This is a genomic window from Nocardioides pakistanensis (assembly GCF_054781215.1).
In genome coordinates, this window is sequence record NZ_BAAGUV010000004.1 from 234225 (window position 1) to 291394 (window position 57170).

At 70.6% G+C, this 57170-nt stretch carries 54 protein-coding genes (1 of these 54 only partly in view); 41 read left to right on the top strand and 13 right to left on the bottom strand.

Annotation, left to right across the window (positions count from 1 at the left end; all coding sequences use genetic code 11):
• The first annotated feature begins 6 nt into the window (after positions 1-6).
• The 3 genes from ACYVIH_RS02520 to ACYVIH_RS02530 all read left to right on the top strand — a co-directional run bounded on the left by ACYVIH_RS02520 (position 7) and on the right by ACYVIH_RS02530 (position 4816).
• A complete protein-coding gene (locus ACYVIH_RS02520; protein WP_460865603.1) occupies positions 7-729 on the top strand; it encodes a sensor histidine kinase in 723 nt (240 codons plus the stop codon).
• A gap of 119 nt (positions 730-848) precedes the next feature.
• Positions 849-3599: a hybrid sensor histidine kinase/response regulator gene (locus tag ACYVIH_RS02525; RefSeq protein WP_460865605.1), complete on the top strand. Its 2751-nt coding sequence runs from the start codon at positions 849-851 to the stop codon at positions 3597-3599.
• Entirely contained in the window at positions 3596-4816 is a 1221-nt protein-coding gene (locus ACYVIH_RS02530; RefSeq protein ID WP_460865607.1) for an EAL domain-containing response regulator, read from the top strand. The genes ACYVIH_RS02525 and ACYVIH_RS02530 overlap by 4 nt, the downstream gene beginning before the upstream one ends.
• Before the next feature lie 118 nt (positions 4817-4934).
• Here the strand turns inward: ACYVIH_RS02530 and ACYVIH_RS02535 are convergent, their stop codons facing one another.
• The 4 genes from ACYVIH_RS02535 to ACYVIH_RS02550 all read right to left on the bottom strand — a co-directional run bounded on the left by ACYVIH_RS02535 (position 4935) and on the right by ACYVIH_RS02550 (position 7587).
• Positions 4935-5789: a fructosamine kinase family protein gene (locus ACYVIH_RS02535; protein WP_460865609.1), complete on the bottom strand. Its 855-nt coding sequence runs from the start codon at positions 5787-5789 to the stop codon at positions 4935-4937.
• 10 nt (positions 5790-5799) lie between these two features.
• Complete coding sequence (locus ACYVIH_RS02540) at positions 5800-6357, bottom strand: low molecular weight protein-tyrosine-phosphatase (RefSeq protein WP_460865611.1); 558 nt, start codon at positions 6355-6357, stop codon at positions 5800-5802.
• Positions 6350-6721, bottom strand: coding sequence for a phage holin family protein (locus ACYVIH_RS02545; RefSeq protein WP_460865614.1), 372 nt, complete (start codon positions 6719-6721; stop codon positions 6350-6352). The genes ACYVIH_RS02540 and ACYVIH_RS02545 overlap by 8 nt, the downstream gene beginning before the upstream one ends.
• A gap of 170 nt (positions 6722-6891) precedes the next feature.
• Positions 6892-7587: a GntR family transcriptional regulator gene (locus tag ACYVIH_RS02550; protein ID WP_460865616.1), complete on the bottom strand. Its 696-nt coding sequence runs from the start codon at positions 7585-7587 to the stop codon at positions 6892-6894.
• Between the two features lie 232 nt (positions 7588-7819).
• On the opposite strand from ACYVIH_RS02550, the gene ACYVIH_RS02555 reads away from it, so the two are divergent.
• A complete protein-coding gene (locus tag ACYVIH_RS02555) occupies positions 7820-8707 on the top strand; it encodes a dimethylarginine dimethylaminohydrolase family protein (RefSeq protein WP_460865618.1) in 888 nt (295 codons plus the stop codon).
• Between the two features lie 563 nt (positions 8708-9270).
• Here ACYVIH_RS02555 and csrA read toward each other — a convergent pair.
• The 5 genes from csrA to ACYVIH_RS02580 are packed head-to-tail and all read right to left on the bottom strand — an operon-like array spanning position 9271 to position 12832.
• On the bottom strand, positions 9271-9522 hold the full coding sequence (gene csrA / locus ACYVIH_RS02560) for a carbon storage regulator CsrA (protein WP_460865620.1): 252 nt from the start codon (positions 9520-9522) through the stop codon (positions 9271-9273).
• Positions 9523-9573: 51 nt separating this feature from the next.
• Positions 9574-10065, bottom strand: coding sequence for a flagellar assembly protein FliW (fliW, locus tag ACYVIH_RS02565; RefSeq protein WP_460865622.1), 492 nt, complete (start codon positions 10063-10065; stop codon positions 9574-9576).
• 11 nt (positions 10066-10076) lie between these two features.
• On the bottom strand, positions 10077-10967 hold the full coding sequence (gene flgL / locus ACYVIH_RS02570; RefSeq protein WP_460865624.1) for a flagellar hook-associated protein FlgL: 891 nt from the start codon (positions 10965-10967) through the stop codon (positions 10077-10079).
• Positions 10967-12352, bottom strand: a complete 1386-nt coding sequence (gene flgK, locus ACYVIH_RS02575) for a flagellar hook-associated protein FlgK (protein WP_460865626.1) — start codon at positions 12350-12352, stop codon at positions 10967-10969. Before flgK ends, flgL begins: the two co-directional genes overlap by 1 nt.
• The gene (locus ACYVIH_RS02580) at positions 12353-12832 is read right to left on the bottom strand and encodes a flagellar protein FlgN (protein WP_460865628.1); all 480 of its coding nucleotides are present in this window, start codon (positions 12830-12832) and stop codon (positions 12353-12355) included.
• A gap of 247 nt (positions 12833-13079) precedes the next feature.
• On the opposite strand from ACYVIH_RS02580, the gene ACYVIH_RS02585 reads away from it, so the two are divergent.
• The 30 genes from ACYVIH_RS02585 to ACYVIH_RS02730 all read left to right on the top strand — a co-directional run bounded on the left by ACYVIH_RS02585 (position 13080) and on the right by ACYVIH_RS02730 (position 38855).
• Positions 13080-13931, top strand: a complete 852-nt coding sequence (locus ACYVIH_RS02585) for a sigma-70 family RNA polymerase sigma factor (protein WP_460865631.1) — start codon at positions 13080-13082, stop codon at positions 13929-13931.
• An 89-nt stretch (positions 13932-14020) separates the two neighbouring features.
• The gene (locus tag ACYVIH_RS02590; protein ID WP_460865633.1) at positions 14021-14869 is read left to right on the top strand and encodes a flagellin N-terminal helical domain-containing protein; all 849 of its coding nucleotides are present in this window, start codon (positions 14021-14023) and stop codon (positions 14867-14869) included.
• Between the two features lie 163 nt (positions 14870-15032).
• Positions 15033-16361, top strand: coding sequence for a flagellar filament capping protein FliD (gene fliD / locus ACYVIH_RS02595; protein ID WP_460865635.1), 1329 nt, complete (start codon positions 15033-15035; stop codon positions 16359-16361).
• Between the two features lie 16 nt (positions 16362-16377).
• A complete protein-coding gene (gene fliS / locus ACYVIH_RS02600) occupies positions 16378-16755 on the top strand; it encodes a flagellar export chaperone FliS (protein ID WP_460865637.1) in 378 nt (125 codons plus the stop codon).
• 11 nt (positions 16756-16766) lie between these two features.
• Positions 16767-17111 carry a hypothetical protein gene (locus ACYVIH_RS02605; RefSeq protein WP_460865639.1) on the top strand — a complete coding sequence of 115 codons (345 nt, stop codon included), beginning with the start codon at positions 16767-16769 and terminating at the stop codon, positions 17109-17111.
• Positions 17112-17337: 226 nt separating this feature from the next.
• A complete protein-coding gene (locus tag ACYVIH_RS02610; protein WP_460865641.1) occupies positions 17338-17697 on the top strand; it encodes a flagellar basal body rod protein FlgB in 360 nt (119 codons plus the stop codon).
• A 1-nt stretch (position 17698) separates the two neighbouring features.
• On the top strand, positions 17699-18094 hold the full coding sequence (locus tag ACYVIH_RS02615) for a flagellar basal body rod protein FlgC (RefSeq protein WP_460865643.1): 396 nt from the start codon (positions 17699-17701) through the stop codon (positions 18092-18094).
• Positions 18091-18402 carry a flagellar hook-basal body complex protein FliE gene (fliE, locus tag ACYVIH_RS02620; RefSeq protein ID WP_460865644.1) on the top strand — a complete coding sequence of 104 codons (312 nt, stop codon included), beginning with the start codon at positions 18091-18093 and terminating at the stop codon, positions 18400-18402. Before ACYVIH_RS02615 ends, fliE begins: the two co-directional genes overlap by 4 nt.
• Positions 18402-20033: a flagellar basal-body MS-ring/collar protein FliF gene (gene fliF, locus ACYVIH_RS02625; RefSeq protein ID WP_460865646.1), complete on the top strand. Its 1632-nt coding sequence runs from the start codon at positions 18402-18404 to the stop codon at positions 20031-20033. Before fliE ends, fliF begins: the two co-directional genes overlap by 1 nt.
• Entirely contained in the window at positions 20030-21043 is a 1014-nt protein-coding gene (gene fliG / locus ACYVIH_RS02630; RefSeq protein WP_460865648.1) for a flagellar motor switch protein FliG, read from the top strand. Before fliF ends, fliG begins: the two co-directional genes overlap by 4 nt.
• Entirely contained in the window at positions 21027-21728 is a 702-nt protein-coding gene (locus ACYVIH_RS02635) for a FliH/SctL family protein (protein WP_460865650.1), read from the top strand. The genes fliG and ACYVIH_RS02635 overlap by 17 nt, the downstream gene beginning before the upstream one ends.
• Complete coding sequence (locus tag ACYVIH_RS02640; RefSeq protein ID WP_460865652.1) at positions 21725-23038, top strand: FliI/YscN family ATPase; 1314 nt, start codon at positions 21725-21727, stop codon at positions 23036-23038. The genes ACYVIH_RS02635 and ACYVIH_RS02640 overlap by 4 nt, the downstream gene beginning before the upstream one ends.
• Positions 23035-23499 (top strand): flagellar FliJ family protein, encoded by a 465-nt coding sequence (locus tag ACYVIH_RS02645; protein ID WP_460865654.1) that lies wholly within the window; start codon positions 23035-23037, stop codon positions 23497-23499. The genes ACYVIH_RS02640 and ACYVIH_RS02645 overlap by 4 nt, the downstream gene beginning before the upstream one ends.
• A complete protein-coding gene (locus ACYVIH_RS02650; protein ID WP_460865656.1) occupies positions 23496-24524 on the top strand; it encodes a transglycosylase SLT domain-containing protein in 1029 nt (342 codons plus the stop codon). The genes ACYVIH_RS02645 and ACYVIH_RS02650 overlap by 4 nt, the downstream gene beginning before the upstream one ends.
• The gene (locus tag ACYVIH_RS02655; RefSeq protein WP_460865658.1) at positions 24521-25921 is read left to right on the top strand and encodes a flagellar hook-length control protein FliK; all 1401 of its coding nucleotides are present in this window, start codon (positions 24521-24523) and stop codon (positions 25919-25921) included. Before ACYVIH_RS02650 ends, ACYVIH_RS02655 begins: the two co-directional genes overlap by 4 nt.
• 9 nt (positions 25922-25930) lie before the next feature.
• The gene (locus ACYVIH_RS02660; RefSeq protein ID WP_460865660.1) at positions 25931-26344 is read left to right on the top strand and encodes a flagellar hook capping FlgD N-terminal domain-containing protein; all 414 of its coding nucleotides are present in this window, start codon (positions 25931-25933) and stop codon (positions 26342-26344) included.
• Between the two features lie 60 nt (positions 26345-26404).
• Complete coding sequence (locus ACYVIH_RS02665; protein WP_460865662.1) at positions 26405-27271, top strand: flagellar hook-basal body complex protein; 867 nt, start codon at positions 26405-26407, stop codon at positions 27269-27271.
• A 767-nt stretch (positions 27272-28038) separates the two neighbouring features.
• Positions 28039-28338, top strand: a complete 300-nt coding sequence (locus tag ACYVIH_RS02670) for a flagellar FlbD family protein (protein WP_460865664.1) — start codon at positions 28039-28041, stop codon at positions 28336-28338.
• A complete protein-coding gene (locus tag ACYVIH_RS02675) occupies positions 28338-29108 on the top strand; it encodes a flagellar motor protein (protein ID WP_460865666.1) in 771 nt (256 codons plus the stop codon). Before ACYVIH_RS02670 ends, ACYVIH_RS02675 begins: the two co-directional genes overlap by 1 nt.
• Positions 29109-29110: 2 nt before the next feature.
• Entirely contained in the window at positions 29111-29980 is an 870-nt protein-coding gene (locus ACYVIH_RS02680) for an OmpA/MotB family protein (protein WP_460865668.1), read from the top strand.
• 13 nt (positions 29981-29993) lie between these two features.
• The gene (locus tag ACYVIH_RS02685) at positions 29994-30434 is read left to right on the top strand and encodes a flagellar basal body-associated FliL family protein (RefSeq protein ID WP_460865670.1); all 441 of its coding nucleotides are present in this window, start codon (positions 29994-29996) and stop codon (positions 30432-30434) included.
• Positions 30435-30613: 179 nt separating this feature from the next.
• Positions 30614-31528, top strand: a complete 915-nt coding sequence (locus ACYVIH_RS02690) for a flagellar motor switch protein FliM (protein WP_460865672.1) — start codon at positions 30614-30616, stop codon at positions 31526-31528.
• Positions 31528-32289: a flagellar motor switch protein FliN gene (gene fliN / locus ACYVIH_RS02695; RefSeq protein WP_460865674.1), complete on the top strand. Its 762-nt coding sequence runs from the start codon at positions 31528-31530 to the stop codon at positions 32287-32289. The genes ACYVIH_RS02690 and fliN overlap by 1 nt, the downstream gene beginning before the upstream one ends.
• A 1-nt stretch (position 32290) precedes the next feature.
• On the top strand, positions 32291-32953 hold the full coding sequence (gene fliO, locus ACYVIH_RS02700; protein WP_460865676.1) for a flagellar biosynthetic protein FliO: 663 nt from the start codon (positions 32291-32293) through the stop codon (positions 32951-32953).
• Positions 32946-33956 (top strand): flagellar type III secretion system pore protein FliP, encoded by a 1011-nt coding sequence (fliP, locus tag ACYVIH_RS02705; RefSeq protein WP_460865678.1) that lies wholly within the window; start codon positions 32946-32948, stop codon positions 33954-33956. The genes fliO and fliP overlap by 8 nt, the downstream gene beginning before the upstream one ends.
• 7 nt (positions 33957-33963) lie before the next feature.
• The gene (locus ACYVIH_RS02710; protein ID WP_460865682.1) at positions 33964-34233 is read left to right on the top strand and encodes a flagellar biosynthetic protein FliQ; all 270 of its coding nucleotides are present in this window, start codon (positions 33964-33966) and stop codon (positions 34231-34233) included.
• Between the two features lie 3 nt (positions 34234-34236).
• Positions 34237-34995, top strand: a complete 759-nt coding sequence (locus ACYVIH_RS02715; protein WP_460865684.1) for a flagellar biosynthetic protein FliR — start codon at positions 34237-34239, stop codon at positions 34993-34995.
• 61 nt (positions 34996-35056) lie between these two features.
• Complete coding sequence (locus ACYVIH_RS02720) at positions 35057-36199, top strand: EscU/YscU/HrcU family type III secretion system export apparatus switch protein (protein WP_460865686.1); 1143 nt, start codon at positions 35057-35059, stop codon at positions 36197-36199.
• Between the two features lie 285 nt (positions 36200-36484).
• Positions 36485-38551 (top strand): flagellar biosynthesis protein FlhA, encoded by a 2067-nt coding sequence (gene flhA, locus ACYVIH_RS02725; protein WP_460865689.1) that lies wholly within the window; start codon positions 36485-36487, stop codon positions 38549-38551.
• Positions 38552-38609: 58 nt separating this feature from the next.
• Positions 38610-38855 (top strand): hypothetical protein, encoded by a 246-nt coding sequence (locus tag ACYVIH_RS02730; protein WP_460865691.1) that lies wholly within the window; start codon positions 38610-38612, stop codon positions 38853-38855.
• Positions 38856-38951: 96 nt separating this feature from the next.
• Here the strand turns inward: ACYVIH_RS02730 and ACYVIH_RS02735 are convergent, their stop codons facing one another.
• Positions 38952-39905 (bottom strand): EamA family transporter, encoded by a 954-nt coding sequence (locus ACYVIH_RS02735; RefSeq protein WP_460865693.1) that lies wholly within the window; start codon positions 39903-39905, stop codon positions 38952-38954.
• A 90-nt stretch (positions 39906-39995) separates the two neighbouring features.
• Here ACYVIH_RS02735 and hisC point away from each other — a divergent pair, with 90 nt between their 5' ends.
• The 6 genes from hisC (at position 39996) to ACYVIH_RS02765 (ending at position 53410) form a co-directional block, all read left to right on the top strand.
• A complete protein-coding gene (gene hisC, locus ACYVIH_RS02740; protein ID WP_460865695.1) occupies positions 39996-41081 on the top strand; it encodes a histidinol-phosphate transaminase in 1086 nt (361 codons plus the stop codon).
• Positions 41082-41442: 361 nt separating this feature from the next.
• Positions 41443-45618, top strand: a complete 4176-nt coding sequence (locus tag ACYVIH_RS02745) for a DUF7507 domain-containing protein (protein WP_460865698.1) — start codon at positions 41443-41445, stop codon at positions 45616-45618.
• A gap of 233 nt (positions 45619-45851) precedes the next feature.
• Positions 45852-47672, top strand: coding sequence for an ABC transporter ATP-binding protein (locus tag ACYVIH_RS02750; RefSeq protein ID WP_460865701.1), 1821 nt, complete (start codon positions 45852-45854; stop codon positions 47670-47672).
• Positions 47669-49558: an ABC transporter ATP-binding protein gene (locus ACYVIH_RS02755; protein WP_460865703.1), complete on the top strand. Its 1890-nt coding sequence runs from the start codon at positions 47669-47671 to the stop codon at positions 49556-49558. The genes ACYVIH_RS02750 and ACYVIH_RS02755 overlap by 4 nt, the downstream gene beginning before the upstream one ends.
• Positions 49559-49594: 36 nt before the next feature.
• Positions 49595-51574, top strand: coding sequence for a prolyl oligopeptidase family serine peptidase (locus tag ACYVIH_RS02760; protein WP_460865705.1), 1980 nt, complete (start codon positions 49595-49597; stop codon positions 51572-51574).
• A 207-nt stretch (positions 51575-51781) separates the two neighbouring features.
• A complete protein-coding gene (locus ACYVIH_RS02765; RefSeq protein WP_460865707.1) occupies positions 51782-53410 on the top strand; it encodes a methyl-accepting chemotaxis protein in 1629 nt (542 codons plus the stop codon).
• A 138-nt stretch (positions 53411-53548) separates the two neighbouring features.
• Here ACYVIH_RS02765 and ACYVIH_RS02770 read toward each other — a convergent pair whose 3' ends face one another.
• The 3 genes from ACYVIH_RS02770 to ACYVIH_RS02780 form a co-directional block, all read right to left on the bottom strand.
• Entirely contained in the window at positions 53549-54013 is a 465-nt protein-coding gene (locus ACYVIH_RS02770) for an SRPBCC family protein (RefSeq protein WP_460865709.1), read from the bottom strand.
• 151 nt (positions 54014-54164) lie between these two features.
• Entirely contained in the window at positions 54165-55541 is a 1377-nt protein-coding gene (locus ACYVIH_RS02775; RefSeq protein ID WP_460865711.1) for a SulP family inorganic anion transporter, read from the bottom strand.
• Positions 55489-56526, bottom strand: a complete 1038-nt coding sequence (locus ACYVIH_RS02780) for an EamA family transporter (RefSeq protein ID WP_460865713.1) — start codon at positions 56524-56526, stop codon at positions 55489-55491. The genes ACYVIH_RS02775 and ACYVIH_RS02780 overlap by 53 nt, the downstream gene beginning before the upstream one ends.
• 363 nt (positions 56527-56889) lie before the next feature.
• Between ACYVIH_RS02780 and pdhA the strand changes: the two genes are divergently transcribed.
• Positions 56890-57170, top strand: the 5' end (the start) of a protein-coding gene (gene pdhA / locus ACYVIH_RS02785) for a pyruvate dehydrogenase (acetyl-transferring) E1 component subunit alpha (protein WP_460865715.1). The gene runs 883 nt beyond the window's last position; the window shows 281 of its 1164 coding nt (coding positions 1-281); it begins with the start codon at positions 56890-56892; its stop codon lies off the right edge, out of view.

The window sequence follows — 57170 nt, forward strand, 5'->3', positions numbered from 1 at the left end:
TGCCGGATGGACCTCGCAACGCTGACCGACCCGCACGACCACCTGCGCTGGCAGCTGGTCGGCGTGGTCAACCACGAGCTGCGCACGCCGCTGACCACGCTGGTCGGCCACCTCGAGCTGCTCCAGGAGCTCGACCTGCCGGAGCCGGCCCGCCGCTCGGTCGCGGCGATCGTCCGCGCCGGTGAGCAGCTGACCGACCTGGCGTCCACGGTCTCCGACCTCGTCGAGCTCGACGCGGTCACGGCATCGCTGTCGCGGACGCGCACCGACCTGATCGCGCTCGCGTGTGAGGTGGCCGGCGCGTACGCCGTACGGGCCGGCCACGCCGGGATCACCCTCCGCGTCCTGGAACCGACCATCGAGGCGGTCGCGACGGTGGACCGGCAGAAGGTACGACGGGCGCTGGTCGCCCTGGTGCGCAACGCCCTGGAGCACGCCCCCGCCGGCACCCCGGTGGACCTGGAGGTGTCACCGGGCCGCGAGTGCGTCGCGCTGAGCGTGGTCGACCAGGGCCCGGGCATCGCCGAGCAGCACCTGGAGCGGGTGCTCGCGCCGTTCGCCGGCCCGGAGTGCTCGCCGGAGCAGATGCACGGCCGGGGACTGGGTCTGGCGATCTGCAACGCGGTCGCCGCCGCGCACGGCGGCCACCTGCACCTCGCGCCCAACCTGCCGACGGGCCTGCGGGCCACGCTCCGGCTGCCGTCGGAGCGACTGCACCTGGCCTGCTGACCTGCGCCCGCTGTCACCCCTCGGCTTTACCTTTTTGCGCGTTTGCATGCCCGAGCAGGCCTGCCTGAATAGCATCAAACAGGACACGGGGAACCAGAGCCGCCTGACGGGGGGATGCCTTGCGCACTCCGAGCGATCCCGCGCTCTTCCGCGCCTCGTTGGCCCCGCTGTGGCTGGCCGTCGCCGGCTTCGCGGTCTTCGCCACCGACGCGCTGACGCCGCCGTGGTTCCCGCACGGCACCGTCTACGTCCCGCTCGTGCTGGTGGCCGCGCTGATCGGCGGGGTCCAGCTGCTCCGGTTCGCGATGCTCGCGGCGGTGCTGGCCACCATCGTCGGCGGCGGACTGACCTACCTGGCCAGCTCCGCCGGCGACGGCAACCTGATCGCGCTGGACCGGTCGATGAGCCTGCTGGCCATCGCGGTGTGCGGTGTCCTCGCCGAGCGGATGGTCCTCGGCCGGCTGGCGCTGGTCGAGACCGCGGAGGCGCTGCGCTGCGAGAAGGCGGCCGGCGAGGAGAGCCACCGGCTGCTGGCGCTGGCCGGTGAGATGGGCAGCTTCGGTGGGTGGACGCTCGACCTCGCCACCGGTGAGGTCGCCTGGTCCGACGCGGTCGCCGCGGTCTTCGGCGAGGAGCCGGGCTCCACGCCGTCGCTGGACCAGCTCGCCGCGCAGTACTCCCCGGAGGAGCGGGCCCGCCTGCTCGCCGCCGCCGACCGGTGCATCGCCACCGGCGAGCCCTACGACCTGGAGCTGCGGCTGGAGGCGCGCGGCGACCGGCCGGCGAAGTGGGTCGCCACCTCCGGGCGAGCGGTGCGCGACGCGGCCGGCGAGGTGGTGCGGCTGGAGGGCTCCTTCCAGGACATCTCCTCGCTCAAGGCCGCCGAGGAGGTCGCCGAGAGCAGCCGGCGCCGGCTGGAGGTGATGGCCGACTCGATGCCCCTGATCGTGTGGGGGGCCGACCCGACCGGCGAGCTGGACTACTTCAACGAGCCGTTCGAGGACTACACCGGCCGGGACCGCCGCTCGATGGCCGGCTCCGCGTGGCTGGAGCTGCTGCACCCCGACGACCGGGATCGGGTCGTACACGAGTGGCGGCACTCGGTCACCACCGGGGCACCGTACGAGACGGAGTTCCGGGTGCGCGGCCGCGACGGGGTGCACCGCTGGCACCTGGTGATGGCGCTGCCCGAGCGCGGCAGCGACGACGAGATCGTCGGCTGGTGGGGCTCGGCGGCCGACATCGACGAGCACCGGCGGCTCGAGGCGGAGTCCCGCGAGCTCGCCGACCGGCTCGCCGGGACCCTGGAGAGCATCGCCGACGGGGTGCTCACCGTCGACAGCGAGTGGCGGTTCACCTTCCTCAACAGCAACGCCGAGCGGATGCTTGGGCCGAGCGAGGAGCTGCTGGGTAAGGTCTTCTGGGAGGTCTACCCCGAGACGCTGGGGACGGTGTTCGAGGAGTCCCACCGGCGTGCGGTGGCCGAACGGCGCACGGTCCGGTTCGAGGCGTACTACGGCCCGCTCCGGGCCTGGTACCAGATCAACTCCTACCCCCACGACGGCGGCGTCACGATGTTCTTCCGCGACACCACCGAGCAGCGCGTGCTCGCCGAGCGGGCCGCGCAGGCGCAGCGGATGGACTCGCTCGGCCAGCTCACCGGCGGCGTGGCCCATGACTTCAACAACCTGCTGACCGTCGTACTCGGCAACGCGGAGGCGCTCGCGATGCAGCTCGAGCCGGAGGACCCGCGGCACGAGCTGGCGACGATGATCGTCGACTGCGCCGAGCGCGGCGCGGACCTGACTCACAACCTGCTCGCGTTCGCGCGCCGGCAGCCGCTCGAACCGGCCCCGGTGGACGTCACCGCGCTGGTCGCCGGGATGGAGCCGGTGCTGCGGCGGACCGTCGGCGAGACCGTCGAGGTGGTCCTCGCGCTCGGCGCGGACCTGCCCCGGTGCATGGCCGACGCCGCCGAGCTGGAGAGCGCGATCCTGAACCTGTGCATCAACTCCCGCGACGCGATGACCGCGGGCGGCCGGCTCGAGATCGCCACGGAGCTGGTCGACCTCGACGAGCGGTACGCCGTCGCGCACCCCTCCGCCGTCCCCGGGTCCTACGTGCGGGTGACCGTTTCCGACACCGGCCACGGGATCGCCGCGCGCGACCTCGACCGGGTGTTGGAGCCGTTCTTCTCCACCAAGCCGTTCGGCAAGGGCTCGGGTCTGGGCCTGCCGCGGGTGCACGGGTTCGTCCAGCAGTCGCGGGGGCACCTGGCGATCGAGTCCACGGTCGGGGTCGGTACCTCGGTGGCTCTGCACCTTCCGCTGGCCGGTGCCGGGGAGTCCGCCGGTGCCGGTTCCGGCCTCGGCACCGGGGCGGCGGCTGCCGGGACCGAGTGCTCCGGCGTGCTGGGCCCGTCGGACGCGCCCGCGGCCGGGGCTCCTGGCGGACGACACCGGTCTGCCGGGCCGGCCGTGGAGGGCAGGACCGGGACCGTGCTGCTGGTCGAGGACGACGCGGAGGTGCGGCACAGCGTGGCGCGGCGGCTCCAGTCCCTCGGGTACGACGTCCAGGTCGCCGCCGCGGGACACGAGGCGCTGACCGTGCTGGCGACCGAGGAGCCCGTCGACCTGCTGCTGACCGACGTGATGCTCGCCGGCGGGATCAACGGTCCGCAGCTCGCCGAGCAGGCCGAGGAGCTCCGTCCGGGGCTGCCGGTGCTGTTCACCTCCGGCTACACCGACGAGGCGCTGTCGCTGGGCCGGCCCGGCTCCGTCGTACCCGTCCTCGCCAAGCCCTACAGCACCACCGCGCTCGCCGACGCCGTGGCGGACGCGCTCGGGGCTCCCACCGGGCGTGGCCGATGAGCACGCTCCGCTCGGTCCCGCCGGAGCGGGCCCGGCTGCTGGTCCTCGACGACGAGGACACCGTCGCGCAGACGCTGCAGGTGATCGCCGAGGCGGCCGGGCACCACGCCGCGTTCACGACGAACCCGGCGGAGTTCCTCGACCTGCTCGACTCGTGGCGGCCCACGCACGTCGCGATCGACCTGGTGATGCCCGACACCGACGGGCTCGAGGTGCTCGCGGCGATGGCCGAGCGCGACTGCCAGTGCCAGATCATCATCTCCAGCGGGATGGGCAACGAGGTGCTCGCGGCCGCGCAGCGCTTCGCGGCGGTGCAGGGCCTCTCGATCGCCGGCGTGCTGCGCAAGCCGTACCGCGCCTCCGCGCTGACCGACCTGCTCGAGCAGCCGCCTCCGCAGCCTCCTGCCCGGCCGGCGACCTGGGCGGCCGCCGACCCACAGCCGGTGCCGGTCACCTCCACCGACCTGGAGCTGGCGCTGAAGCGGGACCAGATCCACGTCGTCTACCAGCCGAAGTTCGCCTGCTCGCCGACCGGCGGGCTGGTCGGCTTCGAGGCGCTGGCCCGGTGGACCCACCCGCGGCGAGGGCCGGTGTCGCCGACGGTCTTCGTGCCGCTCGCCGAGCGGTACGGCCTGATCGGCGACCTGACCACCCGGGTGCTCGACGAGGCCGGGTCCTGGCTGGCGAGCCTGCCGTCGGAGCGGCTGACCCTGGCGATCAACGTGTCGGCGGTGACGATCGGGCAGCGCGGGTTCGCCGAGTCGCTGAAGAAGTGCTGCGCCAGCCACGGCGTGGACGCCGAGCGCGTCGTGCTCGAGCTCACCGAGACCGTCGCGCTCGAGGACGACATCGACGTGCTCGCCCAGCTCACCCGGCTCCGGCTGGCCGGGTTCTGCCTGTCGCTGGACGACTACGGCACCGGCCACTCGACGATGGCGATGCTGGCCCGGCTGCCGTTCTCCGAGATCAAGGTCGACCGGTCCTTCGTCTCCTCGCTGGCCTCCCGTCGCGACGCGCAGGCGATGGTGAAGTCGGTGATCGACCTCGGCCAGAGCCTCGACCTGCGCACCGTCGCCGAGGGCGTCGAGGACGAGGAGACCTGGAAGCTGCTGTGCAGCCTCGGCGCCGACGTCGCGCAGGGCTACTTCCTCGGGCTGCCGATGAGCGCCGACGAGGCACGCGCCCTCGCGCTCGGTGAGGCCGGCGGCATCGCCTGAGGCTGGGCGCCCGGTCCGAGTTTTCCCATGTTGGCTAGGTAAACCGGTACGTGGCACGGCAAATTTGCCGTGCTAGGTGGGGTTTTCCCACGTCAACTTGGGAAAACTCAGGGGCCCCTCACAGCAGCGAGCGGGCCGCCTCCCCGGCACGAGCGCCGTACCCACCGCCGAACAGCGCGGCGTGCACGAGCAGCGGGAACAGCTGGTGCAGCGCGACCCGGTCCTGCCAGCCCTCGGCGAGCGGGTGCGCCTCGTCGTACGCGTCGAGCACTCGCTGCAGGTTCGGCAGCCCGAACAGCGCCAGCATCGCGAGGTCGGTCTCCCGGTGACCGCCGTACGCCGCCGGGTCGACCAGCCAGCCGCGGCCGTCGTACCCCCACAGCACGTTGCCCGACCACAGGTCGCCGTGCAGCCGGGCCGGCGGCTCGGGCGGGCCGGCGAGGTCGACGATCCGGTGCACGACCTCCTCGACCGACCCGGCATCGACGTCGCTGATCGCATCCCGGTCGCGGGCGAGCTTGAGGTAGGGCAGGATCCGCCGGGTCGCGAAGAACTCCGGCCAGGTCGGCGCCGCGCGGTTCGGCAGCGGCAGGGTGCCGATGTAGCCGTCCTCCTCGGCTCCGAAGGCGGCCGCTCCCGCAGCGTGCAGCGCGGCGAGCCCGCGACCGAACGCCTCGGCCGCCTCGAGGCTGGGCCGGCCGGTCTCCACCCAGGACAGGATCAGGCAGTCCGGCTCGGCGGCCAGCACCGTCGGCACCCCCGGCCCGTCGGAGACCGAGCCGAGCCAGGTCAGCCCGCGTGCCTCGGCCGGGAAGAAGTCGGCCGGCGCGTGCGGCTTGGTCTTCACCAGCGCCGAGGAGCCGTCGGAGAGCCGGAGCCGGGTCGCGGTGCAGATGTCGCCGCCGGCGACCGGCGTGGTGGCCACGACCGCCGTGCCGAGCAGCTCCTCCGCCCGGTTCGCGATCGTGCCCATCCGTGCCACCTCAGGCGCCCCCGAGGTGCCGTTCGCTCTGCGGCTCGAGGACCCGCTCCAGCGCCGCGACCAGCGCGTCGGCGGTGCGCTCGACGGTCGCGAGCACGTGGGTGAACCCGTCGTCGCCGCCGTAGTACGGGTCGGGCACGTCCCGGTCGCCCCCGCGCGCTCGCGGGTCGAAGTCGCGGAACATCCGCAGCCGCTCCGGCTCGGGCTCGCCGATCGCGCTCAGGTCGGCGTGGTTGGAGCCGTCCATGGCCAGCACCAGGTCGGCCTCGTCGTGCCAGTGCGACTCGAACTGGGAAGCACGGTGCTGCGAGCCGTCGTACCCCGCCGACGCCAGCGCCGCCGCCGCGCGCCGGTCCATCGGTCCGCCGACGTGCCAGTCGCCGGTGCCGGCGCTGACCACCTCGACCCGGTCGTCGAGCCCGGCCCGCGCGAGCTTCTCCTCGAGCACCACGTGGGCCATCGGGGAACGGCAGATGTTGCCCAGGCAGACCACGGCGATCCGGTACGGCGAGCCGTCGGCGCGTCGCTTCGGGGGCAGCAGGTCGAGGGCCTCAGTCACGGGGGAGCACGGCCTCCAGGATCCACGAGGCGATGGTGATCACGATCGCGCCGAGTACGGCGGTCCAGAACCCGTCGACCTCGAACCCGAGCCCGACCTCCTCGGCGATCCAGCCGGTCAGCATCAGCATGCCGGCGTTGATCACCAGCAGGAACAGACCCAGCGTCAGGATGATGAACGGGATCGAGAGCACCTTGAGGATCGGCGCGATGACGGCGTTGATGACACCGAAGATCAGCGCCACCAGGACCATGGTGATGACCTTGTCCTCGGTGGTGGCCTCGGTGATGCGGATGCCGTCGATCAGCCATGCCGCGGCAGCGAGCGCGAGTGCGTTGACGACGACCCAGATCAGGAACCTCACGCCTCGATACTGCCAGACGCCGGCGCCGCCGCGGGCGGGGTCGGGCGCGCGGGGCGTGACAGCCGGCCGACTTGGCACGACGAACTGGCACTGGGCACGGGTTGCGCGCCATGCCGAGTGGCTGATTCCCACGTTAACTTGAGAATCAGCCACGGGCCCGGGCCCCCAGCTCACTCCTCGGTCAGGTGCAACGCGTCGAGCATCGACGTCTCGGCGTGAGCGAGGTGCTCCTCGAGCTCGGCAGCGGCGGCGTCGACGTCGCCGGCCTCGAGCAGCTCCAGCAGCGCGCCGTGGGAGTGCACCTGCTCGGGCGCGTTGCGGCGGATTCGGTCCACCTTGGCCAGGCCGAGCCGGATCTCGGCGTACAACGCGTCGGCCAGCGCGACCAGCCGCGGCGACTCGGTGAGCCCGGCCAGCGCGCGGTGGATCGCCAGGTGGGCGGCGGTCAGCTCACTCGGCGACGCCGACGACCCCGCCAGTGCGGAAAACGCCGCGAGCGCCTGCCGTACGGCGTCCCGCGCCTCCTCCGACGCAGCAGCCCACCGGCGCACCCCGGCCACCTCGAGCACGGCGCGCGCCCGGCCGACGTCGTGCACCGCCGAGGGATCGAGCTCGGTGACGAACACGCCGCGGTTGGGCTCGCGGGTGGCCAGCCCCTCGGCGACGAGCACGCCGAGCGCCTCCCGGATCGTGGAGCGCGACACCCCCATCGCCTCGGCGAGCGCGGTCTCCCGCAGCGGCGTACCCGGCCCCACCTCACCGTCGAACAGCGCCCGCCGCAGCTCCTCGGCGACCCGGTCGACGGTGGAGGAGTGCTCGAGGCTGAGCGTCCCGAAGGGCCCGTCGGAGCCCGGTCCGTCAGCCATCGCCTGCCCTCTCGTCGCACCCGCCGGCACCGCCTGAGCAAGACCCCGCGACACCCCGAAACGACATTGTCCGACAAAAGTTGACGCCGAGGCCACCCCGGCCCCACACTGAGATCGCCCGATTGTCCGACAATCAGGCAACGAAGAAGCCAAGAGCAGCGTCACGGACCGAACAGGCCCGTGACGCTCCGTCTTCACGAGAGACGACCCGAGAGGCAGAGAGGGAGGCGAGATGGGACAGCAACTGCAGTGGGGCCGCCGGTACCTGATGGTGGAGCCCAACCACTTCCGCGTGGACTACGCGATCAACCCGTTCATGGACGTCCACGACCAGCCCGACCACGTGCGCGCACGCGAGCAGTGGCTGGACCTGATCGCCGCGATCGAGGCCGCCGGCGGCGAGGTCGAGGTGCTCGAGCAGCGCCCCGACGCCCCGGACATGGTCTACGCGATGAACCTCGGCCTGGTCGTCAACAACCCCGAGCGCCAGCGCGTGATGCTCTCGCACATGCGCTACGCCGAGCGCCGGATGGAGACGCTCACCGCGGCGCCCTGGTTCGAGCAGGCCGGCTTCGCGACGTCGTACGTCGGTCGCGACGGGATCGGTGCGCACTTCGAGGCCGGCGACGCCTTCGCGTGGGACGACGCGCTGGTCGTGGGCTACGGCCCGCGCACCGAGCACCTGGGCCTGAAGTACCTCGCGGTCGGGATGGACCTGCGCGTGAGGGGCCTGCGGATCACGCACCCAGGGATGTACCACCTCGACCTGGCGTTCTGCCCGCTCGACACGACCCGCGCGATGGTCGCGCCGTCGGCGTTCGACGAGGAGTCCGCCGCGGCCGCGCTGGCGATGGTGCCCGAGCCGCTGGTGCTCTCCGAGGAGGAGGCGCTGACCTTCGCCGCCAACTCGATCGTCGTCGACAACACCGTGATCATGCCGACCACCTCGGCCCCGCGGGTGGTCGACCAGCTCGCCGACTGGGGCTTCGAGACCGTGCTGGTCGACGTCAGCGAGTTCCACAAGGGCGGCGGCTCGGTCCGCTGCCTGACCAACCCGATCGACGTGGTGGCCGGCCGCGACCTGCCGGTCGTGCGCGGCGGGGCGGTCGTCCTGCCCTGACCCAGCCGGGCAACGCCCTGGGAAGAAGCAACGACCCGCGCCGAACTGCTTCAGCGCGGGTCGTCTGCTTCGTGGCCGGCCTGTGTTGGGAGGAAGCCCGGAGGCTCACACAAGCCGGCCAAGACGTGCCGGAGGGCGCGTCCGGCCCCGACGGTGCTTGACGCTCCGCCGGGACCGGCACGGTGGTCCCCCCACCTCCACCAGGCGGCTCCGGGACTGCTGCGCCGGCGTTCTCGACGCCACGCGCTGCCACCCCGGCGAGACAGTTCGATGACCCCCATCAGGTAGCCGGCTCGAATACCGCCTTGGTGTGGCGATCCGGTTCAAGACCCCCCTCGTTCCGGTCCGCCTGCGTCTATCTTGGGGCCTTCGACGACGGAATGAGAAGCCAAAAGGGCCGATCTGCCCCGATCTCGTCATCAATGACGTCCCCATACCCCAGGGTCGTGACCCACTAGGACTACTGGGGTCGGACCGATCGTCCGACTCTGGGGCCGGTGTCCCGCTCGTCCCGGTTGCTCCTGTCTGGACCGGGCACGAACTCGTTGCTGGGACGGGTGTGGTCAGGAGTCGCTCTTGGGGTTCCTGCGGCGGCTGAGCAGCTCGCTGAGGTCGGTGATCGCGGCCTCGCTCGGGGAGGCGGCCTCGCGGTTGGAGTCGGCGAGCTCGACGAGGAGCTCCTTGCGTCGTACGGCGACCTCGCGGGGTGCGTCGACACCGATGCGCACGACGTCGCCACGGATCTCGAGGACCGTGATCACCACGTCGTCACCGATGACGACGCTGTCGCCGACGCGCCGGCTGAGCACGAGCATGGACTACTCCCTGTCGAGGTGATGGACCTGCAGGGTCACAGTCTGCCTGCTTTACGCCTCCGGCGCGTGGTCGGGGACCAGCGGCGTGCGCACCGACAGCGCAGGGTCGTCGAGGACGACCTGCGCGGCGAGCCGCTTCTTGTGGTTGACCACGACCGGCGCGACGAGGTTCGCGGTGGCGTCGGCGAGCCCCTGGCCCAGCGTCACGATCACCAGTGCGAGCAGGTCCTCGCCGGTCTCGGCCTGGAGCAGCTCGGCGGCGGCGTCGGGGATCTCGGGGGCGTACTCGGAGAAGAACAGCACCGGGGGTACGACGACGAACCGGACGGTCTCGTCCTCCAGCGAACGCAGGTCGTAGATCGCACCGTCCTCGTCGTGGCGGGCCAGCGCGAACGAGCGCAGCTCGGGGAAGCCGAGCATCGGCCCGACCATGTCGAGGACCGGGATGTCGGTGGACGCCGCGTCCGTGGAGCTCAGGTCGGTGGAGGTCTTCTGCATGGGAGGGGTCTCCTGCGAGCCGGTACCAGTGGTGAGGATGGTCATGGTGCGGGTCCTTAGCGGAGGAAGTCGAGGAGGGACGGCTGGATCACCCGGGCGGTGGCACCGAGCGCGGCCTGGTAGGCGACCTCCTGCATCTGAAGATCGACGATCGCCTTGGCGATGTCCACGTTCTCCACCTCCGAAAGCATGGCGGTCATGTCGAGCTCGGCGTTCTGGGCCTTGGTCTGCGCCTGCTCGACCCGACCGTAGCGGGTGCCGACGTCGGCCAGCGCGGTCATCATCTTGTCCATCACGCCGTCGAGCTGGGCGAGCTGGGGTCCGGGGCTGCCACCAGAGCGGATCGCCGTGACCGCGTCGTCGAGGACCTTGAACAGGTCGGTCGTGCCCGAGGAGAATGCCTCCGGTCCGACCGTGTTCACCGCAACGGTGACGCCGTCACCCACGGTGCGCTCGATCGTCGACGGAGCCGGCTGGCCGAGGTAGGCACCGGTGGCCGGGTCGTAGGCCCGGGGCAGGCCGGTGGTGCCGCCGAACAGTGGACGGCCCATGTGCTGTGTGTTGGCCGCGGCCAGCAGCGACTCGCGCAGCTGCTCCAACTCCTTCGCCAACGCCTCGCGGGACTCGGGGCCCTGAGTCCCGTTGGTGGCCTGCACCATGAGGTCACGGGAGCGTCGGGTCTGGTCGAGCATCGAGCTCAACGTGTTGTCCGTGCGGCCCAGCCAGCTCAGTCCGTCGGAGGCGTTGCGGGCGTACTGGGTGTCGGCGGCCATCTGCTCACGCAGTCGCATCGCGGTGTTGGTGCCGGTGGGCGAGTCGGAGGGCCGGTTGATCTGGCGGCCGGTCGAGATCTGCTCCTGAGCCTTGGCGAGCCGACCGAAGCTGGTCTGCATGCCGGCCAGGGACCGTTCGGTCATCAGCCTCTGGGTGATCCGTAGCGAGCTCATCAGCGCGTCAGCCCCGTCCGGTTGATGAGGGTGTCGAGCACTGAGTCGAGTGCCGTGATCACCCGCGAAGCGCCTTCGTAGGCACGCTGGGCGGCGAGCAGGTTCACCATCTCCTCGTCGATGTTGACCCCCGCGAGTGACTCGCGGGACGCGTCGACCTGGGCGGTGAGCACGCGCTGGTTGTCGGCGAGTCGCCGGTCGGATGCGACAGACACGCCGAAGTTCGTGACCAGACTGCGGTACGTCGCTGCGCCGGCGTCCACCACGGCGAGGCGGCCGGCAGCCGAGGCGTCAAGGCGACCCTTGCCGGCGTCCGCCGCGGCCACCCGGCGGGCATCCGTGACCACGAGTTGGAGCGACTCGGCGGTCGTGCCCGCCGGGTCGAAGAAGGCCCCGCCTACGGCGCCGTCAAGGTCGAGTGCAGCGTCGTGGACGGCGTTGACGTCCGCGACCAGCTGACCGACGAACGTGTCGAGCTTTGCGAGGTAGGCCGGCAGGTCCTCGTTCATCAGGTCCCGCGCGGCGCCCATCTCCCCGCCGAGCGGTTCGGTCGCTGGAATCGGCGTGCCGTCGACAGAGATGATCACGGTGTCGGTCGTCGTTCCGGACATCGCCGGCGGGGCGCTAAAGCCGATCTGCTTGTACGTCGTCCCCTCGATCAGCGGCTGACCGTTGAGCGTGATGTCGAACATCGTGGTCTCGTGGGTCTTGCTGACCTGCGCACCGGTCAGCTGGGAGAGGCGCAGGGCCAGCTGGTCGCGCTGGTCGAGCAAGGTGGACGCGTCGTTGCCGGCCATGTGCGCGGACTGGAGCGCGCCGTTGAGGGCGGCGAGGTCGCGCACGATCGTGTTGGCCTCTTCGGTCGCGGCGTCGAGACGGGCACGCTGGTCGGACCACTCGGTGGTGACGGCCGTGGCCTGCGCCTTGACCGACGCCTGCAGGGTCTGCGCACGGCCGAGGAGCTGATTGCGGGCCGCCTCGTCGGCTGGATTGTTGGCGACGTCGTGCCACCCCTGCTTGAAAGCGGAGAGGGCAGCGGCCACGCCGTTCTCACCCGGCTCGCCGATCGTGGTCTCGAAGCGCACCAGCGACGCTGCGCGTGCATCCAGGTAGGAGAGGGTCGAGTTCTCCAGCCGTGAACGCTTGTCCAGCAGTGGGTCGACCATCCGGTCGATCCGGGCGGTCTCGACGCCTCCGGCGGAACCGCTCCACGTCGACCACAGCGCCTGTACTGCAGGGGCTCCCGTCGCCTGAGCGTGCGCGGTCCGGCGGCTGTAGCCGGCGGTGTTGGCGTTGGCGATGTTGCTGCTCGCGACGTCCATCGCGATCCGGTTGTGGCGCAGCGCGGACAGGGCGCCACCGAAGGACGAGAACGTCCCGCTCATTCAGATGCTCCGATCCACGAGGGTGCGCCGGCGCTCGGTGACCGTCGAACCGTCAGCGGTGTAGGTGCTGGGGGTGTCGGACAAGGACAGCAGGGTTGCCTTGGCGGCCTGGTAGCCCGACGTCAGCAGTTCGCGGTTGTTCTCCGCCATCGCCTGGATCTCCTCGGCGACGGTGGTGAAGCTCTCGCGGTGGTCCAGCCAGATGCCGCGCCACGGCTCGTCGCAGGCCTCGGCGATCTCGCGGAGACTCGGGTTGGGCTGCAGCCCGAGGGTCGCGGCGAGGGCATCGGCCTCGACCGCGCGAACGAGCTCGATCTCGCGGATCGCATCGAGCACCTCCTCGATCTCGCGGGCGGCAGACGACAGCCAGCGGGTGCGGCCCGTGGCCAACACGAGCTGCTCGACCTCGAGCTTGAACAGCAGCGTCTCCAGCAGCTCACGCTCGCGCCAGAGGACAGCGGACAGGTCCTCCATCGACATGGTGCTTCTCTCCTCCGGCGGGGGTGTGTGGGTCGATAGTCGTATCGGCGGCGAGGCGGAGCTCCTTAGCGGAAATCTGCGGGACCTCGTCGAGGCCACCCACCCGGGGGACCGGGCCATCGTGGTCCGGCGGGGCTATACGCCCACGAGTACGGACTAGTCCGAGTGGGCCATATCGGGGAACTGCACGGGGGATATCGGACAGATCGGGTCAAGTCGGTGTCCGTTTTGGGCGAGAAATCTCAACGTGACCCCCCACACGATGCTTCCCCCGGCTCGCGACGAGTACGAGCAGATGGTCCACCAGGGCATGCCGCTGGTCAGCCACATCGTCCGCGAGACCCTCACCCGCGTCCCCGCTCACGTTTCGCGTGACGACCTGATGTCCGCCGGCCTCGCCGCGCTTGCTCAGGCCGCCAAGGCGTACGACGACAGCAAGGGCGCCGGCTTCCTGTCCTACGCGGCCACCCGGATCCGCGGCGCCGTCATCGACGAGCTGCGCGGGATGGACTGGGCGAGCCGCTCGGTGCGTCGTCGCGCCCGTCGCATCGACGAGGTCCGCGAGACCCTCGCGGTGAAGCTGGGCCGTATGCCGAGCGACGCCGAGGTCGCCTCCGATCTGGGGATGACCATGGAGGAGCTCGCCGCGCACCAGGACGACGTGTCTCGCGCATCGGTGATGTCGCTCCAGGGCTTCGACGACGGAGCCGTCGACGACATGCTCCCCGCCACCACGCTCACCCCCGAGGCGGTCATCGAGCGCCGGGAGCGGATGTCCTACCTGCACGATGCTGTTGCCACGCTCCCCGAGCGTCTGCGCGCCGTGGTGGAGGGGTACTTCTTCGCTGAGCGTCCGATGGCGGAGATCGCTGCCGAGCTCGGCGTCACCGAGTCACGCGTCTCGCAGCTTCGCGCCGAGGCTGTAGCTCTCCTCAAGGATGCGCTGAACACCGCGCTCGACCCCGATCTGGTGGCCACGGCCGCACGCCCCAACGGGTGCGCGGCACGCCGCCGCGAGGCCTACTTCGCCGAGGTGGCCTCGCACCGTTCCTACGTCGCGCGCCTCACCGCACCGGCGATGGAAATTCGCACCGCATAAATCCTCAGGTCGCCGACCTGCTGGCCGATCAACCTCGTGACGGACCAAGGACGGACCGTCATCTCGACCCAATCAGGGAGGAAATCATCATGGGTCTTCGCATCAACCAGAACATCGACGCCTTCAACTCGTACCGCAACCTGTCGGTCACGCAGGGTCAGCTGTCGAAGTCGCTCGAGAAGCTGTCGTCCGGCTTCCGGATCAACCGCGCTGCCGACGACGCCGCCGGCCTCGCGATCTCCGAGGGCCTCCGCGCCCAGGTGGGTGGCCTGAAGATGGGCGTCCGCAACGCGCAGGACGGCATCTCGGTCGCGCAGACCGCTGAGGGTGCGCTCACCGAGGTCCACTCCATGCTCCAGCGCATGAACGACCTGTCCGTGCAGTACGCCAGCGGCACGCAGAACACGGATTCGCAGGCTGCCCTCCAGGGCGAGTTCGACGCTCTGGCCGAGGAGATCGGTCGCATCCAGCAGAACACCAAGTTCAACGGCGTGGCGCTCTTCGGCAACACCGGCGGCCCAGCGAACGACGGTGTGCTGGACTTCCAGGTGGGGTACTCCTCGGCCGACACGATCCAGGTTGACCTGAGCAAGACTGTCGACCTGGTCACGGGCGTGGACTACACGGACAAGACGGGCGTCGCGGTGACGGGCGGCGCTGTTGTTATCACTGACAGCAACTCTGTGCAGGCGGCCATCACCAACGTCTCGACCATGCGTGCGGAGCTCGGTGCGGTGCAGAACCGTTTCGAGCACACCATCAACAACCTCAATGTGGCTGTCGAGAACTTGTCCGCTTCCGAGAGCCGGATCCGCGACACCGACATGGCGCTGGAGATGGTCAACTTCACCCGCGCGAACATCCTGTCGCAGGCCGGTACGTCGATGCTCGCCCAGGCGAACCAGGCCCCTCAGGGCGTGCTCCAGCTGCTCCGCTGAGCACCGCTTTCAGAGTGACCGCTGACCGGGTCGGTGGCCCGCGGGCCACAGAAACCGTCCAGCAAGCCTGATGGGGGCGGGTGATCCTTCACCCGCCCCCATTACTGCTCCTTCAGGAGCAACCAGCACACCAGCCCCAGGAAGGGACCTCGAGTTGGCAGGCATGAACGTCAATGGCCTCTCCAGCGGCCTGGACACCTCGACCATCATCAGCCAGCTGATGCAGCTCGAGGCTCGTTCGCAGACGATGCTGAAGAGCCGGGTCTCGACGACCGAGAAGGCGATCACGGCGCTGCAGGGTCTGAACACCAAGCTCGCCGCGATCACCACCAAGGCCGGGGCATTGGCTACGGAGGGCTCGGCCTGGCGCCCCACCTCCGGGGCTTCCACCAGCGATAAGTTCACCGTGACCACGTCGGCAGGTGCTGCAGCCTCGACCCTGTCGCTGACCGTGGATCGGCTGGCCACCGCGCACGCGATCGACTTCGGGCTCCACGCGCTCACCGATGCGGTGACCACGGACGGCTCGACCAAGGTCTACCTCGACAAGCTGGACGGCACGGGCCTCGTCGAGATCGAGACGGGCGACGGCACCGTCAAAGGCCTGGCCGCCGCGATCAACGCCAGCGACAAGGGCCTCAGTGCCGCGCTGGTCAACGTCGACGGCACGAACTACCGGCTCAAGGTCACCTCCACGGCCACCGGGACCAGCTCTGACTTCGCCCTGCAGGACGGCTCCGGCAACCAACTCGCGATGGTCGGGACCGTCACGACCGGTCAAAACGCTCAGATCACCGTCGGCGCCGACCAGATCACCTCGGAGTCGAACACGTTCAAGGGCCTGATGCAGGGTGTCGACGTCGACATCAGCCGCGCCGCGGTCGGGGACACCACCCAGGTCACCGTCACCCGCGATGTCGCGAGCATGAAGACCTCGGTCAAGGAGCTCGTCGACGCCCTCAACGGCCTGCTGGGCGAGATCAGCACAGCGACGTCGTACGACGCCACGACCAAGAAGGCCGGCACGCTCCAGGGTGACGCCACCGTCCGCGACGTCCGCAACAAGCTGCTCACGCTGGTCGGAGAGGGCGTTGGAGGCAAGAGCCTCGCCAGCGTCGGGATCGAGCTCGACCGCTACGGCAAGATCACGTTCGACGAGAAGAAGTTCGAGGCGGCCTACACAAGCGACGCGGCCGGCACCACTGCGCTCCTCGCCGGCACCGCGACCGCCGACGGCTTCACCGACAAGCTGAAGACGCTCGGCACGCAGCTGAGCGACAAGTACACCGGCACGCTGACGCAGGCCGTCACCAGCCAGCAGACGTTGGTCAAGGGCTGGCAGGACGACATCGCGGACTGGGACATCCGGCTGGCCAGCCGGCGCACCACGCTCGAGCGACAGTTCGCCGCGCTCGAAACGAGCATGAGCCGGCTGCAGAGCCAGGGCAACTGGTTGGCGGGCCAGATCGCCGGCCTGCCTAAGTACGAGTAAGGCCAGGAGGGCCGACATGAACAACCCGCGCGCCGCCTACATGGGGCAGATGGTCACCACCGCGAACCCACAGCGGCTCCTGGTCATGCTCTACGACCGGCTGGAGCTCGACGTGCAGCGGGCGCTCACCGCCCAGCAGGCCGTCGACCACGACGCCGCTCGTGAACAGCTGCTCCACGCCCAGGAGATCGTCCTCGAGCTGCAGTCGTCCCTCAAGCACGGCATCTGGGACGGTTCCCAGGAGCTGGCTGCCCTCTACAACTGGCTGTACGGCCAGCTCGTCCGTGCCAACGTCGAGCGGGACGTCACTATCACCGAGGACTGCCTCAAAGTCATCGCCCCTCTCGCCGAGACCTGGCGCGAGGCGGCCGTCGCCGCAGCCGCGGCAGGCTGACGAGGCGCGCCATGGCGTCCCCGACCACCCAGGAAACCGAGGCCGGCTGGGCCGAGGAGTGGGTGGCTGCGCTCGACGAGCTCGAGCTGAGCCTCGACGAGGCCGAGCGCCTGCTCCGCGGTGAGCTGCCCGAGGAGACACTGCCCGTCGTCACGCCGTGGTCGCCGCCGAACCTTCAGGGTCCGATGCCGGTCGACCTGCGCACTCGCGCGCTCGCGCTGCACTACCGGCAGCAGGAGGTGCTTCGCGCCACCGCCGAGGCGGCTGTTGCGCTGCGGCGGCAGGCTGAGCTGACGTCGCGGATGTCGACGGCGCGGTCGAAGCCGTCTGCGGTTTATCTGGACATCACTGCTTGAGCCTTCCGGTGGTTTCGAGACGCTCGCTGCGCTCGCTCCTCAACCACCGCGTGGTGGTTTCGAGACGGCTCGGCTAGCGCCTCGCCTCCTCAACCACCGAGATTCAACAAAACCCTCAAGTCGGACATTCAGCAGCCGAAACTCAACGTGAGCAGGGATCGCTCACCACTCTCGCCGACGGACCGGCAGCCCACGAAACACTCGCGTATACGAGGACTTCACAAGCATGCTGGTCTCTGCGTCGGATGCCGTCGCGGCCGCTCTCGGCGGTGCGCTCGACGGTCTCTCCATGCGGCAGCGCGTTGCCGCCGACAACATCGCGAACATGGACACGCCCGGTTTCGCGGCTGCCACCGTCGACTTCGAGAGCTCGCTGCGTGCGGCGATCGAGGACGGCAACGTCGCCGCCGGTGAGGTGTCCTCCACCCTCGGTGTCTCCGCCGCGCCCGCCGGTGCCAACGGCAACAACGTCGACCTGGCCACCGAGACGATGACCGCGATGCAGTCGACCTTCCAGTACCAGTTGCTCACCCGCGCCATCGGTGACCGGTACTCGCTCATCACCAGCGCCATCGGAGGAATGTGACATGGGTGCCTTCGACCTTCTCGGCATCGCCCACAGCAGCCTGTCGACCCACCAGACCTGGCTCGACGCCCTGGGCCACAACATCGCCAACGCCAACACCGCGCGCAGCACCGACGAGGCCGCCTTCCAGGCGCAGTACGTCGTGGCCGAGGCGCAGGCCACCGGCGGCGTCGCCGTCACCGGGCTCGCCTTCGGTGACCCCGAGGGCCGCATGGTGCACCAGCCCGACCACCCGCTGGCCGACGAGAACGGCTACGTCCGGATGCCCGACATCGACATGGGCGCCCAGATGAGCCAGCTGATCATGGCCCAGCGCGGCTTCCAGGCCCAGACCGCCGTCGTCCGCAACGCCCAGGACGTCTACTCCTCCGCGCTCTCGATCGGACGCAACGCATGAGCATCCCCGGCATCGAGGGGTTCGCCCCCTTCGCCCCGCCCACGATCACCCCAACCACGCCGACCTCCCCGGTCAAGGCGTCCAGCGGGGTCGACTTCGCGCAGATGCTGTCGACCGGCATCGAGCGGCTCGAGGGCCTGCACGACCGTGCCGACAACCTCGCGGTGCAGGCCGCCACCGGTGACCTCACGCAGATCCACGACTACACGATCACCGCGACCGAGGCCGCTGTGTCCACCCAGCTCACCACCGCTGTCCGTAACAAGGCCCTCGAGGCCTTCCAGGAGATCATGAGGATCCAGCTCTGATGCGCGACCAGCTCACCGGGCGCTTCCAGACCCTCCAGCGCACGTTCAACACGTTCACCACCGGCCAGAAGGCCGTCGTGGGTGTGGGTCTCGTGGTCATCCTGTTCGCCGGCTTCTTCGTGTTCCGCTGGGCCTCGACGCCGGCGTACTCCCCGCTGTTCAGCAACCTTGCCGCCGAGGACGCCTCCGCGATCGTCGAGCAGCTCGAGGCTGAGGGAACGCCGTACGAGCTCGCCGACGGCGGCGCGACCATCAAGGTCCCGCGCGCCGAGGTGTACGACGCCCGCATCCGACTGTCCGGCGAGGGCCTCCCCAGCGGCGGCGACACCGGCTACGAGATCCTCGACTCCCAGGACCTGTCGACCTCACAGTTCCAGGAGCAGACCGGCTACAAGCGGGCGATGGAGGGCGAGCTCTCCCAGACCATCGAGGCGCTCGACCCCGTCGAGACCGCCGTGGTGCACCTGGCGATCCCGCAGAAGGAGCTGTTCGCCAGCGAGGAGCAGCCGACCACCGCGTCGGTGCTCGTCGAGACCAAGCCCGGCCAGACCCTCGAGCCGCAGCAGGTGCAGGCGGTCGTCCACCTCGTCGCCTCCAGCGTCGAGGGCCTCGACCCCAAGCAGGTCACCGTCGCCGACGCGTCCGGTGCCGTGCTCTCCGCGTCCGGCGACGACTTCGGCACCGCCGCGGACACCCGCTCGCAGCAGGTGAAGTCGTTCGAGGAGAAGCTCTCCACCCAGGTGCAGAGCATGCTCGACAAGGTGCTCGGCGCCGGCAACACCGCCGTACAGATCACCGCGCAGCTGAACTTCGACAAGACCGTCACCAACACCAAGCGCTACTTCTCCGACCCGGAGATGGTGCCGCTGTCCGACACCACGCTCACCGAGACCTACACCGCTCCCGGCGGCGGCCTCGACAACGGCGGCGTGGTCGGTCCCGACGGCGCTCTCGACCCCAACGCGGCCAACAACAACGTGCCCGGCAACGCCACGAACTACCGCAAGGAGTCGCGGACCGCGGACAACGCGGTCGGCGAGGAGGTCGAGCAGCGCGAGGCCGCTCCCGGTGGGGTGGAGAGCCTGCACGTCGGCGTGATCGTGGACCAGAACGCTCCGGGCGCGGCGAACGTCGCCGAGATCGAGACCCTGGTCAGCTCGGCGCTGGGCATCGACGCCCAGCGCGGCGACACCGTCGCGGTCAGCACGATGGCCTTCGACCGCACCGCCGAGGAGGCCGCGGCAGAGGCGCTCGCCGCGGCGAAGAAGGCCGAGGACCGCGAGGCGCTGATCGGCCTGATCAAGACCGCCGCCCTGGTGCTGCTCGTCGCCGGCATCCTCATCGCCGCGATGCTGCGCAGCCGCAAGCGCGCCAAGGCCCGCGACGAGGCGACCAACTACATGGTCGAGCAGATCCGCCGCCGTGACGACGAGATCGAGGCCACCCAGGTCGTGCCGCTGCCGGCGGCCGAGCCGATGGCCGAGCTCGAGGTCGACCCGAGGTTCGTCGAGCGCGACGCCCTGCGCGCCGCCGCGCGGGACGAGATCGCCGCGATGGTCGAGAAGCAGCCTGAAGAGGTCGCGAACCTGCTCCGCGGCTGGCTCGTGGACAGCGGGGTGAGCCAGCGGTGACCGTTGCGCTGAACGACAACGGCCTGCGCAAGGCCGCGATCCTCCTGGTCCAGCTCGGTCAGGACAAGGCCGCGAAGATCCTCGGCCACCTGCGTGAGCGCGAGGTCGAGCTGCTGTCGGCCGAGATCGCCGACCTGCAGATGCTCAGCGCCGACGAGACCGACGCGGTGATCCACGAGTTCCACCAGATCACCTCGGCCCGCGCCAACATCCTCAACGGCGGCCCGGACTTCGCCCGCGCCATGCTCGAGGAGTCGCTCGGCCGCGAGAAGGCCGACTCGATCATGAACCGGCTGCACATGGCCGCGCGCCAGATGCCGTTCCAGTTCCTGCACCGCGCCGACGCACGGCAGCTGCTGTCGTTCATCTCCGGTGAGCACCCGCAGCTGATCGCGGTGATCCTCGCGCACATGCCCAGCGACCGCGCCACCCTGGTGCTCTCCGGCCTCGAGCCCGAGCGCCAGGCCGAGGTCGCCCACCGGATCGCGGTCATGGACCGCACCTCGCCCGAGGTCGTCCGCGAGCTCGAGATCGCCCTGGAGCGCAAGACCTCCTCGGTGCTGCAGCCGCAGGACTTCTCCACTGTCGGCGGTCTCGACCCGCTGATCGAGATGATGAACCGCGCCGACCGCGGCACCGAGCGACTGATCATCGAGTCGCTGGAGAAGCGCGACCCCGCGCTCGCCGAAGAGGTCAAGAGCCGGATGTTCATGTTCGAGGACCTGATCCACCTCGACAACAAGGACATGCAGTTCGTGCTCCGCCAGGTCGAGATCGCCGAGCTGGCGATGGCGCTCAAGGGCGTCAGCGGCGAGGTCAAGGACAAGATCATGGCCAACATGTCGCAGCGTGCCTCGGAGAACCTGCTCGAAGAGGTCGACATGCTCGGCCCCGTCCTGCTCCGCCAGGTCGAGGAGGCCCAGGCCTCGATCATCCGCAACGTCCGCCGCCTCGAGGAGTCCGGCGAGATCACGCTGAGGAGGAACGCCGAGGATGAGTACGTCGAGTAACGGCGTGGTCATCCGCGACCTCCCCCAGGAGACTGCGGAGTCGATCAGCCACTTCACCGATCTGCGCAAGGGCAGCTGGACCCGCCTGGGCTCCGGCGGCAACCTCGGCGACGAGGTGACCGAGGGCGTCCTCAGCGGGATCGCCGAGCGCGCCCACCAGGCCGCCCGCGCCCAGGGGTACGCCCAGGGCTGGGCGGAGGGTCGCCGGGTCGCGATCGAGAAGGCACAGGCCGACGCGGACGCCGTACGACGGGCCGCCGCCGACGAGCTGGAGCAGATGCGTGCCGAGCACCGGGCGGCGATGGCTGCCCTGGAGACGGCCACCACGCAGATGAGCACCCGGCTCGCCGAGGCGCTCGACCGGCTCGCCGGCCACACCACCGAGGTCGCCCTGGAGCTCGCCGAGGCAGTCGTGGGCCGCGAGGTAGCCACCGCCACCGACCCCGGTGCCGACGCGCTGCGCCGGGTGATCGGCCTGGTCGACCCGCAGGTCACCACCACCGTGCGGCTCAACCCCGCCGACGTGGCGGTGCTCGACAGCGCCGCGACCGAAGGCCACAACATCACCGTGGTCCCCGACCCGACCGTCGGCCGCGGCGACGCGATCGCCGAGACCGACCACACCCTGGTCGACGCCACCATCTCCGCCGCCCTGGAGCGGGTCCGCGAGGTGCTCACACGATGACCGCCACGCTGCTCACCGACCGGCTCGCCGAGGCCGTCGCCGCTGCCGCCCCGAAGCGGCACGGCCGGCTCGTCGAGCTCAAGGGCCTGCACCTGCTGGCCAAGGGAGTCGACGCCGCCGTCGGCGACCTCGTCGAGGTGTGCGGCGTCAACGGTCCCGTGCCCGCCGAGGTCGCCGCGAGCACCCCGGCCGGCATCGTCTGCATGCCGCTGGGCTCCACCACCGGTCTCCGGCTCGGCGACACCGTCGCCCCGACCGGCGGCCCGCTGTCGATCCCGGTCGGCGACGAGCTCCGCGGCCGGATTCTCGACGGCCTCGGCCGCCCGATCGACGGCGGCCCGGCGCTGACCGGCCTGCCGATGGTCTCGGTCGAGAACGACGCCCCCGCGGCGCTGTCGCGCGCGCGGGTGGACAGCCAGGTCGGCCTCGGCGTCCGCGCCCTCGACGCGCTCGTGCCGTGCGGCCGCGGCCAGCGGATGAGCATCATGGCCGGCTCCGGCGTCGGCAAGTCCACCCTGCTGTCGATGATCGCCCGCGGCACCGACGCCGCTGTGTCGGTGATCTGCCTGGTCGGCGAGCGCGGCCGCGAGGTCCGCGAGTTCATCGAGAACGACCTCGGCCCCGAGGGGCTGGCCCGCTCGGTGGTCGTCGTGGCCACCTCGGACGCCCCGCCCGTCGTACGACTGCGCGCCGCGTTCGTCGCCACCCGGATCGCCGAGCACTTCCGCGACGGCGGCCAGGACGTCCTGCTGATGATGGACTCCCTCACCCGCGTCGCGATGGCGCAGCGCGAGGTCGGCCTGTCCGCCGGCGAGCCGCCGACCACCCGCGGCTACCCGCCCAGCGTGTTCGGCCTGATGCCCAAGCTGCTCGAGCGCACCGGCCCCGCCCCGGTCGGCTCGATCACCGGCCTCTACACCGTGCTCGTCGAGGGCGACGACCTGCAGGACCCGATCGGCGACACCGTCCGGTCGATCCTCGACGGCCACGTCGTGCTCTCGCGCCGACTCGCCACCAGCGGCCACTTCCCGAGCATCGACGTGCTCGAGTCGATCTCCCGGGTCGCCCCGGCGATCACCACGCGCGAGCAGATGACCGACGCGGTCACGCTGCGCCGGCTGCTCGCCGCGCACCGCGACGTGCGCGAGCTGGTCGAGATCGGCGCCTACGTGCGCGGCTCGGACCCCGATGCCGACATGGCGCTGGCGATCATGCCGCGCATCAACGAGTTCCTGCGCCAGCCGGTCGACGCGCCCACGCCGACCGCCGACACGTGGACCGCACTCCACCAGATCGTGAGCACGTCATGAGCGCGAACCAGGACCGCGGGCTGAAGGCGGTACGCCGGGTCCGCGAGGCCCGCGAGCGGGACAGCCGGATCGGTCTCGTGCAGGCCCTCGCGGCGACCCGCCAGCGCGAGGCCGAGGCCGAGGCAGCCCGTGAGCGCTTCGAGACCACCCCCCCGTTCGAGACCGGCGACACGGCCGAGTTCCACCAGTACACACAGCTCGTCCAGGCGCTCGCCGAGGCAGTTGCGGTGAAGGAGGAGCTGCTCCGCACCAGCCGCACCGTCGCCGAGGAGGCCAACCGGCGTTGGGGTCTGGACCGCCAGGCCGTGCGCACCGTCGAGCTGCTGCTCGAGCGCCGGGTCGAGGAGCGCCGTGCCGCTCGGGCACGGCAGGAGGCCGCCGACCTCGACGAGCTCGCCTCGCAGGCATGGCACCGCAACCACCTGAACGTCGTACCCGCCATCTCGGAGGCAACAGCATGAGCGTCGCAGAGGTCACCGGCCGGATCAGCGAGATCCAGGCCGCCCTGAAGCAGCTCGCCCCCGCCGCGACCGTCCGGCCGGCCGGCGTCCCGGCGTTCTCCAGCGTCCTCGGCGCGGCCGAGGCCGGCCTGCTCGAGGGCACCCTCTCTTCCGGCGGCGCGCAGGGGACGTCGTCGGCCACCTTCGCTCGCGCGGTCGCCGGCGCCTCCGGCGGGTCCGGCGAGCTGGTCAACGGTCAGGCGGTCGTCGACGAGGCGAAGAAGTACCTCGGCGTGCCCTACCTCTGGGGCGGCACCGACCCGAGCAAGGGCCTCGACTGCTCCGGCCTGACCCAGCTGGTCTACAAGAAGTTCGGCGTCGACCTGCCGAGGGTCTCCTACCAGCAGGCCACCGCCGGCAAGCCGGTCGCCAGCCTCGACCAGGCCAAGCCTGGCGACCTGCTCGCGTTCAACAGCCCGGTCAACCACGTCGCGATCTACATCGGCAACGGCAAGATGCTCGAGGCGCCGCGCACGGGGCTCGACGTCCGGATCGTCGACGTCTACGAGACACCGACCGCGATCCGTCGCGTGCTGCCCGAGCAGGCCGCGGCCCCGGTCGCCGCCGCCCGCATGCCCGGCGGCTCGTCGCTGCCCGGCGCCACGCCGTACGCCTCCCTCTTCCAGGCCGCCGGCGCCCGCCACGGCGTCGACCCGACCCTGCTCGCGGCGATCGCCAAGCAGGAGTCCGGCTACAACCCGCGCGCGGTCAGCCCCGCCGGCGCGCAGGGCCTCATGCAGCTGATGCCGGCCACCGCGGCCGGCCTCGGTGTCAACAACTCGTTCGAACCTGCCCAGGCCGTCGATGGCGCGGCCCGGTTGATGAAGGACCTGCTCTCGGAGTTCGGCCGCGTGGACCTCGCGCTCGCGGCGTACAACGCAGGCCCCGGTGCGGTGAAGCGCTACGGCGGCATCCCGCCCTACCCCGAGACCCAGAACTACGTGCCGGCAGTGCTGGCGCACAAGGCAAACCTGGAGCGCGCATGACGATCACACCTGTGGCCGCGTCAGCGGTCCCACCGGCCGGCTCGGGCTCCGGCACCGGTTCCGGCGCCGCCGCGGCCGGCGACTTCGCCGCCCTCGTCCAACAGCACCTCGACGACCCCGCCGGCTCGGCCCTGTCCGGGGAGGAGAAGGCCGCGCTGCTCGAGGCCGCGTCCCACTCCGGTGAGGCGATGTCCGAGGGCGTCGCGTCCATGCTCGCCGGGCTGCTCGGTGCCGCTGCGGTGCAGGCAGCAGCCGGTACGGCGGGCGCGGCTGGTGCCGTGCCTGCTGACGCCGATGTCGTGGCCGAGGGCGACCCCTCGCTCCAGGCCGCCGCGACCGCCCACTCCCTGAAGGGCGCGTCGGTCGGTGTCCTGGCGGCCAACGCCGCCGCGACCGCTGCTGCCCAGCTGGCTGCGGCGCACAACGCCGGCGGCGAGAGTGCGGCTGGTGCGCTGTCGGGTGCCGGGGCTGGTGTCGCGGGACCCGATGGCGCGGCCGCTGGTTCCGCTCTGTCCGGCGCCGTCGCCGGCGCGGGTGCCGGGACTGCGGACGCTTCTGGGACCACTGGCTCGGGGGAGGCAGCGCAGGCGCTGCACGACGGCTCGGACACCGGCGCCGGCGCGACCGGCAACGGCACCGCAGGCGCTTCGGCGTCCGGTGCGGCGCATCCCAACGCCGCCGGGCAGGTGTCTCTCGAGGGGATGCAGGTCGTCGGCGGTTCGGCAGGCGACTCGGCCGCGAACAGCGTCACGGGTTCGGCGGCCGTCACGGCTGGCTCTGGTGCTGCGGGTGCGGCCGGCGCGGACGCGACCGCGGCTCCCGACGGGACCACCCGATCGAGCATGGTCACCGACCAGGTCTTCTCCCAGGTCACCCGGATGGTCAGCCGCGGCGACGGCACCCACCGCCTCATGTTGCGCCTCCACCCTGCCGATCTTGGTGAGGTGAAGGTGGTCATGACCGTCAAGGACGGTGTCGTCGACGTGACGCTGCACGCCAGCGCCGCGGCGCGCGCCGCCCTGCACGAGGGTTCGCCGCAGCTGCGCTCGTTGCTCGAGCTCACCGGCGCCACCGCCGGCCAGCTCGTGGTCCGCGACCTCGTGACGGGCGCCGCCTCCACGCAGTCCGGCCAGCAGCTCGGTCAGCAGGCCGGCCAGAACGGTCAGCAGGGCAACCAGCAGCAGGCCGCGCAGAACGGTCAGGCAGGCCTCGACCTCGGCGGTTCGGCGGGTGGCACCTCCGACGGCGCCGGCCAGGGCGGCACGGCCGCCGGCTCGGACGGTCTCGATGTCGACGCCGGTGCCGGGCCGGGCGACCGCCGTACCGGATCCACCGCCGGCGACACCACCGGCGGGACCGCCCGCACCTCCACGTCCAACCTCGACCTCGACCTCTAAGGAGTCTCGATGACGATCAACCCGATCACCGCCGCCATGGGCGCCACCGCCCAGACCGCGACGGCGGGCGCGACCTCCTCGACCGAGGTCGACAAGGACATGTTCCTCAAGCTGATGGTCACCCAGCTCAAGAACCAGGATCCGATGAACCCACAGGACTCCTCGGAGTTCCTCGCCCAGACCGCACAGTTCACCTCGCTCGAGAAGCTCGAGCAGGTCGCCAGCCAGACCGAGCAGGCGTACGCGGCTCAGATGGCCTTCGGTGCCAGCGGCCTCGTCGGCCGCACCGTCACCTACACCGACGCCGACGGCAACGAGCTCACCGGCACGGTCTCGTCGGTGAAGTTCGGGCCGACCGGTCCGGTGCTCGGTGTCGACGACGCCGAGGTCGCCATGGACCAGGTCGTCACCGTCAAGGCCTGAGCCACCCCGCCACCCACAGACCCGGGTCCCCACAGGGCCCGCCCCGAAAGGAAATCAAACATGCTTCGCTCCCTCTTCGCCGGCATCAGCGGCCTCCGCTCGAACCAGACCATGCTCGACGTGGTCGGCAACAACATCGCCAACGCCAACACCACCGGCTTCAAGAGCTCGAACGTGATCTTCCAGGACACGCTGAGCCAGATGCTTACCGCCGGCAGCACGCCGGTCGCCGGCGGCGCGGGGGGCACTCCGCCGCCGGCACAGGGTGGAACCAACCCGGTCCAGGTCGGCCTCGGTGTCTCCGTCGGTGGTACGACGACCAACTTCGGTCAGGGCTCGGCGCAGGTCACCGGTCGCCAGACCGACCTGATGATCCAGGGTGACGGCTTCTTCGTGGTGAACCGTGACGGCGCCGACATGTACACACGTGCGGGTGCCTTCAACTTCGACTCCGACGGCAACCTGGTCACCCTCGACGGCGACATCGTCCAGGGCTGGATGGCCGCAGGCACCCCGCCGGCCGTCACTGCGGCCGACGGCACGCAGACCGATATCAACATCGACTTCGAGACTCTCGGTGTCGACTCGTACAGCATCGGCAGCGACGGCATCATCACGGGCGTCGTCGCCGGGGCCAAGCAGGTGCTCGGACAGATCGCCATCGCGAACTTCACCAACCCCGAGGGCCTCGAGCGTGCCGGCGACACCGCCTTCCGTGCGGGCGCCAACTCGGGCACCGTGGTGACCGGGGCCCCTGGTGCGGGCGGCAACGGCAGCATCATGGCCGGGACGCTGGAGATGTCGAACGTCGACCTCGCCCAGGAGTTCACCAACCTGATCATCGCCCAGCGCGGCTTCCAGGCCACCTCGCGCGTGATCACCACCTCGGACTCCGTGCTCGAGGAGCTCGTCAACATCAAGCGCTGATCCGGGCGCTCTGACAGGCGGCGGGCGGGTCGGCGTACTCGCGCCCCCACCCGCCGCCTGACTCCGGCAGAAGCTGTGATCGGCGGCGTGAGCCGCTGCGTGACTCGGGCGCGAACAGCGATCGGCTGCGCGAAGTGGGCAAGGGTTGCAGCTCTCGAGGCCAGAACCTTGCAGTCATTGCCCACTTCGGGAGCGCGCTTGCTGGTCGTGCCCAGTCCAGCTGACTTCCGGCTGGCGGCTGTGCTGATACCCGGCAGCCGCCGGCGAGTTTGGGCACGAACGGCAACCAGCCGCCGAGAGTGGGCACGAACGACACGTTCCGAGCGCGGAGGCTGTCGTATTTGCCCATTCCTCGGGGGCAGCTGTCGTTTCTGCCCAAACCCGGGTCAGCTCCCGAGGCCAGAACCTTGCAGTCATTGCCCACTTCGGGAGCGCGCTTGCTGGTTCTGCCCAGTCCAGCTGACTTCCGGCTGGCGGCTGTGCTGATACCCGGCAGCCGCCGGCGAGTTTGGGCAGGAACGGCAACCAGCCGCCGAGAGTGGGCACGAACGACACGTTCCGAGCGCGGAGGCTGTCGTATTTGCCCATTCCTCGGGTGCAGTTGTCGTTTCTGCCCAAACCCGGGTCCCAACGACCCCGGCGACACGCCGGGGATCGAAAATGCTCGGCGACCCGGGTCACAACGGCTCAGGTCTTTCGGCCCCCGGCCGATGGACACATTGATGGGCCACGGACGGCCCTGCTCGACAACCAAGGATGGTGCGCACATGGTGACGCTCACGCGTTTCTCAGGGGTACCGTTCGCCCTCAATCCCGACCTGATCGAGAGGGTGGACGAGACACCCGACACGGTCATCACGCTGGTCGACGGCACGAAGTACCTGGTCAAGGAGTCCCTGGCCGAGGTCGTCGCGCTGGTGATGGAGTACCGCGCCCGCCTGCTCGCAGCCGCCGGCGCGATGGACTCCCCGAAGAACCTCGACGCCGCCGAGCGCGCGGCCCGCCGCCACCGCCTTGCCGCCGTCCCGGCCCCCGAGGACGAGCACGGCGCCAGCGAGGAGAGCTGATGGATCGCGCAACGATCTTCGGCGTCGGCCTGGCCTTCGCCGCGATCATCGGCTCGAACGTCCTCGAGGGCGGTTCGCCGATGGCGCTGCTCATGCTGCCGCCGATGCTGCTGGTGTTCGGCGGCACGCTCGGTGCCGCGATCGCCGGCGGCACGCTGGCCGATGCCAAGCATGCGATCACCTCGCTCAAGCGCGCGGTCACCTGGAAGCAGCAGGCCCCCGGCGAGCTCGTGCCGATCGTCGTGAAGCTGGCCGACAAGGCCCGCCGCGAGGGTCTGCTGATGCTCGAGGAGGCGGTCCGCGAGGTCGACGACGACTTCCTCAAGCGCGGTGTCGCGCTGGCCGTGGACGGCACCGACCCCGAGGAGCTGCGGGAGATCCTCGAGGCCGAGCTGTACGCCAAGCGCATCGACGACAAGCACTCCGCGAAGTTCTTCACCGCCATGGGCGGCTACGCGCCGACGATCGGCATCATCGGCACCGTGATGGGCCTGATCCACGTGCTCGAGGCCCTCTCGGAGCCGGAGAAGCTTGGTCACTCGATCGCCGCGGCGTTCCTCGCGACCCTGTGGGGCATCCTGTCCGCCAACGTGCTGTGGCTGCCGATCTCGGCCCGGCTGACCCGGATCGGCGAGCTCGAGGCGTCGCGCATGGAGCTCGTGATCGAGGGCGTCATGGCGATCCAGGCCGGCAGCAACCCGCGCGTCGTGGCCCAGCGCCTGCGCTCGCTCCTGCCCGCCAACGAGCGCGACCTCGAGCAGGCGGCCTGACCATGGCTGCGTCGCGCAAGCGCCGTGCCCCTGAGGAGGAGCACGAGAACCACGAGCGGTGGATGGTGTCCTACGCCGACATGGTCACCCTGCTGATGGTCATGTTCATCGTGCTCTACGCGATCAGCCAGGTCGACGTGGCCAAGTTCAACGCCCTCAAGGAGGGCATGGCCGCCGGCTTCGGCAACACCTCCTCACCGTTCCAGGGCGCCACCTCCGGCAACCAGGACCCCGGCAGCCAGGCGATCGCGCCGATCTCCCCGTCGCTGGACGGCGTGGACCCCTCGACCACCGAGCAGGTGTCCCGCTCGCTGGCCGAGGAGGAGCGCAAGAAGCGGTACGCCGCGGCATCCGCCGAGGTCGCGCGACTGCAGGAGCTGCAGAAGCGGATCCAAGAGGTGCTCCGCCGACGCGGTCTCGCCGGCGACGTGCAGATGAAGATCGACAGCCGCGGCCTGACGATCAGCCTGGTCTCGCGGCACATCGTGTTCCAGAACGACGTCGCCGACCTGACCCGGCGCGGCAGGCGGGTGCTCGACGTACTCGCCCCGGTGCTGCGGGAGATCCCGGAGTACATCGACGTCGACGGCCACACCAACCAGGTGAAGGTGAAGCCGAAGTACTACGACACCGACTGGGACCTGTCCTCGGCCCGCGCGGTGACCGTGCTGCGCTACCTCAACGAGCGCAAGGGCATCCCCGGCCGGCGGCTGTCGGCCCGCGCCTTCGGCCACGAGAAGCCACTGATCGACCCCAAGCACAAGCTGAGCCAGATGCTGAACAAGCGTGTGGACGTCGTCGTCATCTCCGGTGCCGACGAAGCCACCCGGGCCCTGTTCGACGACGTCCTGCGGGACCTGAGCAGGGCGTAGAAGGAGAGACGAGATGAGTGTCAAGGAAGCTGCCGCGAAGACCGACGAGACCGAGGAAGGCGGCAAGGGTGGCAAGAAGAAGCTGCTGATCATCGCCGTCGCGGTGCTGGTCGCGGCCGCTGCCGTCTGGTGGTTCATGATCCGCCCCGCCGGTGCCGAGGAGGCCGCACCGAAGCCGGGGGAGGTCATGCAGCTCGAGCCGATCCAGATCAACCTCGCCGGCGGCCACTACCTGAAGATCGGCGTGGCGCTCCAGGCGATCGAGGGGGCCCACGAGGTCGAGGGCAGCAAGGCGCTCGACGCCACCATCGAGCTGTTCAGCGGCCGGTCGGTGGAGGAGCTGGCCGACGCCGAGGAGCGGGAGAAGCTCAAGACGCACCTGCTCGAGGAGCTCGACCACCGGTACCACGGCGAGATCATGGAGGTGTACTTCACTGACTTCGTGACCCAGTGACGCAGCACCCAGACCCGGGGGTGACCGGGTCCGGGGCCGGCTGAGCCGGCTCCGTCAAGACACCACAGCTCAGGGACGAGCGACACAAAGTAAAGAAAGTTCTCGTTCCTGCTCAAGTCGTGCCCGCGTGAGCCGATACCTCCTTCGTGGCATCCTCCTCCGCAGCTCGATCTTCGCGCGTGATCGCGCCGTCCCGCCGTGGCCGGCGGGCGGGCAACGAGCCGGTCCCGTACGACTTCCGGCGGCCGGTCAAGCTCAGCCGCGAGCACATGCGCACCCTCGAGATCGTCTTCGAGACCTACGCCCGCCAGGCGTCCACGATCATGACGTCGGCACTGCGCTCCCTCAGCAACTTCACGTTGCTGCAGGTCGAGCAGCAGACCTACCACGAGTACGTCGAGACGCTCGACGACCCGACGTACCTCACCGTCTTCTCCCTCGAGCCGATCCAGCAGCCGGCCGTGCTCCAGATGCCGCTGCTGGCCACGATGACCACCGTCGACCGCCTGCTCGGCGGACCCGGCTCCGCGGAGCAGCCCGAGCGGCCGCTGACCGAGCTGGAGAGCGTGGTCGTCCGCGGCCTGTTCGACCGGCTGGTGTCGGAGGTCCGCTACGCGTTCGCCTCGATCGCCGATCTGCACCCGGCCGTGACCGGGGTCGAGTACAGCCCGCAGCTGGCCCAGGTGGCCGCCGCGTCCGACGCGATGATCACCGCGCGGTTCTCGCTGACCCAGGAGAACGGTGAGCACGAGGTCACCATGTGCTTCTCGTTCAACGGGCTGCTGCCGCACCTGACCGCCTCCACCTCCGGCACGCCGTCGGAGCGGGAGCTGCGCGAGCGCGAGGCCGCCTCGGCGCGCCTCGCCGCCGGCTTCCAGGAGGTGCCCGTCGAGGTCGGCGTCCGGTTCCGCGGCATCGTCGCTGATCCGGTCGAGCTCTCCGGTCTCACCGTCGGCGACCTGATCAAGCTGCGGCACCCTGCCGAGGCCCCGCTCGAGGTCGCCACCGACGACGTCGTCTTCGCCCACGCCACCCCCGGCAGCCACGGTGAACGCCTGGCCTGCCTCATCGTTGCCACCCCCCAGGAGTCCTGATGCCTCGCGCAGCCAAGAAGACCGCCACCGCCGCTCCGGCCGAGGGGCTCGAGGAGAGCGCCCGGCTCGCCGCCGAGGCGATCGTCACCCTGCTTCCCGCGACCAGCGAGCTGGTCCCCGGCGCCCCGCAGCCCGCGGCGCTGGTGAACGCCGCCGAGTGGGGCGGCGGTGCCTGCGCCAGCCTCGGCAACGCCAAGGACGGCTCGGTCAGCGTCCTGGTCGGCGCCGACCTGGTCACCGCCCTCGAGGAGTCCCCGATGGGTCCGCTCGAGCTCGGTGCGGCCGTGCAGCCCTCGCTCGACGCCGCCGCCACGGCGCTGGGTACGACGGCCGGGGCCGGTGAGTCCCTCGACGCCGACGGTGTCGCCGAGCTGCTCGCCGGTGCCTCGATCGCCGTACCCCTCGTCGCCGGTGACGTCACCGCCGCCGTGCTCGTGCTGACCAACCCGGCCCCGCCGCCGGCGCCGGAGAAGCCCGCCGCCGCCCCGGCCGCCGCGACCGGCACCACCGCCCGCCCCGGCATCGAGCTGCTGCACGGTGTCGCGATGGACGTCACCGTCGAGCTCGGCCGCACCCGGCTCTCGGTCCGCGAGCTGCTCGCGCTCACGCCCGGTGACGTGATCGAGCTCGACCGTGCCGCCGGCAGCCCGGCCGACCTGCTCGTCAACGGCCGCCTGATCGCCCGCGGCGAGGTGGTCGTCGTCGACGAGAACTTCGCCCTCCGGATCACCGAGATCGTCTCGAACTCCGCAGCGAGCTGACGTGTTCGAGCTCGCGATCAGGGTCGTCTTCTCGCTGGCCGTCATCCTCGGCCTGCTCTGGTTCATCGCCCGGACCAGCTCGCGCAAGTTCGGCGGCACCGCCCGGTCCGCCGTCCGGGTGGTCGCCCGGCAGCCGCTCGCCCGCAGCGCCTCGCTCGCGGTCGTCGAGGTCGGCGACCGGGTGCTGGTCGTCGGGGTCAGCGAGCACGGCGTCAACCTGCTCACCGAGATGGACCCCGACGAGCTGCCCGCGCCGGTCGTCCCGGAGACGGTCGCCTCGACCCCGCAGTCCGCGCCGGTCGCCGGCTCCGTCGTACGCGCTGCCCGGTCGCTGCTCGCCCGCCGCGCCGGGGCTCCCGGCACGGTCGAGCCCGTCGCTGCCGACGTGGTTCAGGACGCCGACGAGGCCGGCGCCGACCTGGCGCCCGCCGCCGGGACCGCTGCCACCGAGGCCGCTGCCTCAGAGGTCTCCGCGCCCGCCCGCCGGCGCCCGCCGGTGCGAGTCACCGGACTCGCCGCCGCTGCCGTGACCGGCGGCACCAGCACCGCCGTCCTCACCCGCCCGCAGGGCCAGTCCGCACTCAGCGGCTCGGTCCTCTCCGCCCAGACCTGGCGACAGGCATGGGCGGCCGCCACCAGATCGAACGGCATCGCCAGTGACTGACAAGCTCCACGAGACGGGCTCGGGACGTCCGTCGGAGTCCCGACGCGTGCTCCGCCGCCTCGCGACCCTGGTCGCCGGCGTCGCGGTGCTGGTCGGCCTCGCCTCCTTCGCCGGTACGGCGGCCGCGGTCGCCGCGCCGGCCGCCGCGCACACGACCAGCGCCGTGACCGCGGCGCCCGCCACGCTCGACGCCCAGACCGGCGTCACCCCGCCGAACACCACGCAGGGCGTCGCCCTCACCGGCGCGGCCCTGTCCGGCGCCGACGAGCTCACCGGCGAGGTCGTCCTCGCCGCCCCCGGCCCGCAGGGCCCGCGCGGTCCGAACGGCACCGGCGGCGACGTCACCGTGCAGTTCGACGACCTGACCGACAAGCCGAGCACCCCGGTGCTCGTGCTGCTCGGCCTCACGCTGCTCAGCCTGATCCCGGCGATCCTGCTGACCACCACCAGCTTCACCAAGATCCTGATCGTGCTCGGCCTGACCCGCAACGCGATGGGCCTGCAGCAGATCCCGCCGAACCAGGTGCTCGCCGGCCTGGCGCTGTTCCTGAGCCTGTTCATCATGTCGCCGGTGCTCTCGGAGATGAACGACGTCGGTCTCCAGCCCTACCTCGACGGCACCAAGAGCCAGACCGTGGCGTGGAACGACGGCATCGAGCCGCTGCGCGAGTTCATGCTCGACCAGACGGGTGATGCCGAGCTCGGCCTGCTCACCGACGTGGCCGGCCGGGAACGCCCCGAGACCCGCGAGGACGTCGGGATGACCACGCTGGTGCCGGCGTTCATCCTCAGCGAGCTCAAGCAGGCGTTCATCATCGGCTTCGTCATCTTCATCCCGTTCCTGGTGATCGACATGGTCGTCGCCGGAGCGCTGATGAGCCTCGGCATGATGATGATGCCGCCGGTGATGGTGTCGCTGCCGTTCAAGATCCTGCTGTTCGTGATGGTCGACGGCTACGGCCTGATCATCAGATCCCTCGTGTCCAGCTACGGCGGAGGCTGATGCTCCGATGACCGACAGCACCGTTCTCGACATCGCGCTGCAGACCATGCTGGTGGCGTTCAAGCTCTCCGTGCCGATCCTGCTGCCGGCGCTGGTGATCGGCTTCGGGATCTCGCTGATCCAGTCGATGACCCAGATCCAGGAGTTCACGCTGGCGTTCGTGCCGAAGCTGATCGGCGTCGGCCTCGCCGTGCTGGTCTCCGGCAACTGGATGCTGCACACCCTGATCGCCTTCACCCAGGACCTCTTCGAGCGCATCCCGAGCATGCTGGGCTGAGCGATGACGATCACCCTGCAGGGGGAGCCCTTCATCGCCTACGTGCTCGCCGCCATCCGGGTGCTCGCCTGGATCATGCTGGTGCCGCCGTTCTCGTTCAAGGCGGTCCCGGCGATGGCGAAGTCGCTGCTGGCGTTCGGGCTCGCGCTGGCGATGGCGCCGACGCTGACGATGACCGAGATCCCCACCGACGCCTGGACGCTCGGCAGCTACGCCGTGCAGGAGGCGCTGATCGGCGCCACCCTGGGCTTCGTCACCTACATGATCTTCGCCGCGGTCCAGGCCGCCGGTGACCTGATCGACGTCTTCGGCGGCTTCAGCCTCGCGATGGGCTTCGACCCGCTGTCGTTCAACCAGAACGCCGCCTTCGGCAAGCTCTACCAGATGCTCGCGCTGATGCTGCTGTTCGCCACCGACGCGCACCTGCTGCTGGTGGGGGGCTTGCTGAAGACCTTCGAGCGGATGCCGGTCGGCACGCTGTGGCAGGTCGCCGACATCGGCCAGGTGCTGGTGCAGGCGTTCACGGTGTTCTTCGTCTCCGCGGTGCAGATCGCGCTGCCGATGATCGGCGTCCTGTTCATCACCGACCTCGGGCTCGCGCTGCTCACCAAGGTGGCCCCGCAGCTCAACGCGATCATGGTGATGTTCCCGGCCAAGATCATGCTGACCCTGTTCCTGATCGGGCTGTCGCTGCCGGTGCTCCCGAACGCGATCGAGCGTCTGCTCGAGGCGGTCAGCGACGCCGTCGGAGCGATCGGATGACGCCGCCTGCGACGCCGGCCTGCGTCCGTCGTACCCCTGGTGCTCGCAGGGAGGTGAGGGTGTGAGCAGCAGCGGTGAGGAGAAGACCGAGAAACCGACTCCGAAGAAGGTCAAGGAGAACCGCAAGGAAGGCAAGATCCCGCGGACCCAGGACCTGGGTGGTTGGGGGTCGCTGTTCGTGATCGCGCTGATCATGCCGTGGCTGGTGAACATCGCCTTCGGCAAGCTCCGCGAGCTGATGCTGCGCTCGCTGGCGCTGATCAAGGACCCGGATCCGGCCAAGGTGACGAGCATGCTGCACGAGGGCACGGTCCTCGGGCTGCTGATCCTCGTCGTGCTCGGCTCGATGGTGATGGTGCTGTCGGTGGCCGCCGGTGTCAGCCAGGGCGGTCTGCACCTGGCGACGAAGTCGATGAAGCCCAAGCTGTCCAAGCTGAGCCTGCTCCAGGGCGCCAAGCGGATCTTCGGTCTGCAGGCGCTGTGGCAGGGCGGACAGACCCTGTTCAAGAGCACGATCGTGGCGTTCCTGGTGTGGCGGGCGATCGTGAGCTTCATGCCGCTGCTCGGCGGACTGGTGCCCTTCGACGTCGCGCTCGACCTCGCCGGTGACACCGCGCTCGGGCTGATGCGCGACATCGCGATCGCCGGCGTCATCGCCGCCGCGCTCGACTACGGCTTCCAGCGCCGCAAGATGGGCAAGCAGACGCGGATGACCAAGAAGGAGGTCCGCGACGAGAGCAAGATGACCGAGGGCGATCCGCTCGTGAAGAGCGCGATCCGTTCGCGTCAGCTCGCCGCGGCCCGCAACCGGATGATGGCCGACGTGCCGACCGCCGACGTCGTGCTGGTCAACCCGGTGCACGTCGCGGTCGCGCTGAAGTACGAGGCGTCGAAGGGCACCCCCCGGGTCGTCGCGAAGGGTGCCGGTGCGGTGGCTGCCCGGATCCGCGCGGTCGCGGAGGAGAACCGGGTGCCGATGGTCGAGGACATCCCGCTCGCCCGCGCCCTGCACGCCAGCTGCGAGGTCGGCCAGGAGATCCCGGCTGAGCTGTACCACGCCGTCGCGCAGGTGCTGGCGTTCATCCTCAGCCGCAAGGCCAAGGGCCAGGCGGCCGGACGGCACCGTACGCCGCGCACGGACACGTCCGTGCCCGACGTCGCGCGGGGGCGTGGCCGCCGTACCCCTGCCGCTCCGGCCGGCTGACCGCCCCGGCGAACGGCCGCTCTGGGCAGCGAGCACCGCACTTGCAACGTTCTGCACCATTCTCGCTGCGAGATCGGTGCGGAACGTTGCAAGTCAGCGCCGATGCGCCGGCGCCGGCGTCCCGACCCCCCGCGAGCCGGTACGACGGGCAGCCGGCCCGAGCAAAACGGGCAGACCGCTCAAGTCCGACCCCGGACCGCCGATAACCCAGGTGCCAGGACGGCAGCCTCGACGCACCACGGACGGTGCACCGTGACCCGCGCGTGCGCGTGAAAGGCAGTCCTAGTGCAGAAGCGTATGGCCCAGATCGGTGTCCCGATCGCGGTCGTGGCCGTCGTCGTCATGCTCGTGGTGCCGCTGCCGGCACTGGTGCTCGACATGCTCATCGCGATGAACATCACCGTCGCGCTGCTGATCCTGATGACGGCGATGTTCGTCAACAAGCCGCTGGACTTCGCGGTGTTCCCGGCGATCATCCTGGTCGCCACGCTGTTCCGGCTCGCGCTCAACGTCAGCGCGACGAGACTGGTGCTGCTCGACGGCTACGCCGGCAAGGTGATCGACACCTTCGGCCACTTCGTGATCGGCGGCTCGCTGATCGTCGGAATCATCGTCTTCGCGATCCTCGTGGTCATTCAGTTCGTGGTCATCACCAACGGTGCCGGCCGGGTCGCCGAGGTCGGCGCCCGGTTCACCCTCGACGCGATGCCCGGCAAGCAGATGGCGATCGACGCCGACCTCAACGCCGGCCTGATCGACGACGACGAGGCCCGCCGCCGCCGTGCGGAGGTCGCCGCCGAGGCGGACTTCTACGGCGCGATGGACGGTGCGTCGAAGTTCGTCAAGGGCGACGCGATCGCGGCGATCATCATCACCCTGGTGAACCTGCTCGGCGGGTTCACCGTCGGCGTGCTGCAGAAGGGGATGACCTTCTCCGACGCCGTGCACACCTACAGCCTGCTGACCATCGGCGACGGCCTGGTCTCCCAGATCCCCGCGCTGCTGCTCTCGGTCGCCACCGGCATCATCGTCACCCGGTCCGCCAGCGACGGCGACATCGGCTCTGACGTGATGGCGCAGATGACCCGCAACCGGATGCCGCTGCGGCTCGCTGCCGGTGCCGCGGTCGTCCTGCTGCTGATCCCGGGCATGCCGAAGCTGCCGTTCCTGATCGCCGGCGGTGCGGTGTTCTGGCTGTCGCTGCGGGCGCCGAAGCCGCTCGACGAGGAGGCCGCCGCGCTGGAGGCCGCCGAGGCCGCGCAGGCGCTCGAGGCCGGCAACGCCCCGCACCCCGACTCGCTCGAGGCGCTCGTCGAGGAGATCCGGGTCGACCCGCTCGAGCTGGAGCTCTCCGCCGACATCATCGACCTGGTCGACACCACCTCCGGCGGCGACCTGCTCGACCGGGTGCGCGCCCTGCGTCGCAAGGTCGCCACCGACCTCGGCGTGATCGTGCCGCCGGTCCGCACCCGCGACAACCTCGACCTGCCGCTGCGCACCTACGCGATCAAGCTGTTCGGCATCGAGGTCGCCCGCGGCGAGGCGCCCCCGGGCACCGTGCTCGCGATCGGCGACAACCTCGACAACATCCCCGGCCAGCGCACGCAGGAGCCGGTGTTCGGACTCGCCGCGGTGTGGGTCCCCGTCGAGCTGCGCAGCCAGGCCGAGCTCGCCGGCGCCACCGTCGTCGACCGGTCCTCGGTGGTCACCACCCACCTGGCCGAGATCGTGCGCAGCCACGCCTCGCGTCTGCTCAGCCGCGAGGACGTCCGGGCGCTGGTCGACTCGGTCAAGCGCAGCCACCCGGCCGTGGTCGAGGAGCTCACCCCGGCCCAGCTCAGCCTCGGCGAGATCCAGCGGGTGCTCCAGGCGTTGCTCGAGGAGCACGTCTCGGTCCGTGACCTGGTCCGGATCTTCGAGGCCCTGTCGATGCGGGCCCGGGTCGGCAAGGACCTCGACGGGCTCGTCGAGGCCGCCCGCCAGGTGCTCGGCCCCGCGATCATCGCGCCCTACCTCGTCGACGGCGCGCTGCCGGTGCTCAGCTTCGAGCCGGCGCTGGAGCAGCGGCTGCTCGAGGGGTTGCGCGCCGGCGACGACGGCTCGTTCCTCGCCCTCGACGTCGACCTCGCGCAGGGCGTGCTCACCAACATGGCGCACCTCGCCGCGCAGGCGGAGAACCTCAACATGACGCCGGTGCTGGCCTGCGCGCCGCAGCTGCGTCCGGCGGTACGGCGGATGACGAACCCGTCCTTGCCCCGTTTGCCCGTTGTGTCCTACACCGAGCTCAGTGGCCCGATCCAGATCAACTCCGTCGGTGTCGTGGCGGCCCAGCCTGTCGCCGTCACAAGCTGACCCGGATCTGCTTTGCTGCGCATGAGCGACCTGACCGTCGTACGAAGGAGGAAGTGAAGTGAGTCCGCTTTCCTGGCCCGTCCTGGGCGGTGCGGCACTGCTCAGCTCGCCCGCGCTCTACCGCGCCTTCGTCCTGGGCACCACCAGCACCGACGTCGCGCTGACCCGGTTCCTGGTGACGCTCGCCGTGTGGTGGGCGGTGCTGGCGTTCGTGGCGATGCTGATCGGTCCCGCGCCGAGACCTGAGCGCGTGCTGGCCGACGACCAGGTCGTCGACGAGGCCGAGGCCCCCGCCTCCGCCTAGCCCCGGTGGTCGAGGAGCCGAGATCACCGGAGACTCTGCGTGCCGTGCGGTGGTTTCGAGACGGTCGCTTCGCTCGCTCCTGAACCACCGGACGTCTCACGTGACGATCGCCGGCTCCACCTGCGGGTGCGGTGGTCGCGCGGTCTGCGCGAGCGCGATCCCGGCGATCACGACCAGGCCGCCGATCACGCCGATCGTCCCGAGCCGCTCGTCGAACCACATCCAGCCCAGCGCGCTCACCCCGACGGGCTCGAGCATGCCGACCATGGTCACCGCGGTCGCGCTCAGGTGTCGCAGGGCGGCCAGCTCCGCGGCGAACGGCACCACCGTGCCGAGCACCACGATCCACACCAGCGCGAGCCACACGGGGGCGTCGTACGCCGAGAGGTTGCCGAGCAGCGTGACCTGCTCGTCGAGCAGCCCGGTGTCGAACGCGGTGATCGGTGAGACCACGTTGAGGGCGATCGCCGCAACGAGGAACGACCACAGGATCACCCGTAGCGGGTCGAGCGTGGCGACGCCGTGCTCGCCGATCAGGAAGTACGCCGCCAGGCACACCGCGGCCCCGAGCGCGGCCACGATCCCGACGGTGTCGAACTCCAACCCCTGACCCACCCCGGTCACGGCGCCCAGCCCGACGACGGCGAGCGCGAGGCCGAGCCAGGCGCGCGGGCGCACCGCCTCCTTCTGCACGACGCGCGCCCACACCGCGACCAGGATCGGTGCCTGGTACTCCAGCAGCAGCGCCATCCCCACCGGCAGCCGGTCGATCGCGATGAAGTAGGTCCACTGGAGCGCGGCGACGCCGACGAGCCCGTGCAGGGCGACCAGCCAGCGCAGCCGGCCGGTCGGCGGCCGCAGCGCGCTGCGCCGGAAGGCGGCCGCGAACAGCGCGAGCACCACGAACGTGCCGGTCACCCGGATCGTCGTGAGCGTGGCCGGGTCGACACCGGCGCGCAGGGCCACCCGGGACACGCCGGCGTTGACGACGAAGAGGCTCGCGCCGAGCAGGACGAGCGCGAGACCGAGGGCGGGGTTCCGGGGCAGCACCGGATGAGTGTAAGAGGTGCATGACCCGATTGCCCCTGTCATCCCACGCTTGCGCCGACCGCGTCGCAACCTCTCACTAGGCTGAGCGGCATGACGCACACCCCCGCCGCTGAGGGCCCCCGGATCCGACCGGCCATCGCCGACATCCCTGCCTACGTGCCCGGCAAGCCGCCGACGCCGCGCGAGGGCGTGCAGACCTACAAGCTGTCCTCCAACGAGAACCCGTACCCGCCGCTGCCGGGCGTCCTCGAGGCCGCTTCCGAGGCGGCCGCGCAGATGAACCGCTACCCCGACATGGGCTGCACCGGTCTGTACGGCGCACTGAGCGAGCACCTCAGCGTCCCCGCGGACCACCTCGCCGCGGGCACCGGCTCGGTCGCGGTGCTGTACCACCTGCTCCAGGCGTTCTGCCAGGACGGCGACGAGGTCGTCTACGCGTGGCGGTCGTTCGAGGCGTACCCGATCGCGGTCGCCGTTACCGGCGCCGTCTCGGTGCAGGTGCCGCTCGGTGAGGGGGCGACGCACGACCTCGACGCGATGCTCGCCGCGATCACCGACCGCACCAAGGTGGTCATCGTCTGCACCCCGAACAACCCGACCGGTCCCGCCGTCGGCCACGCCGACCTCGAGGCGTTCATCGACCGGGTGCCCCCGCACGTGGTGGTGGTCGTCGACGAGGCCTATCGCGAGTTCGTCCGCAGCGAGGACCCGGTCGACGGGGTGAGGCTGTACGACGGTCGCCCCAACGTCGTGGTGATGCGGACCTTCGCCAAGGCCTACGGGCTCGCGGGCTTCCGGGTCGGCTACGTGATCGCACCGGCCGCGATCGCGACCGCCGTCCGCGCCTGCGCCCTGCCGTTCGGCGTCTCCTCGGTCGCCCAGGCCGCGGCCGTCGCCTCGCTGGCCGCCGAGAAGGAGCTGCTGGAGCGGGTCGACGCCATCGTCGCCGAACGCGAGCGGGTTGTCGCCGAGCTGCGCACGCAGGGCTGGAGCGTGCCGGAGGCGCAGGGGAACTTCGTGTGGCTGCCGCTCGGCGAGCGCACCGCGGAGTTCGCGGCCGCCGCCGAGGAGGCGGGGATCATGGTGCGCCCGTTCGCGGGCGAGGGTGTGCGGGTGAGCATCGGGGAGCCCGCGGGCAACGACGTGTTCCTCTCCGTCGCAGCACGGCTCGCCTGAACGTCGTACCGGCATGGCCCGACCGGGCTATGCCCCAGAACCAAGCTCCGCCGTTCGGGTGATCCTCGTTCGGTCGATCGGTCGAATCATTCGGACAGACCGGGATTTTGCTTGCGTAGCAGGGTTTTCAGCTCGTTTCCGGGCCAAGATGGGCATGCGGCCCCGGACCGGGGTGGGGACTTTGGTCAGGGTCGCGGCAACCGAAACGTACTCGTTTGGGGTTAGCCACCTGGGGGGCCAAGGTGGGGGGAAACGAGCACGCCTTCGGCACTGTGACGCGTGAGTGTCGCCGTGCCCTGGCTTGCGGATTCACCAGCTCGACGGCCAGGTAGCTGACCAGACCGATCCTTGGGGGGATCTCATGGCCAGCCAGCACGCACGTCGTCCGCTTCACCGTTGGGCCGGGCCCGCGCACCGCGCGTCGGGGCTCGAGCGCGCGGTCGTCCGCAACTACCTGCGCATCGCACTCGCGCTGCTTCTCGCGCTTCTCGTGCTGCCGGGGTCCGGCGGGAGCGCCACTGCCGAGGATGCCGGTACGACGGGCAGCGACTCGTCGCTGAGCACCGAGGTCGTCGACGACTCCGCGACCGAGTCGGGCGACGACTCAGACACCGGCGAGACGCCCGAGCCCACCGAGCCCGCCGGGCCCGCCGACGAAGGGCGGATGTCGGTGTCGAGCAGCCTTAAGCCTGTGGTCCTCAAGGTGAGGGCCGGGGGGACCCGGGTCTCGGCCGACACGGTGAGCGACCTCGCCGGCGTGCAGCTGCGGCTGTGGAGCGGGGACAGCTCGGGCCCCGGCGCAGCGATCGGCGAGACCTGGGCGTCGTGCACCTCGGACGGCTCGGGACTCTGCACCTTCACGGTCCCCGGTGACGAAGCCGCCGCGGCCACCGACGGACGGTTCTGGGTGGTCCAAGACGCGGCGCCAGCGGGCTGGTACGCCAACCCGCAGCTGGTCACCGGCGGCAACACCACTCACTCCCCGCTCGCGGTCCGCGGCTACCGGTTCCGCACCGGTGAGCTGCGCCCGGGAAGCACGTACACGACCTGGGACACCACCGTTGACCACTTCATGTGGGCCTCGGACAACGGCTCGCACTCGCAGGCACGCAGCGCGTCGAACGGCCGCTGGCAGAACTCGCTGGGCAACCCGGCACTGCAGCAGAGCTGCCAGGCCGGCCTCGACGTCGCCCTCGTGCTGGACCTCTCCGGCTCGGTCTCGGACGCCGGCGCGGTCGACGACCTTCGGCAGGCCGCCAAGGGCTTCGTCGACGGCCTCCACGGCACCGGTTCGGCGGTCGCGCTCTACACGTTCGCCGGTGAGGCGCCGCGCAACACCGGCCCGAGCGGCGCCAACTACGACCTGATGGAGATCGACGCAGGGACGAACCTGGCGACGATCAAGAGCCGGATCGACGGCTACCAGGCGGACGGCGGCACCAACTGGGACCGTGGTCTGTGGCAGGTGGCCGCCGACGCGACGGCCTACGACCTCGCCATCGTGGTCACCGACGGCAACCCCACCTACTACGGTGGCCCGCCGTCGAAGGGCCCGGGCAGCTTCACCTCGTTCAAGGAGATGGAGGAGGCGATCTTCTCCGCCAACGCCATCAAGGCCGAGGGCACGCGCGTCCTGGCCGTCGGGGTGGGCGACGGCGTCTCGGGCGACCCGGCGAACCTTCGTGCAGTCTCAGGCACTACTGCGTACGCCCCAGGGGTCGCCGCTCGTGACGCCGACTACTTCCAGTCGAGCTGGGCCGAGCTTCAGGCGCTCCTGGGTGAGATCGCCGACGGCGTTTCCTGCAAGGCCACCGTGGCCATCGAGAAGCGGCAGGTCGAGACCTCCGGCGCGGCCCCCGGCACGGCGGCTGCGGGCTGGGAGTTCACCGCCACGAGGTCGGCCGGCGACGGCACGATCGTCCCCGGTGACGCCCTGACCACCGGCGTCGACGGCAGGACCGCCTTCGATATCGAGTTCACCAACCCGACCGACGACGCGGCGACGGTCTCCGTGGCCGAGACCCCGCAGGCGGGCTGGACACTGGACCGGGTGCTGTGCTCGGTCAACGGCGGCCCGGCTGGTGCTGCCGCGCTCAGCGGCGACACCTTCGAGCTCGGTGGCCTCGGGCTCGGGGACAGCGTCGAGTGCACCGTCTACAACGTGAAGGACGTGCCGGCGCCGAACCCGCCGGCTATCACGGTCACGAAGACCGCGTCTGTCGACAGCGTGGACGAGCCCGGTGAAGACGTGACCTACACCGTGGTCGTCAGCAACGACGGTGACCGCGAGGTGACCTTGACCAGCCTCGACGACGACCGCTTCGGCGACCGCGCCAAGGGCGGCGACCTGCTCGAGTGGGACGACCCCGACAACACCTGCGGCGTGCTGAAGGACGTCGAGATCCTGGTCGGAGGCAGCGTGGGCTGCACCTTCGCCGGCAAGGTGACCGGTAACGTGGGCGACACCCACACCAACACCGTCTCCGCCGTTGCCCAGGACGACGACGGCAACCAGGCAGAGGCAAGCGACACGGCCGTGGTCACGGTGGTCGACACCCCGCCGACGGTGAAGGTCACCAAGACCGCCGACAAGGCGAGCGTGCCCGAGCCGGGTGCCGCGGTGACCTACACGGTGACGGTGGAGAACACCAGCGCCGAGGAGATCACGCTCACCGCGCTGGCCGACGACAAGTTCGGCGACCTGCTCGACGGCGACAACGACGCGATCGAGGCGACGACCTGCCAGCCGGGCCAGACCCTCGCGGCGGACGAGACCTACACGTGCACGTTCACCGCGATGCTGACCGGTCTCGACGCCGGCGACACCCACGACAACACCGTCACCGCGAGGGTGACTGACGATGACGGGACCACCGCGACCGGTGAGGACGACGAGACCGTCGAGGGCACCGACGTGCTGCCGACGATCGAGGTGACCAAGACCGCTCCCAGCACGATCCGGGAGCCGGGCGGGCCGGTCACCTACGCGGTCACCGTGGAGAACAAGAGCGTCGAGCAGGTGACGCTGGTCAGCCTGGTCGACGACAAGTTCGGTGACCTGCTCGACGACGCCGGCAACGACAAGGTCAGCGACAGCACCTGTGTCGACGACACAGTGATCGGCGTCGGGGACACCTACACCTGCACCTTCATCGGCCAGGTGACCGGCGACGCCGGGTACAAGCACACCAACGTGGTCACCGCGACCGCGGAGGACGACGAGAAGAACCCCGCGACCGACGACGACGAGGCGACCGTCACCGTCTCCGACGTGGCACCGGTCATCGACGTCACCAAAGACGCCGACCGGGCGAGCGTGCCGGAGACCGGTGCCGCGGTGACCTACACCGTCGGCGTGAAGAACCTCAGCGCCGAGCCGGTGACCCTGGTCAGCCTGGTCGACGACCGGTTCGGGGACCTGCTCGACGAAGCCGCCAACGGCGCGATCCGCAGCAGCACCTGTGTCGACGGCACGGCGATCGCGGTCGGTGCGACGTACACCTGCACCTTCGTCGCGACCGTCGGCGGCGGTGCCGGGAGCGCGCACGTCAACGTCGTCACCGCGGTCGCGGTCGACAACGACGGCAGCCGGGCCAGTGACTTCGACACCGCGACGGTGCGGGTGACCGACGTACCGCCGGCGATCGAGCTGACCAAGGACGCCGACGTCGACAGCGTCGCGGAGACCGGTGAGCTGGTCATCTTCACGGTCGCCATCCGCAACACCGGCGTCGAGACCGTGACCATCACGAAGCTGGTCGACGACGTGTACGGCGACCTGCTCGACCCCGACAACGACGCGGTGGAGTCCAGCACGTGTGCGAAGGCGACGATCGCCGCCGGTACGACGTACACCTGCACGTTCCAGGCAATGGTGACGGGCAAGCCGGGTGAGGACCACCGCAACGTGATCACCGGCACCGTCCGTGACGACGACGGCACCACGGTGACCGACGAGGACGACGAGACGATCTCGATCACCGACGTCGTGCCGACCATCGAAGTGACCAAGACCGCCAACGTCGAGTCGGTGGACGCGCCGGGCGGCGAGGTGACCTACACGGTGACCGTGGAGAACACCAGCGCCGAGGCGGTCACGCTCACCGGGCTGGTCGACGACAAGTTCGGTGACCTGCTCGACGCGGGCAGCGCGGCCGTGAAGAGCACGTGCGAGGACGGCGAGCCGATCGCAGCGGGTGCGACGTACACCTGCACGTTCACCGCGATCGTCGAGGGCAGCGGCGGGTTCCACGTCAACGTGGTGACCGCGACCGTGGTCGACGACGACGGCACCGAGGCCGTCGGCGACGACGAGCAGTCTGTGGTGATCAACGAGGTGCTCGGCGAGGAGGAGGAGCGGCCCGAGGGCGAGCGGCCCGAGGCGACCCGTCCGGAGGCCCCCCGTCCGGGAGCCGGCCTCGGGATCCTGCCCGACACCGGTGCAGGCCGGATGGCGGTGCAGCTCGGGATGGTCGGCGCCCTGATGCTCCTGGTCGGCGGCGGGATCCTGGTCTCGCGGCGGCGTCGGGAGAGCTGAGCGGCGCACTTAGCACGGGAAACCGGTACTTAGCATGGCAAATACGCCGTGCTGAGTACCGGTTTACCACGTTAACGTGGGAAAACTGGGGCGGGCGGGGCGCGGAAAACGAGTTGGGGGATGTCAGGAGCAGGGGGTAATCTGCGCCTTACACACAAACCCCGGCGCCCCGACGTGTGACCACAAGCCGTACGACGCTGCCCGGGCTCGATCCAGGGGGACACCGGGACCAGATGTCGTCAGCCGCACCAGCACCCTCGGGCACGGCCCGCACGATCACCAAGCCCACCGAGCACCCGCCTGCGGGCGTGCACTCGCTGTGGCGGCTCAAGGGCTACCTCCGCCCGCACCTGACCGCGCTGGTCGTGATGCTGGTCGCCGCGCTGGCCACCGTCGGGGTCAGCCTCGCGATCCCGCTGGTCACCAAGGCGATGATCGACGGGCCGATCGCCGACCGGGAGATCGGGCCGGTCCTCCCGCTCGGCCTGCTCGCGCTGGGCCTCGGCATCGTCGAGGCGTTCCTGATCTGGCTGCGCCGGTGGGTGCAGTCCAACGCCGTGCTCGGCCTGGAGACCCAGATCCGGCACGACCTCTACGACCGGCTGCAGCAGCTGCCGATGGCCTTCCACGGCTACTGGCAGTCCGGACAGCTGCTGTCGCGGGTGACCACCGACCTGTCGAGCATCCGCCGGTTCGCCGGCTTCGGCCTGCTGTTCCTGATCATCAACATCACCCAGCTGACCGTGGTCACCGGCGTGCTGCTCAACATGTACTGGCCGCTCGGCCTGGTCGTCGCCGCCGCCGCGGTGCCGATCATCTGGCTGTCGATGCGGTTCGAGAAGGCCTACGTGGTCGTCTCCCGCCGGGTCCAGGACGAGCAGGGCGACCTCGCCACGCTCGCCGAGGAGGGCGCCGTCGGGATCCGGGTGATCAAGTCCTTCGGCCGCGCCGAGCACATGTCGCGGCGGTACGACGAGGCGGCCCGCACGCTCTACGACACCTCGATGGACAAGGTCCGGCTCTCGGCGAAGTTCTGGTCGTTCCTGGAGGTGATCCCCAACATCGCGGTGGTCGTCGTCCTCCTCCTCGGCGCGCTCGGGGTGGGTCGCGGTGACCTGTCCGCCGGCACGCTGGTGGCGTTCATCCTGCTGCTGCTCTCCCTGGTGTGGCCGGTCGCCTCGCTCGGCGTGATCCTCGCGATGGCGCAGGAGGCGATGACCGCGTCCGCCCGCGTGCTGGAGATCTTCGACACCCGGCCCTCGATCGTCTCCGGCGACCGCGAGCTCGAGGACCCGCGCGGCCATCTGCGCCTGGAGCACGTCGACTTCGCGTTCCCCGATGCCGACGACCCCGAGGGACCCGGCGAGGTCGTGCTGCGCGACGTCAACCTCGACGTCAAGCCCGGCGAGACGGTCGCGATCGTCGGCGCCACCGGGTCCGGCAAGACCACGCTCACCGCGCTGGTGCCGAGGCTGTACGACGTCACCGGCGGCCGGGTCACCATCGACGGGGTCGACATCCGCGAACTCAGCCTGCCCAACCTGCGCACGATCGTGGCCACCGCGTTCGAGGAGCCGACGCTGTTCTCGATGAGCGCGCGGGAGAACATCACCCTCGGCCGTGCCGACGCCACCGAGGACGAGATCCACGACGCGATCGAGGTCGCCCAGGCACAGTTCGTCTACGACCTCCCCTGGGGCCTGGACACCCGGATCGGCGAGCAGGGCATGTCGCTGTCCGGCGGTCAGCGGCAGCGACTCGCGCTGGCCCGTGCGGTGCTCGCCCGGCCGAAGATCCTCGTCCTCGACGACACGCTGTCCGCGCTCGACGTGCACACCGAGAAGCTCGTCGAGGCCGCGCTGCGGCGGGTGCTCGAGAACGCCACCGGCATCGTCGTCGCCCACCGCGCCTCCACCGTGCTGCTCGCCGACAAGGTCGCGCTGCTGCAGGACGGCACCATCACCCACGTCGGCGACCACAGCGAGCTGCTCGCCACGGTCCCCGCCTACCGCGAGCTGCTCGCCGCGGACGCCACCGAGGAGGTGCCCGCGTGAGCGGCACGAGCGACACCGAGCGGCTCGAGGACGAGGCCCGCATCGTCGCCGACAACGAGGACCGCGAGTCCAGCTGGCGCGGGGTCGCCGCCGACGGCCGCGAGGAGGAGGAGATCAGCGCCGCGGTCTCCGGGATGCTGCGCACCCGCTCCCGTCGGCTGCTCGGTGAGCTGCTCCGCCCGCACCGCCGCTGGATCTGGATCCTGGTCGGCATCGTGCTCGTCGAGAACGCCGCCCGTCTCTCGATCCCGTGGCTGGTCAAGGAGGGCATCGACCGCGGCATCCCGCCGATCCGCGAGGACGGCGACACCAGCACGCTCTACACGATCGTCGCGGTCGTGGTGGTCGCGATCATCACCCAGGCGGTCACCCGGCAGACGTTCCTGGTGCTGTCGGGTCGGATCGGGCAGGACATGCTGTTCGAGATCCGCCGTCGGGTGTTCCGGCACTTCCAGAAGCTCAGCCCGGCCTTCCACGACGAGTACACCTCCGGCCGCGTGATCTCACGGCAGACCTCCGACGTCGACGCGATCTACGAGATGCTCGAGTCCGGGTTCGACAGCCTGGTGACCGCCGTACTCACCATGTTCGGGACCGCCGTACTCCTGCTGGTCCTCGACGTGAAGCTGGGCCTGGTCGCGCTGCTGTGCTTCCCGTTCCTGATGTGGCTGACCAACTGGTTCCGCAAGGAGTCGGCGAAGACCTACCGGGTCACCCGGGAGAAGGTCGCGCTGGTGATCGTGCACTTCGTGGAGTCGATGGGCGGCATCCGCGCGGTGCAGGCGTTCCGTCGCGAGGCCCGCAACCAGGAGATCTTCGACGACGTCAACGACCAGTACCGGCTGGCCAACCTGCGCGCGTTCCGGCTCGTCGCATGGTTCATGCCCGGCATCAAGCTGATCGGCAACGTCACGATCGCGGTCACCCTGCTGTACGGCGCCTACCTGGCCTACCACGGCGAGGTCACCGTCGGCGTGCTCGCGGCGTTCCTGCTGTACCTGCGCCAGTTCTTCGAGCCGATGCAGGAGATCAGCCAGTTCTACAACACCTTCCAGAGCGCCTCGGCTGCGCTGGAGAAGCTGTCCGGCGTGCTCGAGGAGGAGCCCGGGGTGCCCGAGCCGGTCGCCCCGGTGCCGCTGCGTGACGTGCGCGGCGAGGTGCGCTTCGACCACGTCGGGTTCTCCTACGTCGACGGCACCCCGGTGCTGCCCGGGCTGGACCTCACCATCCCCGCGGGCCAGACCGTCGCGCTGGTCGGTACGACGGGCGCCGGGAAGACCACCATCGCCAAGCTCCTCTCGCGGTTCTACGACCCGGTCTCGGGGAGGGTCACCCTCGACGGCGTCGACCTGCGCGACCTCGACGAGCCGACGCTGCGCCGCTCGATCGTGATGGTGACGCAGGAGAACTACATGTTCAGCGGGTCGGTGGCCGACAACATCCGGTTCGGCCGGCCCGGCGCCTCGATGGAGGAGGTCGTCGCGGCCGCGCAGGCGATCGGTGCGCACGAGTTCATCAGCGCGCTGCCCGACGGCTACGACACCGACGTGGCCAACAAGGGCGGCCGGCTGTCGGCCGGACAGAGGCAGCTCGTCGCGTTCGCGCGGGCGTTCCTCGCCGACCCCGACGTGCTGATCCTCGACGAGGCCACCTCCTCGCTCGACGTGCCCTCGGAGCGGCTGGTGCAGCACGCGCTGCAGACGATCCTCGCCGAGCGCACCGCGGTGATCATCGCCCACCGGCTCTCCACGGTGGAGATCGCCGACCGGGTGCTGGTCCTCGAGCACGGCCGGATCGTCGAGGACGGCTCGCCGGCGGAGCTGATCGCTGGCGGCGAGGGCCGGTTCTCCGACCTGCACGACGCGTGGCTGGCCTCGCTGGCCTGACGGGGGCGTGACCGTCGTACGGCGTAGCGTGGCGCCATGCTGCCCACCGACCTCGAGCACCTGATCAACCTCGGCCAGCCGGCGGTCTCGCCGGACGGGAGCCGGATCGCCTTCGTGGTGACCCGCGCCGACGGCGAGGAGAACGAGTACCGCAGCCAGATCTGGCTCGCCGACGCCGACGGACGAACCCCGCCGCTGCCGTTCACCTCCGGCGAGCACAAGGACGCCAACCCGGCCTGGTCGCCCGACGGCGGCCGGCTGGCGTTCACCTCCACCCGCGGCACTGGCGAGAAGACCAAGGCTTCGCTCCAGGTCGCCCCGGTGGCCATCGGCGGAGAGGTGGTGACCCTGGCGAAGTTCCCCGAGGGCGTCGGGTCGCTGACCTGGTCACCGGACGGCGAGCACATCGCGTTCACCACCCGCACCCAGCACGAGCGCTACACCGAGGACGATGAGGGCAAGCGGCCGCCGCGGCGGATGACCAAGCTGTTCTCCCGGCTCGACAACGTCGGTCCCGTCTCCGACCGGCCCACCCACGTGTACGTCGTACGCGCCGACGGGTCCGCGCCACCGCGCAACCTGACCTCCGGCGACCACGAGCTCTCCGGCCCGTCGTGGACGCCGGACTCCACCGCGCTGCTGGTCGGCGGCGCCACCCACGACACCTGGGACCTCGACCGGCGCAGCGACATCCACGCCGTCGACATCGCGTCCGGGGAGATCACGCGGGTCACCGGCACCACCGGGGTCTTCGGCGGCCCCGCGGTCTCCCCGGACGGGCAGCGGGTCGCCTTCCTCGGCACCGACGACCCCGACACCTACCCGCGGCACGGCCACGTCGCGGTGCGCCTGATCGACGGCGACGAGGCTCACGTCTGGGTCTCGCACGGGCTGGACCGCACGTTCACGCCCTACCCCGACGGGCGCGAGCCGGTGTGGCTCGACGACGACCGGATCCTCGGTTCTGCGGAGGACCGCGGCAACGTGCACCTGTTCGAGCTGCGTGCCGACGGCTCCCAGGCGCCCCGGCCGCTGTGGGACGGGGTCGGCTGCGTGACCGGGTACGACGCGGCCGGCGGCACGATCGCGTTCACGCTCTCGACGTCCACCCGGCCCGGGGAGCTCCACGTGTTCGACGCTTCCGGAGAGGCCCGGCGGCTGACCGACATCACCGCCGGTTTCGCCCGGACCGCCGAGCTCCGGGAACCCGAACGGATGGTCGTGCGGTCGACCGACGGGACCGTCGAGCTCGACGCCTGGCTGCTGCGTCCCGACGGCTTCGAGGAGGGCGCGTCCTACCCGCTGCTGCTCAACGTCCACGGCGGGCCGTTCACGCAGTACGGCAACCGGTTCTTCGACGAGGTCCAGATGCAGGCGCGGGCCGGGTACGCCGTGCTCTGGTCCAACCCACGCGGCAGCTCGGGCCGCGAGGAGGACTTCGGCCGCGCGATCTCGGGGCCCGCGATCGGCGGCTCCGGCTGGGGCACCGTGGACTTCGACGACGTGATGGCCGTGCTCGACCACGCGCTCGAGTCGAACCCGTGGATCGACGCCGACCGGGTCGGGATCCTCGGCGGCAGCTACGGCGGCTACATGACCTCGTGGGCGGTCAGCCACAGCGACCGGTTCGCCGCGGCGTGCAGCGAGCGTGCCGCCAACAACCTGCTCAGCCTGGAGTGGGCCAGCGACGCCGCCGGTGCGTTCCGGACCTGGTTCGGGGTCAGCCACCTCGACGACCCCGAGGCGTACCTGCGGCACTCGCCGGTGTCCTACGTGCGCGACATCGACACCCCGCTGCTGATCATGCACGCCGAGGGCGACCTGCGCTGCCCGGTCGAGCAGGCTGACCAGCTGTTCGTGGCGCTGCGGATGCTCGAGAAGGACGTCGAGATGGTCCGGTTCACCGGCGAGAGCCACGAGCTGTCCCGCTCCGGCACGCCGGTGCACCGCCGGCAGCGGATGGAGATCATCCTCGAGTTCTTCGACAAGCACCTGAAGCCCACCACCGGTGGTTGAGGAGGGCGAGGAACGAGCCCGTCTCTAAACCAGCCGGCACCGGCGCCTTGCCGCTTCCGGCACCGGGGGGCGCGCCGTACGCCGGGCGGGGCGGACCCCTCAAGTCCGGACATTCCGGACCGATGTTGTGGATACAGCCTCGGCCGACTCGACCGTCGCTGCCAAGCCCGCTCACGAGGCGGGGCCCTGTGAGCACGGGAGCCAGCGATGAACCTGTCCGCCAAGCGACTCGGACGCCGCCTCGGTGTTCGCGGCAAGATCCTTCTGGTTGGCGCGATCGGCGTGCTGAGCGCTGTGGCGATCGGCCAGGTCGCGGTCGGCAGCATCAAGGACCTGAGGGACATCGCCGAGGAGATGCACGACCTGGAGAACCTGTCGGTGGCGGTGCAGAACGTCAACTTCTACAACGCCGACGTGACCGGTTGGCAGCTCGGCTACGCCTGGGACACGCGGGTGATCGGGCCGCGGAAGGCGGTCAGCGAGGAGGGCTACAACCGGGCCGGGTTCCTCGAGTCCAAGGCCTCGCTGGAGCAGGCGCTCGAGGAGGTTCCGACGGAGCTGATGACCGACGGCGAGCGGGCAAGCTTCGAGTCGATGCTCGGCTACTGGGACGAGCTGTTCGCCCTCGACGACCAGGCGGTCGCGTTCTACCAGAAGGGTGACCCCGCCTCACTGGCCAAGGCCGACGGGATCATCAACGGCGGCGTCAGCGACGCCTACGGCGGCATCATGGACGAGACCGCGGTGATCATCGACTCGGTGCTGGGTCGAGCTGACGCCGCCGCCGACGAGGCAGGAAACGTCTCCGACTCGGCGCTCCTCAAGGTGCTCGTCGCCGTAGTCGTCGCGGCCCTGCTGGTCGGGTTCGTCGCGCTGCGCGTCGCGCGCCGGATCCTCAGGGCCGTCGACTCCGTGCGCCGCTCCCTGATCGGGCTGGCCGGCTTCGACCTCACCGTCCCGGTCGAGGTGGACGGCGACGACGAGATCGGTCAGCTGGCCGGTGCCCTCGTCGAGGCCCAGGACGCGATGCGGTCGGTGGTCACCTCCGTCGCCGACTCGGCCGACCTGGTGGCCTCCTCGAGCGAGGAGCTGACCGCGAACTCCAAGCACATCGCCGCCAGCGCGACCGCGTCCAGCGACCAGTCCGAGGTGGTGGCCGCCGCGGCCGAGCAGGTCTCGCGCAACGTGCAGACGGTCGCTGCGGGCTCCGAGCAGATGGGCGCCTCGATCCGCGAGATCGCCCAGTCCGCCGGGGACGCCGCCCGCGTCGCCTCGCAGGCGGTGGAGGTCGTCGAGTCAACCACCGAGACCGTTGCGAAGCTGGGGGCCTCGTCGACCGAGATCGGCAACGTGATCAAGGTGATCACCTCCATCGCCGAGCAGACCAACCTTCTGGCGCTCAACGCCACCATCGAAGCGGCGCGGGCCGGCGAGGCGGGCAAGGGGTTCGCGGTGGTCGCCGGTGAGGTCAAGGAGCTCGCCCAGGAGACGGCCAAGGCGACCGACGACATCGCCCACCGGGTCGAGGCGATCCAGAACGACACCTCCGGCGCGGTCGAGGCGATCGCCCGGGTCGCGGAGATCATCGCCTCGATCAACGACTACCAGGTGACCATCGCCTCCGCGGTGGAGGAGCAGACCGCCACCACCAACGAGATGAGCCGCAACGTCGCCGAAGCCGCAGTCGGTTCGGGCGACATCGCCACCACGATCACCGGGGTCGCCTCACTCGCGGCGACGACGAACGAGGCGCTCAGCCAGAACAGCGCCGCGATCGAGGAGCTCAGCCGGATGTCGGCGGAGCTGCGGGCTCAGGTCAGCCGGTTCACCTACTGACCCGCTCGCTCCCGCCCTGCTGGTGCGGGGTTGTGGACGGTTACCAAGCGTCCTGTCGCGTGGTCAGCGTCCATAACCCCGCGTTACAGCGGGTGAGCGGGTGGGCGGAGGTGGCGTGACGGCTGCGCGTGGGGGTGCTCAGGCGAGCTGCGCGGCGTCGGCCTCGGCGGCGTCCTTCAGGCGCACCAGCGTCTGCTCGATCCCACGCCGGTTGCCCTCCACAGCGCCGATCCGTTCGAGGATCTTGGCCAGGACGTTCTTGTAGCGGGTGTAGTCGAACGTCTCGGTGACCGTCGTACCCCCGTCGTCGGTGGGCTCGAGCTCATAGCGCCAGCGGTGCGCGCCGAAGTGCCGCCACGCGATCCGCCGGTCGGGCTCGAACTCGACCACCTTGTTGGTGATCTTGTACGGCAGGCCGTACATCTTCATGTGCACGGAGAAGGTGTCACCCTTCGCGGCCAGCCGGCCGGGGGCGTCGATCACCGCGCCGACCGAGCCGGAGCCGTCGATGCGCGAGTGCTGCCGCGGGTCGGTGAGGATCGCGAACACCACCGACGGCGGCGCGTCGACGGTGGTCGAGGCGGAGATGATCCGAGAGGTCATGGCGGCAAGGGTATCCAGCCCGGTGGGCGGTGGTTTCGAGACGTCGCTTCGCTCCTCCTCAACCACCGAGCTCGCTTCGCTCCTCCTCAACCCCCGGTGGTTGAGGAGCGAGCGGAGCGAGCGTCTCGAAACCCCGGGACCACTCAGGCGGTCAGGCGGGCGGCTTGGGGATGTGTACGCCGGGCGGCGGCTCGCCGTGGCGCTGCTCGTACTCCGCGGCGTAGGCCACCACCGCCGTGGGCAGGGTCAGGAAGATCCGGTCCTCGCCGACCTTCTCGAGCAGCCCGGCCGCGCCGAGCGTCTCGCGGACGTCCTGCTTGACCCGCGCGAGCGCGAAGACGATGCCCCGCTCGGTGAGCACCCGGCGTACCTCGTCGAGCGCGTCGACGCCGGTGAGGTCGATCTCGGTGTTGGCCTCCACCGCCATCGGGAAGGCCGCGAGCACCGGCCCGAGGAAGAACACCGTGACCAGAACCGTGCCGAGGGTGACGAGGGAGTACAGCTGGGTGCGGCTGCCGAGCGCGTCGCCGATCGCCGTACGGCTCCCGCTGCTGCTCACCGGGAAGGCGTGCAGCAGCCCGGAGGCGAGGTTCGAGGCGCCCAGGGCGAGGAACTCCTGGTTGGCGTCGATCCGCTCGTGACGGCGGCTGGCGAAGGCGCGCCCCTCGATCACGTTGTCGGAGTAGCCGACGATGGCGACGCCGACCGCGGGGACCGCGAGCTCGAGCACCACCTCGGGGTCGAGGTCCGGAAGACCCGGCACGGGCAGGCCCACCGGGACCGAGCCGACGACGTCGATGCCGTGCGCGCCGAGGTCGAACAGCGCCACGACGGCGGCGGCGAGCAGCATCACGATCAGCGGGCTCGGCCAACGCGGCCGTAGCCGTTGCCCGAGCAGCAGGAGGACGAGTACGGCGGTCGCCAGCCCCAGCGTGGGCAGCTCGATCCGATCGAGATGGGTGAGGGTGAACCAGGACTGTTCCAGCGGGGTGTCACCGGCGACCGCCATCCCGCTGAGCTTCCCGAGCTGGCTGGCCACCATCAGCACCGCGATGCCGGCCATGTAGCCGACGAGGACCGGGCGGGACAGGAGGTCGGCGAGGAAGCCGAGCCGGCCCAGGTAGCCGAGCAGGCACACCACGCCGACCGCGAGCGCGAGAGCTGCGGCGAGCGAGGCGTAGCGGTCCGGGTCCCCGGCGCCCATCGCCCCGATCGCGGCTGCGGTCATCAGCGCGGTGGTCGACTCGGGGCCGACGGACAGCTGTCGTGAGGAGCCGAGGAAGGCGTAGACCAGCAGCGGTCCGACGACGGCCCACAGGCCGACCACGGGCGGGAGGCCGGCGATCTCGGCGTACGCCATCACCTGCGGCACCAGGTAGGCGGCGACGGTGATCCCGGCGAGCAGGTCGCCGCGCAGCCACTCGGGGCGGTAGCCCAGCAGGATCCTCAGGCCGGGAGCGAAGGCGGCGAGCCGGTCAGGCGACGATGTCGCGCTCGCTCTCGTCGGGCCGCCCCTGCGCCTCGGCATGGACCGAACGTACTGCCTCGAGGCTCTCGGGCGCCGGGGTCTCCGGAAGTGGCTTCCGGCGCGGCCGCTCGGCGGTGATCACGATCGCCACGGCCATGACCACGATGCCGCCGCCGACCACCACGGGCAGGGTCACCGGCTCGCTGAGGATCAGCCAGCCGAGGAACACCGCGACGACCGGGTTCACGTAGGCGTAGGTCGCCACCAGGGAGATCGGGGCGTTCGCGAGCAGCCAGACGTAGGAGGTGAACGCCAGCATCGACCCGAACACCACGAGGTAGCCCCAGGACAGCCAGGTGCTCGCGGAGTAGTCGAAGGTGAACCGCTCGCCGAGCGCGAGACCGGCGAGCACCATGATCGCGCCACCGGTGAGCATCTCGTAGACCGTCGTCACGAACACGTCCTCGGGCAGGCTCAGCCGCGGCTGCACGAACGAGCCGAGCGCCCAGCACATTGACGCGAAGACGATGATCCCGGCGGCGACCAGGGTGAGCTCGCGGTCGCCCGAGGCCTGACCGGCAAACACCAGGTACGCCAGCCCGGCGAAGCCGAGCAGCACGCCGAGCAGGCTCAGCCCGCCGGGACGGTCGCCGCTGAGCACCCGGAACAGCACGATCCACAGCGGGATCACCGCGATCAGCAGCGCGGTCACGCCGGACGGGGCACCGAGGTCCTCGCCGACCGAGACCAGTCCGTTGCCCATCATCGGCAGCATCAGGCCGAGGAAGCCGGCGCCGAGCAGCTGGCGCGGGCTGACCGCGAGGCGCCGCGGGCCGCCCTTCAGCGCGAGCAGCGCACCCAGCAGCACACCGGCGGTCATGAACCGCAGCCCGCCGGCGACCAGGGGCGGTGCCTCCTCGACCATGATCCGGATCCCGAGGTAGGTCGAGCCCCAGACGACGTACACGACTCCGAGCGCGGCGAGGACCAGCCCGACGGCGGGCGCGGGCTTCGCGACGGGGGTGCTCGAGGCTGTCTGTGTCATGACCATCCCTAGGTAGTGCTCCTGACGAAGCCTAGGCGGCCGGGGCCGGCGGAGTCGCGCGGTTTTCGGACAGCTATCTGCAAGATCCCGCCACCTGCCGACGCCGGTCCGACGGGGTCGCGGGGCGATTAGGCAGGCGGCTCGAAGATCGGTACGTTATGTGCATGTGGCCGGTGTGTCGCCGGTCACAGCTCCTGACGGCTGGGCGGACCGCGCAGCACCCTAGGGAGGCACCACGCGGCACAACCGATCGACGACCAGCACGAGCCGATGCGCACCACCCCCGCGCACCCCTTGCGCACGGTCGTGAACTCGCGAGCCGGCGACGGAGACCCCGTCCGCCGTCAACTCCAAGGAGTGCAGGTGACAGAGAACGCAGGACCCACGGGTGAGTTTCCCGGCCTCGGTGAGGTCTTCGGCCCCTCCCACGCGGACGGCGGCCCTGAGCTGGTGCAGCTGCTGACGCCCGAGGGCGAGCGCGTCGAGCACCCCGACTTCTCCTTCGACCTCGGCGACGACGAGATCAAGGGCTTCTACCGCGACATGGTGCTGACCCGTCGCATCGACGTGGAGGCCACCGCCCTGCAGCGCCACGGCGAGCTCGGCATCTGGGCCCAGCTGCTGGGCCAGGAGGCCGCGCAGAT

Excerpts from the sequence above, each read along its gene's own strand:
- ACYVIH_RS02745 (WP_460865698.1), top strand. The coding sequence starts at position 41,443 with ATGGCCAGCCAGCACGCACGTCGTCCGCTTCACCGTTGGGCCGGGCCC.
- ACYVIH_RS02775 (WP_460865711.1), bottom strand. The coding sequence starts at position 55,541 with ATGCCGAGGCGCAGGGGCGGCCCGACGAGAGCGAGCGCGACATCGTCG.
- ACYVIH_RS02665 (WP_460865662.1), top strand. The coding sequence starts at position 26,405 with ATGCTTCGCTCCCTCTTCGCCGGCATCAGCGGCCTCCGCTCGAACCAG.
- hisC (WP_460865695.1), top strand. The coding sequence starts at position 39,996 with ATGACGCACACCCCCGCCGCTGAGGGCCCCCGGATCCGACCGGCCATC.
- ACYVIH_RS02590 (WP_460865633.1), top strand. The coding sequence starts at position 14,021 with ATGGGTCTTCGCATCAACCAGAACATCGACGCCTTCAACTCGTACCGC.
- ACYVIH_RS02760 (WP_460865705.1), top strand. The coding sequence starts at position 49,595 with ATGCTGCCCACCGACCTCGAGCACCTGATCAACCTCGGCCAGCCGGCG.
- ACYVIH_RS02770 (WP_460865709.1), bottom strand. The coding sequence starts at position 54,013 with ATGACCTCTCGGATCATCTCCGCCTCGACCACCGTCGACGCGCCGCCG.
- ACYVIH_RS02715 (WP_460865684.1), top strand. The coding sequence starts at position 34,237 with ATGACGATCACCCTGCAGGGGGAGCCCTTCATCGCCTACGTGCTCGCC.
- ACYVIH_RS02535 (WP_460865609.1), bottom strand. The coding sequence starts at position 5,789 with ATGGGCACGATCGCGAACCGGGCGGAGGAGCTGCTCGGCACGGCGGTC.
- ACYVIH_RS02750 (WP_460865701.1), top strand. The coding sequence starts at position 45,852 with ATGTCGTCAGCCGCACCAGCACCCTCGGGCACGGCCCGCACGATCACC.
- ACYVIH_RS02550 (WP_460865616.1), bottom strand. The coding sequence starts at position 7,587 with ATGGCTGACGGACCGGGCTCCGACGGGCCCTTCGGGACGCTCAGCCTC.
- ACYVIH_RS02780 (WP_460865713.1), bottom strand. The coding sequence starts at position 56,526 with ATGACACAGACAGCCTCGAGCACCCCCGTCGCGAAGCCCGCGCCCGCC.
- fliF (WP_460865646.1), top strand. The coding sequence starts at position 18,402 with ATGCGCGACCAGCTCACCGGGCGCTTCCAGACCCTCCAGCGCACGTTC.
- ACYVIH_RS02670 (WP_460865664.1), top strand. The coding sequence starts at position 28,039 with ATGGTGACGCTCACGCGTTTCTCAGGGGTACCGTTCGCCCTCAATCCC.
- ACYVIH_RS02645 (WP_460865654.1), top strand. The coding sequence starts at position 23,035 with ATGAGCGCGAACCAGGACCGCGGGCTGAAGGCGGTACGCCGGGTCCGC.
- fliW (WP_460865622.1), bottom strand. The coding sequence starts at position 10,065 with ATGACCATCCTCACCACTGGTACCGGCTCGCAGGAGACCCCTCCCATG.
- ACYVIH_RS02605 (WP_460865639.1), top strand. The coding sequence starts at position 16,767 with ATGGCGTCCCCGACCACCCAGGAAACCGAGGCCGGCTGGGCCGAGGAG.
- fliE (WP_460865644.1), top strand. The coding sequence starts at position 18,091 with ATGAGCATCCCCGGCATCGAGGGGTTCGCCCCCTTCGCCCCGCCCACG.
- ACYVIH_RS02530 (WP_460865607.1), top strand. The coding sequence starts at position 3,596 with ATGAGCACGCTCCGCTCGGTCCCGCCGGAGCGGGCCCGGCTGCTGGTC.
- ACYVIH_RS02765 (WP_460865707.1), top strand. The coding sequence starts at position 51,782 with ATGAACCTGTCCGCCAAGCGACTCGGACGCCGCCTCGGTGTTCGCGGC.
- ACYVIH_RS02660 (WP_460865660.1), top strand. The coding sequence starts at position 25,931 with ATGACGATCAACCCGATCACCGCCGCCATGGGCGCCACCGCCCAGACC.
- ACYVIH_RS02675 (WP_460865666.1), top strand. The coding sequence starts at position 28,338 with ATGGATCGCGCAACGATCTTCGGCGTCGGCCTGGCCTTCGCCGCGATC.
- flgK (WP_460865626.1), bottom strand. The coding sequence starts at position 12,352 with ATGAGCGGGACGTTCTCGTCCTTCGGTGGCGCCCTGTCCGCGCTGCGC.
- ACYVIH_RS02610 (WP_460865641.1), top strand. The coding sequence starts at position 17,338 with ATGCTGGTCTCTGCGTCGGATGCCGTCGCGGCCGCTCTCGGCGGTGCG.
- ACYVIH_RS02710 (WP_460865682.1), top strand. The coding sequence starts at position 33,964 with ATGACCGACAGCACCGTTCTCGACATCGCGCTGCAGACCATGCTGGTG.
- ACYVIH_RS02640 (WP_460865652.1), top strand. The coding sequence starts at position 21,725 with ATGACCGCCACGCTGCTCACCGACCGGCTCGCCGAGGCCGTCGCCGCT.
- ACYVIH_RS02520 (WP_460865603.1), top strand. The coding sequence starts at position 7 with ATGGACCTCGCAACGCTGACCGACCCGCACGACCACCTGCGCTGGCAG.
- fliS (WP_460865637.1), top strand. The coding sequence starts at position 16,378 with ATGAACAACCCGCGCGCCGCCTACATGGGGCAGATGGTCACCACCGCG.
- ACYVIH_RS02650 (WP_460865656.1), top strand. The coding sequence starts at position 23,496 with ATGAGCGTCGCAGAGGTCACCGGCCGGATCAGCGAGATCCAGGCCGCC.
- ACYVIH_RS02685 (WP_460865670.1), top strand. The coding sequence starts at position 29,994 with ATGAGTGTCAAGGAAGCTGCCGCGAAGACCGACGAGACCGAGGAAGGC.
- fliD (WP_460865635.1), top strand. The coding sequence starts at position 15,033 with ATGAACGTCAATGGCCTCTCCAGCGGCCTGGACACCTCGACCATCATC.
- flgL (WP_460865624.1), bottom strand. The coding sequence starts at position 10,967 with ATGAGCTCGCTACGGATCACCCAGAGGCTGATGACCGAACGGTCCCTG.
- fliN (WP_460865674.1), top strand. The coding sequence starts at position 31,528 with ATGCCTCGCGCAGCCAAGAAGACCGCCACCGCCGCTCCGGCCGAGGGG.
- ACYVIH_RS02635 (WP_460865650.1), top strand. The coding sequence starts at position 21,027 with ATGAGTACGTCGAGTAACGGCGTGGTCATCCGCGACCTCCCCCAGGAG.
- ACYVIH_RS02555 (WP_460865618.1), top strand. The coding sequence starts at position 7,820 with ATGGGACAGCAACTGCAGTGGGGCCGCCGGTACCTGATGGTGGAGCCC.
- csrA (WP_460865620.1), bottom strand. The coding sequence starts at position 9,522 with ATGCTCGTGCTCAGCCGGCGCGTCGGCGACAGCGTCGTCATCGGTGAC.
- ACYVIH_RS02580 (WP_460865628.1), bottom strand. The coding sequence starts at position 12,832 with ATGTCGATGGAGGACCTGTCCGCTGTCCTCTGGCGCGAGCGTGAGCTG.
- ACYVIH_RS02680 (WP_460865668.1), top strand. The coding sequence starts at position 29,111 with ATGGCTGCGTCGCGCAAGCGCCGTGCCCCTGAGGAGGAGCACGAGAAC.
- ACYVIH_RS02655 (WP_460865658.1), top strand. The coding sequence starts at position 24,521 with ATGACGATCACACCTGTGGCCGCGTCAGCGGTCCCACCGGCCGGCTCG.
- ACYVIH_RS02615 (WP_460865643.1), top strand. The coding sequence starts at position 17,699 with ATGGGTGCCTTCGACCTTCTCGGCATCGCCCACAGCAGCCTGTCGACC.